Raw genomic sequence first — 57671 nt, 5'->3', positions numbered from 1 at the left:
AAAGTGTTTTTTTCAAAGGTTTAAGAAATAATTGCACAGTGGAAAACTGTACAATTATTTCGATTACTTAATATTCTTACTATTATAGACTTATAGTAACTACTATTTTCTATTATGCTGCTCCAAATAGTTTCAAAATGGCTAAGATTAATATTCCAATTACTCCAAAGTCTGGATCTCCAAATGTTGTTCCTTCAAAACCAATATCCCCCATTAAAACTAATAAAACTGCTGGGATGAAACTAATAATAATTCCGTTAGCAAGTGAGCCAAATATAGCTCCGCGTAGACCACCTGTAGCATTTCCAAATACCCCAGCGGCTGCACCTGTAAAAAAGTGTGGCACTAAACCTGGAACAATTACCTTTAAACCCATAATAGGTAGAAAAAACATTGATAAAAGTCCAGCTATAAAGCTAAACAGAAACCCGATAATAACTGCATTTGGCGCAAATGGAAATACCGTTGGGCAATCTAATGCTGGCTTAGTATTTGGTGCAACTTTCTCAGCAATCCCCTTAAATGCAGGAACAATTTCTGCAATCAACATACGTACACCAGCTAGGATAATGAATACCCCTGCGGCAAACGTAATCGCCTGCATCAAAGAGAACACAATAAAATTCGATCCTCCCGAGAGGGTTGATTCAATATATCTTTGACCAGCAAACAACGCTACAACAACAAAGAATATTACCATAGTAAGTGAAACAGCTACTGATGTATCTCGTAAAAACCCAAGAGATTTAGGAACCTTAATATGTTCAGTTGAATTTTCCTTATTTCCAAACCATTTCCCAACTTTTGCAGAAATAAAGTATCCAATTGTACCAAAGTGCCCAATTGCAAAATCATTGCTTCCTGTAATTTGTCTTACATATGGCTGTATCATAGCAGGGAATAGCACCATACATAAACCTAGGATAATAGAACCGCTGATAACAAGCGGAGCACCTTGTAGTCCACCAACTGATAGTGTAACCGCGATTAAGCATGCCATAAACAATGTATGATGACCAGTTAAGAATATATACTTAAAAGGAGTAAAGCGTGCAAGGAGAATATTAACAATCATCCCGAATACCATGATAAGGGCAGTGAATGTTCCAAACTTGCTTTGTGCAGCGGCCACAATCGCCTCATTGTTTGGGATCACTCCTTGAACGTTAAAGGCATAGTTAAACATTTGACTAAATATATCTAGTGACCCAATAAGCACTCCCGCACCTGCTCCAATAATAACAAAGCCCATTATTGTTTTTAAAGTACCAGATACAATATCTGTAGTGGCTTTACGTTGTAATAATAATCCGATAAGGGCGAAAAGTCCTACCAGTATAGCCGGCGTCCCTAAAATATCTTTCATTATTATTTCTAACATAATCTTCTCCCCCTTCTTCTCTGTATTATAATAAATGTGGTTCTATCTTAGATATAATTTCTGGAATACTCATCATATTTTCTAATGTCACAATCGTTCGACTTCCATCATCCAATTGTCCTACAATATCCGCAGCACCACTGAAAAGATCTGCCTGTACGGTTCTTGCTGATGTTAAATCTGTATGATCTACTTCTGCTGTCTTTTCTATTTCCGTTAACGCTTTCTTCACATTCATTTCCATAATAAAACTGCTTCCTAATCCATTTCCGCAAACTACCATGATTTTCATGCTATTTCCCCCTTTTGTTATACTAAATGCGATTCTAGTTTAGATGTAATTTCTGGAATGCTCATCATATTTTCTAATGTCACAATCGTTCGACTTCCATCATCCAATTGTCCTACAATATCCGCAGCACCAATGAAAAGATCTGCTTGTACCGTTCTTGCTGACGTTAAATCCGTATGATCTACTTCTGCTGTTTTCCCCATTTCTGTTAATGCCTTTTTTATATTCATTTCCATAATAAAACTGCTTCCTAATCCATTTCCGCATACAACCATAATTTTCATGATACTTCCTCCTCTGAATATCTCTGAATGTAATCTAATAACACTGATTTATCTGGACTTTGTAAAATATCCTCGATGTTAGATGGTTCACCTAACATTTGTGTTAACTGTACTAATGCACGCAAATGTGACTCACTATCTGCAGCAGCCAATACAATAATTAGTCGAACAGGTTTATCTGGTGCAAAATCTACTGCTTTATCTAATTTCAAAAGACTCATTGATAATGAACGCACTCCCTGTTCAGGACGTGAATGAGGTATGGCTACTCCTGGAGTAATAACTACGTATGGACCATTATCTTCAATAGATTGAATCATGGCTTCTACATATCTTTCTTCTACTGTTCCTAATTCGACAAGAGGCTGGGATGCCACTCTAACCCCTTCTTTCCAATCAGAAACACGGGATTGCAATTGAATAGTTTGTGATGTGAGTAATTCTTGTAACACTGGTTTCTCTGCCCCCTCCAATGAATGTTTGTTTATTTTTGGTGTATGAATATATATATGTGACTGAAGAGCTTGTTCAAGTTGACTCGGTTCATGAATTGTTGCATATTGAGAAATAACTTTTAACAAGGAAGCAACATCCAAGTTTTTCGGTGTATATCCATACAACTCTTGCATCACTTGCTGACGTAGATTTTGCTTGTCCTGCATTTCTAAAATAGGCGGTACTACAAATAATGCTGCTTTTGTTCTAAGGTGAACAGTTGAAAACACTAAATCATATGATAGGGGATAATTAACTGTATCTCGAACGGATAAAACATCTAAAAATAAAACATCTGGAAACAATTCCCGTAAGGTAAAGACTAAAATATTACTAATCCCAATCCCATTTGGGCATACAACAATAGCTCGCTTTCGGTCGTCTAATGTAGTTCCTTGTCTACGAAGCCATCCTCCAAAGTGAATCGTAAAATATGCGATCTCATCATCTGGAACGGAATATTCTATCGCTTGGTCTACTGGCCATAAGGATTTTTTCGTAAGATGAAATAGCTCAGGGTATACCTTTTGAATCCGCTCAGTCATTGTATTTTTCAGTGAAATACGATACTTCATACGATAATACGCAGGTCTAAAGTGAACATATAGTTGTTGATAGAACAAATCCTTGTCCTGCAAGTGTATGCAAGCTAACCTTTCAAACTCTTCCACTATTTCTCGTAAGAGTTCTTGAATGACATTATCCTCTTGTAACGGGGATACATCTTTCGTTCGATTCATGCTTAATAGGTGTAAGGTTCCATACAATCGTTCAGTTTGATTCCAAACAGATTGAAAGACATTAGATTCTGTCATTTGCTTAACCAGTTTGTATTCCTTAGTAGAAGCCAACTCTTCCCAGCTTTGCATAGAAGATAAAGCTTCTCCCTTTTCAATTAACTGACCTGTACATAAAAACAAATAGGTCAGTTCTTGTAGTCGTTCATCAGTAAACGTAATGCCCAATTGTCGTTCAATTTGTTCCAATTGCAACTGTATAGAGCGAATTTGTTCTTCTCGATCTCCCCATATGCACTCAATAATGAGGTTACTACTTGGACTATTCAATACATCATGTATGAGTTTTTCCATAATGTATCTCTTAATGTTACTATCGCCTTTTACTACGTAACCATTCTGCTTAGAATATTGGATTTTAAGTTGTAGTAATCGAGCTTTTTCCTTAAGCTGTTGTATATCTTTCAACACTGTATTACGGGAAATTCCTGTGATTGATTGAAAGTGATATACAGATAAAGGTTCCAGACTAAGCAATAGCATAAGGTAAAAGACCTTTTCTCGATCTGCCTCTGAAAACACATAGGTGCGTTTAGTAAGCTTTATTTGCAAATGCTCATCTCGAATTTTATCAGGCAAGAAATAACCAACTTCCCGGTTATAACTTATAAGGTGATATCCAAGAGATTTAAGCCAGTCATTAGCTTTTCCTATACCATATTGTATTTGCCTTCGAGTAAGACCAGTTTTCACCTCAAGTTCACTCATCTTTAGATTGGGCGATTGCTGTACAATTTTTAGTATGTTAGCACTTCGTTCATCTAAATACACGCTGTTACCTCCCCCTTTCTTTACAATACAGTACCCTTTGCGAAAACTGTATTGTTTTTCGGTCCGTTTAATGTTCAATAGTCTGCACAATGATGTACTTGTAATAACTCTCGTTGGCTTCTGGGTTCTGGGGTATTACCAATCCTGAAACAGTTGTAATTGAAGGACATAACCAGTATACTGATCGCACACAAAAAATTATTGCAGACGGTTTAGAAAACGTTGAAAAAGTTGCTGTAAAATTTTAATTGAGATGGCTAAAAGAAAAACCAGCATGGTAGTTCATGCTGGTTTTTTGCACATCTGCACTCATCAACAAAAATATCCTCCAATGTCTTACAAAAGAGGGAAACCTAAAGTTCCCTCCTACTTCCACATTTACCTGATCCACTAAACCCTAAGATGAATATGTACAACATCTAACAGACTAGTTTCTTCTACATTCCTAGTTGGGTTTGTTTTTGATTCGATAGTCTGCTGCTAGAAAGAGAATCTTTACACTCATCGTTCCAATCTTTGGTATTCTTTGGTCTTTGATCGACAAGTGTATCTTCTCGCTTTAACGACTTACGAGATCAAGAGAGTGTGTAAAGTCTATTGTAGTGCATTTCCAGAGGTAGTGAAGAATTTAAAATAACAATAATAAACTTAATTTATTTAAGTCTGTGATCAAATTGTGATCACAGACTTTTCTAATAAAATAATCTCTATTTTTTACCGGGTTCAGTTTAGAAGTAGAAACTTGAAAAAGTAATGCCAATGTGAGTCCGATGCGCATATAATACTCTTTGTATGTTGATATATAAAGTGTTCAACATTTAAATTAGCATCCAACACTTAATAACGAAACATATAGATACAAACTTAATCATTTATTTCTATTTAAATTCAATTAGTAAATCTCCCGTTTGTATTGCTTCACCGTTTTTCACATAAACTTCCGCTATTTCTCCGTCAAAAGGAGATTGAACAGTGGTTTCCATTTTCATCGCTTCTGTAATCATTAAATGGTCACCTTTTTTTACTTGATCACCTTTTCCTACAAGTGTTTTTACTACAGTTCCTGGCATCGATGCACCAATTTGATTTGGATTTCTTTTATCCACTTTTTGACGAACAACCACACTCGATTTAACACTTTCGTCTTTGATCTTTACTTCACGCGGCTGACCATTTAATTCGAAATAAACAATCCGTTGACCATCATCCTGTGGTTTAGAAATCGAAATAAGTTTAACAATCAACGTCTTCCCACGCTCAATTTCTACTTCAATTTCCTCCCCAAGTCGTAATCCGTAGAAGAATGTTGGTGTATCTAAAACAGAAACATCGCCAAACTTCTCTTTAAATTGCTCATATTCCATAAAAACTTTCGGATACAATGCATAAGAGAGAATATCAAAATCAGTAACTTGACGACCCAACTCATTAAATAACGTTTCTTTAGAGTGATTAAAATCAACAGGTTCCATTAATTCCCCAGGACGGCACGTTATTGCCTCCCGTCCTTTTAAAATGATGTATTGAAGATTCTTAGGAAAGCCTTGATAAGGCTGTCCGAGTTGTCCTTGGAAGAACTCGACTACCGAATCTGGAAAGTCTAAAGTTTCTCCTCTCTCAAAGACATCTTCTTCTGTTACGTTATTTTGAACCATATAAAGAGCCATATCTCCAACCACTTTAGAGGACGGAGTTACTTTCACAACATCACCAAACATATCATTGACAGTGCGATACATTTTTTTCACTTCATGCCAGCGGTTTTTTAGACCAACTGCTTTAGCTTGCTGCTGAAGATTACTATATTGTCCCCCCGGCATTTCATGTTGATAGACTTCCGTATGAGGAGCGTTCATGCCACTTTCAAAGCCACTATAATATTTTCGTGTCGCTTCCCAGAACTCACTCAACTCCTCAAGTGACTCTATATTTACATCCGGTTGGCGCTCCGCTTCAGAAAGCGCATAGTATAAGCTATTCGCACTCGGCTGTGAAGTTAGTCCAGCCATCGAACTCACCGCAACATCAACGATATCGACACCCGCTGCAATTGCTTGCGAGTACATAAATAATCCATTGCCACTCGTATCATGCGTATGAAGGTGAATCGGAATATCAATTGTTTCTTTTAAAGTGGAAATTAATTGATAAGCGGCTTCAGGCTTCAATAACCCAGCCATATCTTTTATGCCTAAAATATGCGCACCACATTGCTCTAGTTCTTTTGCTAAGTCTTGATAATACTGTAAGTTATATTTATTTCTTAATGGATCAAGAATATCCCCTGTATAACACATTGTTGCCTCGGCAATTTTTCCAGAATCGCGAACAGCATCGATCGTTAACTTCATTCCGTCGACCCAGTTTAAACTGTCAAAAATTCGGAAGACATCGATTCCAGCATCTGCTGACTTTTTCACAAATTCTTGAATTACGTTATCTGGATAGTTTGTATAACCGACTGCATTGGAAGAACGAAGTAACATTTGCAGTAAAAGATTCGGCATTTTTTCTCGAAGACTGAGGAGTCTCTCCCACGGGTCTTCATGTAAGAAACGCATCGCCACATCATACGTCGCCCCACCCCAAATTTCTGTTGAAAATAAATTAGGGAGCATTCGAGCCGTCGATTCTGCAATTTGGTTTAAATCATGGGTACGTACCCTTGTAGCGAGTAACGATTGGTGAGCATCGCGGAACGTTGTATCCGTTAATAAAACACGTTTCTGTTCCTTTACCCAATTCGCTACTCCTTGTGCACCCTGCTCGTTAAGAATTTGCTTTGTACCATTTGGAAATGGTTCAGATGATTTTAATTCAGGTATAGCTGGCTTATCAAAAATAGGCTTTTTCATTTTTTCTAATCCTGGATAGCCATTAATACTTGTCTCACCAATAAACGTTAACATTTTTGTACCACGGTCTTTTCTTTTCGGAAAGACAAATAGCTCCGGGGTTGTATCAATAAAAGATGTATTATATTCTCCTGAAAGAAACTTCGAATGCTGCACAACATTTTCTAAGAAAGCAATATTCGTTTTTACTCCACGAATACGAAACTCTCTTAAGTTACGAAGCATTTTCGCTGACGCTTGGTCAAAAGTTAATGCCCACGTTGATAATTTGACTAGTAATGAATCATAGTATGGTGTAATAACGGCTCCTTGAAAACCGTTCCCTGCATCCAAACGAACACCAAAACCGCCACCCGAACGATAAGCGTTTATTCTTCCTGTATCCGGCATAAAGTTATTGCTTGGATCTTCCGTTGTGACACGAGATTGAATGGCATACCCGTTACAAACGATTTTACTTTGATGAGGAATACCTGCAACGTTACCATGAAGCTCTTCACCATCAGCGATCAAAATTTGCGATTGAACAATGTCAACTCCAGTAACCATTTCAGTAATCGTATGTTCAACTTGTACACGTGGATTTACTTCAATAAAGTAAAAATCCCCATCATTGGTTACAAGAAACTCTACCGTACCTGCATTCACATAGTTAATATTTTGCATGATCTGTACGGCAGCATCACAAATTCTCTCTCGCAATTCTTGGTTTAAAGAAACACTCGGTGCTATCTCTACTACTTTTTGGTGACGACGTTGAACCGAACAATCGCGATCATACAAATGAATGATATTCCCATGTTGATCGGCAAGGATTTGAACTTCAATATGTTTCGGATTTTCAACGAATTTTTCAACGTAAACTTCATCATTTCCAAAAGCAGATTTTGCTTCTGATTTGGCGCGATTATACGCTTCCCTCAGTTCGACTTCACTGCGGACGATCCGCATTCCGCGTCCTCCGCCCCCAAGTGATGCTTTTATAATAAACGGATAGCCATGTTCAAATGCAAATGCAACAACATCTTCTACACTTGAAACCGGCCCCTTACTTCCCGGGATAACGGGAATATTGGCCGCAATCGCTTGTTGTCTCGCTTTTACTTTGTCTCCGAACATATCAAGGTGTTCACTTTTTGGACCAATGAAAATGATCCCTTCTTGTTCACAACGTTTTGCAAATTCGATATTTTCAGATAAAAAACCATATCCTGGATGAATAGCATCGACGTCATTTCGTTTCGCAACCTCAATAATTCCTTCAATATCAAGGTACGCATCAATGGGCTTTTTTCCTAAACCAACTAAATATGCTTCATCTGCTTTGTAACGGTGGAACGAACCTGTATCTTCTTTTGAATAAATGGCAACCGTACGAATATGTAGTTCAGTACACGCACGAAAAATGCGAATCGCAATTTCTCCGCGGTTTGCGACTAGAACCTTCTTTATATATCTGGTCATTTGCTTCCTCCGTATTCCTCGTTTAGTTTACTTCTCCACTTCATTTAATAAACGCTTCATTAAAATGGTTTTCTCTTCTTCAAAACCTGGTTTACCAAGTAATGCGAACATATTCTTTTTATACGCTTCAACTCCTGGTTGATCAAAAGGATTAACACCTAACAAATATCCACTAATTCCACAAGCTTTCTCGAAAAAGTAAACCATTTCTCCAAATGTAAACTCATTTAATTGATCCAGTTCTACAACCATATTTGGCACTCCACCATCTACATGGGCCAATACTGTACCTTGGAACGCTTTTTTATTCACTTCATCCATTGTTTTTCCAACTAGAAAATTCAAACCATCGGTATTAGCTGGATCTTCTTGAATCGTTAATTCAGTCTGTGGTTTCTTAACCTGTATGACTGTCTCAATCATAGTACGTTGACCCTCTTGGACATATTGTCCCAAGGAGTGTAAATCTGTTGAAAAATCAACAGAAGCAGGAAAGAGTCCTTTATGATCTTTCCCTTCACTCTCCCCAAATAATTGTTTCCACCACTCTGCAACATAATGAAGAGATGGTTCATAGTTTACTAACAGCTCAATTGACTTTCCTTTTGAGTAAAGAGCATTTCTTACAGCTGCATACTGGTAACATTCATTTGTTAATAAATCCGAATTATTATATTTACGAGCAGCTGCCGCGGCTCCATCCATCATTTGATCAATATTTAGGCCAGCAGCAGCAATTGGTAAAAGACCAACTGCAGTCAGAACGGAAAATCTTCCACCTACATCATCAGGGATTACAAAAGTTTCATAACCCTCTTCGTTCGCGAGTTGTTTCAATGCTCCTTTTTCTTGGTCTGTGGTAACATAAATACGGTTCTTCGCTTCTTCTTTACCGTATTTTTGCTCAATATAGTCGCGGAAGATACGGAAAGCAATAGCAGGTTCAGTAGTAGTACCAGATTTAGATATGACATTAATTGAAATATCTTTACCTTCCAAGATCTCTAACAAATGAGTTACATAAGTAGAGCTAATATTTTGACCAGCAAAATACACTTGAGTAGTATTGCTCATTTGATTGTGAAATGTATGCGATAATGATTCAATCGCGGCCCGTGAACCTAAATAAGATCCTCCAATCCCTATTACAATAAGAGCTTCAGAATTACCACGTATTCTTTCAGCAGCTTGTTTAATTCTTGAAAATTCGTCTTTATCATAGCTATTTGGGAGGTCTATCCACCCAAGATAATCAGACCCTGCACCTCTTTTTTCATGTAAATTGGTATGGGCTACTGAAACAAAGTCTCTTAGGTTCTCTACCTCAGATTTTTGCATAAATGGTAATACGTTTGAATAATTAAAAGAAATAGGCATTATTTTTCATTCTCCTTTGGTCTGATTTATAGTTTAAACTTTAATTTTGATACATTTATCTGTTACAACTTCTTGGTTCAATAACAAAAGCACTTGATTGGTATTCATTTATTAGGTCAGAAACTTCCGCTTAATTAACTCTTCCACTTCTTGAGCAGATTTCATATTTAGAATTTGTTCTATTACATTGCTGACTTCAACTCTTGATAGTTTACTAATTTGACTTCTTGCCTGTAAGATAGTAGTCGCGCTCATGCTAAACTCATCCAGCCCTAGTCCAAGTAAAATTGGAATCGCTACTTCATCCCCTGCCATTTCTCCACACATTCCTACCCATTTTCCTTCATTATGTGCAGCATCAATAACCATTTTCACCAATCGAAGAATAGCTGGGCTATATGGTTGGTAAAGGTAAGAAACACGTTCATTCATACGATCGGCAGCCATTGTGTATTGAATTAAATCATTGGTTCCGATGCTAAAGAAGTCAACTTCCTTTGCAAATAAATCTGCCGTCACGGCAGTAGATGGAATTTCGACCATTATCCCTATTTCAATATCGTCGGATATAGTGCTACCTGCACTCTTCAGTTTTTCTTTTTCTTCTAACAAAATAGTTTTTGCTTGGCGGAACTCATCTAGTGTCGCAACCATAGGAAACATAATTTTTAAGTTTCCATACATGCTTGCTCGTAATAAAGCACGAAGCTGAGTGCGGAACATGTCTTGCATTTCTAGACAGAGTCGCAGGGCACGGAATCCTAAAAACGGATTCATTTCTTTTGGAAGATCTAAATATGGAAGCTCTTTATCTCCACCAATATCAAGTGTGCGTACAACAACAGGCTTCCCTTCCATACGCTCTAATACCGTTCGATAAGCTTCAAATTGCTCTTCTTCTGTTGGTAGTTGGTTGCGGCCCATGTATAGAAACTCTGTACGGTATAGTCCGACACCTTCGCCACCATTTTCAAGGACTCCCCTCACGTCATCAGGAGTACCAATATTAGCAGCTAGTTCTACGTGATAGCCATCAGCTGAAATCGTACTTTCATTTACGAGCTTTGCCCACTCTGCTTTTTGTTCTTCAAACTGAGCCTTTTTCTTTTCATATTCTTTTACTACTTCTGAGGAAGGATTAACAATTACATTACCGTCTATCCCATCAACAATGATTAATGCACCATTTTCAATCTCTTGTGTTACTACTTTTGCGCCGACTACAGCAGGAATTTCCATAGACCTTGCCATAATTGCTGAATGGGAAGTTCGACCACCAATATTCGTCGTAAACCCTTTCACATATTGACGATTTAATTGAGCCGTATCTGAAGGCGTAAGATCTTCTGCAACAATCACGACTTCCTCAGAAACCAAACTTAAATTCGGGACGGAAACGCATAATAAGTGGGCGATGACACGTTTTGTTACATCCCGGATGTCAGCAGCACGTTCTTTCATATAGTCATTTTCCATCTGTTCAAACATAGAAACAAACATATCAGCAATCTCTTTTATTGCTCCTTCAGCATTCATGCTTTCATTTTTAATTTTTTCTTTTACGGGAGTGATTAATTCTGGATCGTTTAATACTAATAAATGTGCTTCAAAAATCTCGGCTTTATCAGCACCGAGTTCCTGATGCGCATGTTCTTTTATTTTTTGAAGTTCCAATTCGGAATGATTAACTGCATCCTGAAAACGTTTAAGCTCGCTTTCAGTATTTTCGATTACTGTTTTTTCAATTTTTAATGCCGGTTCTTCTAAGCAATATGCTTTTGCAATTGATATCCCTGCCGATGCACCAATACCTTTAATACTATGAATCATCATATTGCTAACCCCTGTTTTTCTAAAGTCTCAGTGATTGCTTCAAGTGCTTCATTTTCATCTGAACCTGTTGTAACGATTTTTATTTGAGCTCCTTCAGGAATTCCAAGAGACATAACACCCATAATTGACTTTAAATTTACACTTTTCTCTTTATATTCAAGATTTACTTCTCCATTAAAGCGACCCGCGGTTTTAACTAAAAGCGTTGCTGGTCGTGCATGAATTCCCGTTTTATCAATTATTGTAAATGTTTTTTCTGCCATATTCGTATTCTCCTTTTTATAAATGATTAAATAACTCCTTATTAAGCCATTATTTTAGTTTAGTAGCTAGAAAATTCATTCGGTCTACCGAGTTCTCTTTAATTATGATATCTACCCCAGTATCCAATCTATCTTCAGAGAGCTTTCCCTTTATCGTATTAAGTGCATGCAAAACACTTAAATATCCCATTTCAAAAGGATTTTGAGCTATAGTAGCACTGATTCTCCCCTCTGAAACTTCTTTTAACATCTTCAATGTACCGTCCGTACCAATGATAGGGATTTTGTATCCATTTTTCTCTAATTCCCCCATAGTATTGATTGCAATTGTATCGGTAGCTGCAAATATCCCTTTAATGTTTGGATACTTCTGTAATATTTCATCTATTGCTATTTCTACTTCTCCCGCTACGTTATCAGCAGACCGTTCCGTAACAATGTTGACCCCAATGGCCTCCAAAGCATTTCTACTCCCTTTCAACCTTTTAACCATATCAGGGTTGACGTTAGTTGAATGAATAAACGCCACTTGATTCCCAGGCTGCAGCATAGAACCCAACAATTGTCCAGATCTTACACCTAGATCATAGTTATCCGTACCTATATACATTGTCTGACCATCCCACTCTAATTCGGTATCAACAAGCAGTACAGGAATATTGTGATTCTTATATTCTTTTAAAATAGGAATAATCGGAGTAGGTTGAATGGCAGCAACTATCAGTGCATCAGGTTTTGATTGCAGAACATCTTTTAAAATTTCTATTTGTTCTGTGACTTGTAAATTATGAGTACCAATCACTTGCCCCTGAATCTTAAAGTCTTTAAAGGCTTTTTTAGCTCCTTCACTTACAATTGTCCAATACTCTGACTCAGCTTCTAATGCTTTCAAAACAACAACAACCCTAGGCTTCCTGTCATTCACATGAGAATTTACAATATTTATTACTAAAGTAATAAGCGCTACAGTGAAAAGAAATTGAAATATCAACCGCTTTTTAAATGTAAACATTCATCTATTTCCCCCAAATACGAAAAGTCTAATCAATAACCTATTTCAAAGCTTGCTGAGTAGTAGAAATGGCTGTTGCTAATGTTATAACTTCTTTAATGTTTTATCGACTTCCAATTGTTTATAAAAGTTGAATAAATTAGTTATATAGATTCTATAACTTCAATAACGTTAGAAAGTGTTTTTTCTTTCATACTTATTATTCTCAAATGGTAGTTTTCAAATTGAAGATTTTCAGTTACTTTGTTTGGAACAATGACACAGTTTAATCCTGCCCCTATTGCAGCCTTAGCTCCATTTGCTGAGTCTTCAAATGCAATGGCTTCAGATGGGTGTATTCCGAAATGGTTAATTACGTTGCGATATAAAGTTGGATCTGGTTTTACTATCTTTACATCATCTCGAGTTTGGATGACATCAAAAAAACTTAGCAACTGTAGTTCTTGTAAGAAAAAATCGACCCATTCTCTATTTGAGCTTGAGGCTAATCCTATTTTCAATCCTTTGCTTTTGGCTTCTTTTAAATAATCCTCAACTCCATCACGAGCGATTGCATATTTTAGTTTTTCTTTATGTAGAATAGATGACTCTTCAATTATTTCCTCAAGTGTCATTCTTCCATTTGCTTTTTCTAGAATAAAGTCATGTAACGCACTTGAATCGGTACCAATGTAAAAGGCATAATCCTTTATTGGTAGTTCACTAGGATCTAATTTTAATAACTCACAAAAAGCTTCATATAGGGCTAATTCTGTATCTATAATTAATCCATCAAAATCAAAAACGATACCCTTTATCATTTTTTCACCCTCCAAAAATTAAATTAAATCATTTAGTTGAAATTAAATTCATACTTTCCTCACCGTATAAATCTAACCATTCCTTTTTAAATTGCTTAACATTCGCTTCAATTGACGGTTGCCCGATCATTTCCTCTATTAATTCAGGTGCAGTCGTAACACCATGTACTCCAGCTAAACATACATTGTGTATTTGTTGAACATTTTTAAAACTCGCTGCTAACACTTTACATGAAAGGTTATGGCGTAAAAAAATCTGAGTTATTTCAGATACTACATTTACCCCATTTCCAGATAGATTATCAATTCGGTTGACATACGGGGCTACATAGTCAGCACCTGCTTTAGCTGCTAAAAATGCATTCATTGGAGTGTATACAATTGTAGCCAATGTTGGAATGCCTTCAACTTTTAGCTGCTTTATTGCTTTAATTCCTTCTTTAGTAACAGGAACTTTAATTAATACGTTTCACGATAATGTGTTACGAAGATACCGTGCTTCCTCAACGATATCTTCTGCCCTTTCGGCTAATGCTTGAACAAATAGTTCTTTCTCCTCTCCAATTACACTTCTAATTTCTTTTAATAATGGAAGGAATGGTTTTTGCTCTTTTACAATTATACTGGGATTCGTTGTTACTCCATCAATTGGGTAATATTCATTTAGCATTCTGATTTTCTCAATGTTTGCTGAATCAATGACTAACTGCATGATCGGCACGCCCTTTCGAGGATAATATAATAGAATAGCCTAACTCTTGATGTTTCTTCATATGAAGATAATGCAACAAAAGTTAAGCTATAGTGATCTTTTCCTATTTCATTTCTATTACTTCGCGAAAATTTGAAGTGAGTCACCTGGGTTAACTTCACTAATTTCTATATCCTCTAAATAAAGTGAACCAGGTAATTCTGGAGTAGTTGACCCATCAAATTTTAAAGTTATATGGCCAAGAGAAGACAAATTCTTCTCCACAGCATCACCTACAGCTGTAATTTTGTATTCCTTTTCGCCTAATTGAAGTGTGTCTCCAACTTCAATGTCTTTTTCAACTCCATTTACATCTATTAACAAACAATAATCTGCTAATTCGGCTGGTGCATTATCCCCAAAAAGAATAAGCATTTTTTCACCAAGAAATTCTGATACGGAAGGACCAATTTTATTAATCTGAGTTTTATATTTTGTTTGCATGTTCATTCTCCTTTTTTCATTCAAATATTTTTTTATATTTTCAAGATTCTACGAAGTGTAGAATCCAAATTCCCAAAAAGTATTAACTATCGTATAAGCCAAAGCTAGCCAACCACGCAATAAAGACTGTTGGTGCCCCTGTCAAGAACCTTGAATAAAGAACGGATGGAACCCCTACTTCTACTGTTTCAACCTCAGCTTCTGCAAGACCCAATCCTACTGGAACAAAGTCTGCTGCAGCTTGAGAGTTAATGGCAAATAAAGCAGGTAATGCTAAGTTTGCAGGGATATTTCCTTTCCCAATTTCAACCCCAATTAACGTTCCAACTACTTGCGCAATCACGGCACCAGGTCCTAAAAAAGGGGATAGGAGTGGAAAGGAACATATAAGTGCGATGACAATTAATCCCCAAATGGAACCAGCATATGGTGATAAGTATTTTGCAAACAGATCACCAATACCAGATTCGGTAATGACTCCAATCAGCATGGCAACAAACGCCACAAATGGAAGGATTGTCTTAATGACTGTATCAATAGCATCGCGTCCTGCTTGGTAAAATACACTTGTAATTGACCCCATTGCCATTCCGACTCTTGCCATAAACCCTTTTGGTGCTTGTTGTTCACTGATCTTCTTTTTTGTACTATACTTTCCTTCCTTACTTTTTGCTTCTTCATTACTTACTTGTTCAGTCGTTGATTGCGGTGCTTCAGAACCTTCAGTGAGCTGAATATTCCCAACTTTCACCCCAGAAACGTAAATATCTTCTGTGATATGTTTTGCGAGCGGGCCACTTTGACCGGTAGGCATAATGTTAATCGTTGGAATTTTTTTTTGAGGATATAATCCACAGCGTAGCGTTCCACCACAATCGATAATCACGCATGCCATTTCCGTTTCTGGAACGGATGTTTTAAAGCCATCAACTAATTCACAGCCAGTTAATTCTGCAATTTTATCGGCAATGTCGGGTTTTTGCCCTCCAGTAATATAAACAACTTTGTTTTTCTCTGGTGTTGGGGTTATTTGTAACGGTCCTCCAAATCCCCCCGCACCTTTTGAAACTTTAATTGAATGATATGTTGTCATTTTTTCCACCACCTATAATTGAACTGAATCTTTTAGTTTTATGTTTTGTTGTTTAGCGACATATACTGTAGTCAAATCTGTTACCCAGCCTCTTAAAAAGTTTGTCACAAGACCGACTAAGAAATAGCGAAGCGCTAATTCAGTTACATCATGTCCTAACGTCGTAATCCCAGCAGCAATTCCTAAGAATACAAATAATTCACCTGGGTTTACATGTGGAAACAATCCATTGTGTGTATGCGTTGAATACGTTGCAGCTGCATAGTAACTTGGCTTGTACTTTTCTGGTAAAAATTTACCAAGTGATAAGGTCATAGGATTCGCTAAAATAAATGTACCAACAGCAGGTAACACGAAATATCTTGTAACTGGATTTTTCCCAGATTTTTTTGCGAGCTTTTCTACTTTCTCTTCCCCTGTAAAACGAACTAATGCATTCATCGCAACTAGTAGCATGATAAGTAATGGAACAATTCCTGTTACAAGTTCAACAAACACCTCTCCACCGTGTCTAAATAAATTCATAAATCCTTCAGCTAAACTAATAATAAAACTCATAGGTTATTTCTCCTTTTCTTATTTCTTCTTAGGAATCAGATAATCAATCCAGCCCTTTTTTACTTGTAACTCACCGCCCTGAGAAATGATGTCATAACTTCTTAAAGCGTCATGAATGGCAAGTCTAGTTAATTTATCAACACCATTAAAGTCTTCCTCTGAAATTTTCAGAAGATATTTTCCTTCAAAACCCTTTAATTCCCTCACACGAGAGAAAACAGTAACACCTTGCATTTTTGCTGCTTTTAGAATTTTATTTCTTTTATCAATACATAACATCACAACCGTACCAGCTCGAAACCTGCCTGTTTTTTTACCAATTGCTACTCGCCCCATCGATCTCATTTCGGCATACTTTTTATTAAAATGCTTAATTTGAAAAAAACCAAGTATACTCTGGACCAGCCACGCTACTCCTATCAAGACAATTAAAAACCAAATCATCTCATCATCCCTTTTCTATATGATGTTTTTCACGCTTGACTTTCTAAACTATAGAATTTTTCTTCCCTATATTAATGAGAGTCTAATTGTACTTCCCTTTTAAAGCTAGCGAAGTGTCATATTCCAAGTTTACATAACTCAATTAATCTCTAGTGTCAAAGAATACACTTGATTGTTTGAGGAGTTGAGTTAGTTCTTGATGACTAGTTGTTTGAGCCAATTTTTCAACTAACTGTTTGTCAGTAGCTATTCGAATAATTTCATCATAAATTTTCACTAACAGATGCTCACTATTTTCGGTTTGTTTTTCCGGTATCCCTAATAGAAAGACAAGCTTTATTTCCTTTCCATCAGCCATGACTGTTTCAGGAAAGATACCCAATGCAAGTTGTATTCCATTGGACTCGTGGTTAAACGTATGCGGTAATGCTATATGGTTATCAAAAACCATCGATCCTTTTTCTTCTCTTTTTTTCAATCGTTCACTAAAACCATCGTCAAGGTAACCTCTTACCACTAAATCATCTATCATTTTACCCACATTTTCTTTATAGCTTTTTGTGCTATTCAACGTGAAGTATTTTTCTTCGTTAAGTAAATGCTTTACGATCGAGTCATGACTACTACCTTCTTTTAGCTTTAACTTTTGCATATAGGTTACGTTTTCAATTTTTCTTGAAATACTATTCTCATCAAAGATTTCACTTATCATAATTAGGGGTGTATTAGTTTCAAATGGTAAGTTAACTGTTGAGAATACAATGTCATAATTTGCTAAAAGGTTTTGAGTAACCTCTGTTTCAGAATAAAGGTCTATTTTTGTATTTTGATTAAGAATGCGTTGCAACTGTATTGACACTAATTTTGCTGTCCCTCTACCAGTCCCACAAATTACTGCTGCCTTCTGCAAACGTTTAACCTTAATTTCACTCTGAGCAATAAAAACACCAAAATAAAATGCAATATAACCAAGTTCATCATCAGAAACTTCAAGATCATATTTATTTTCAATTACTTTTCCAGCAATCTCAGCCATCCTAAACGCTACAGGATATTTCTCCTTTACATCAGCTAGCAAAGGGTTTTTCAAACGCAAACCAAACATCAGCCGATTTAGCATAAAAGTTAGATGGAATAATAAATCATTAAAGAAGGAATCATTTTCTTGAATGATTTCCTTATTAAAACCAACCTGTTCGACAATCAATTCTAAGAGATTTCTTATATCCTCAGTTATTGTTACATTAGCCAACGTACGGTTATTTGTTGGTGTCCTTCGTCCTGCAATAGGTATAGACATAAACAAAACTTCATGCTTAGGAATCTTAATTGGCAATTGACGTTCAAGTGCAGCGGCCAATTCTAGTCCAATTTGATAATCTTTTGTATCCAATAACCTCTCATGTTTCTCATTTAGCTCTTTAAGAGGATGATTCTTTAAAAGCCGGTCCAACATCACAATGACAAATTGCGTTAATCTAGTTTGAGTAGTGGATTCCAAATCATGTAGGTTGGAGATCCTCACAATTTCATCGATAACGTCCTGGTCTAAAGGATAGTTACCATACAAAAAATCAAATACGTTATCTAAAATAAAGAACCGAAGCTCAAGTTCCTTATAACTTAATTGCATACCACTATTTGGTTTGCCATGAATCTTTAGATTATAGGTCTCTAAGGCCACTGAGGCCTTTTTTAATTCATTTACAAGAGTCGTTCTTCCAATATTCATTTCAAACGCCAATTCATCAAGTGTATAAACCTTTTCACTGTTTATGAGCCGATCCATGATCAGTGCAATTCGATGATTGGGTGAGTCCTGAAATACCCTCTCTGAATTATTTTGGCTAACCAAATCCTCAAACAATTGCTCATCTTCAATAAATAACCGATAACCTTTTCCTTTTTCTTTCACTAATGATGCAATTCCATTTAAATCGCTATTTATCTGCTTAATGTCATTTCGGACCGTTCTCGTACTAACGCCCAATGTTTCCGCAAGATTACTTAAGGTGCTGTACGTTTTCTTTCGGGCTATCTCGATTATATGGAAATTCCTTCCTTCAATCTTTAAATCAGACATTTTATCACCTCTTCTGTTGAAAAATGAATGCCAGACATTGACAGAAAACGGTAATGAACTAGCATTGCTGCCCCTATTTCCTGTCCATGTCCCATCCAAAAAGGCTTAAAATCTGTCTTCTTTACCCTAACCAGCGCTAGCTTTATTATCCTCGGGATTTCCCACCTGAGATATTTAATGTCGTGCCTGTAATATAACTAGCACGATCTGAAGCGAGGTAAGAAACCAGATCGCCTATTTCAGTTAATTTTCCTTCTCTTCCAAGAGGAATCGATTTACTATAATCGGTTGCTAATCCATCTACTGTAACGCCACGAGTATATGCTAGTGCCTCATTATAAGCATCTGTTCTTAACCCTGTTGTTTCTAAGATACCAGGAGCTACCGCTACAACCCGGATATTGTGTTTTCCTAATTCCTTTGCCCACGCACGAGTAAAAGAAATGACTGCACCTTTTGTAGCTGAGTAACAGCTTTGTCCAGCAGACCCTTCTTGACCTGCTTCCGATGAAACATTAATAATCACACCTTGTTTTTGCTTAAGCATCTCTTTAGCAGAAGCCTGTGCAAATAAATAAGGACCTTTTTGGTTTACTGCCACCATAAAATCAAAATCCTTTTCACTTAATTCATATTCTGGTTTTTCACCTTTGTCATCAACTAATAGTCTTGGGAGGTTAACACCCGCATTATTTACTAGGATATCCACTGATCCAAATAATTCAACAGTCTTTGCAACCGTATGATCTACACTTTCCTTACTTGTTACATCACACTTCAAAAAATAAGCGCCGTTATCTTGTTGTCCTTCTTCTCCATTCAAATCGGCAACAACCACTTTTACTCCATTACTTACTAATTCATTGGAAATATTCAATCCAATTCCAGAAGCACCACCGGTTACAATGGCAACTTTCCCTTCTAAATCAAGCCAAGTATTGTCCATCTTCTATCCCTCCATATCTTTTTCCTGAAAGCATTTTCAAACTATGTTAAGTATAAATTTTTTGTAAAGATTAATTAATACATACTTTTTCACACAAAAGTGAAAAGGATTGCATTATTATCTTGTATCTTGTCGAAAAAAGTAGACATAGTTGCAATTGCGCATGCAGAAAAGATACGGCTGTAAAAAGAAAAAACCTCCTCAATATATTTTACATTGAAGAGGATGGCCACTATTTTTAGTTTATAGGAAACAATAAAATGGTTTGCTTTAGTTTCTATCTAACAGCTTGACAAGCTGGAATTCAATTTTTTTCTGATTCTGATAATACTTTTATATTCTGTTTGAAATTCCCCCGGTGGCATGCAGTGGATTTTTTTAAAATGTTCATTGATACTCGATACATTAAAAAATATTGCTAATCACAACACTAAGAATAATTTCCTTGTTATTTCTATGCTTCGTTTAAATTATATTAAATTGTCCTCCAGTATTTCTTCATAATTCTCTCTTAATTTCCCCTTTCTTCCTCACCAGCGACCATCGTAATATTAAAATATCCATAAATTGCCACAATGATTGGTACGAGCCAACAAATGATGGCATATGGAGCGAACGCCGCTGGACTAACAGATAGGACAGAAAGCATAAACATCCCGCTGCTGTTCCAAGGGATTAATGGGGCTGTTAATGTACCGCTTCCTTCCATTGCTCTCGAAAGGTTCTTTTGATGAAGATTCTTTTTTTCAAAAGGCTCCTTAAACATTTGACCCGGAATAATAACGGCGAGATATTGATTGGCACTGAAAATATTAATAACAATCCCTGAGGCCAGGGCAGTCGATACTAGATTCCCCGTACTGTGTACAAACCGCATCATGCCCATTACAATCGAATGAAGCATTCCACTCTTGTTCATTACGCCGCCAAAGCCAAGTGCAATCATAGCCAAAGAAATAATCGTATACATATCGGACATTCCGCCTTGGGAAAGAATATTGTCCATCGTTTCCGAACCCGTTTCAATGCTAAATCCTCTATAAAGCGTCTCCAGCATTTCAGTCATGCTTGCTCCCTGGACGGTTACATACATGACGCTTCCTAAAATAACCCCAACAATGAGACTCGGTATGGCAGGCATCTTAAATAAAATCATTGTAACAACAGCCAGTGGTGGCAAAATGAGCCAAGGAGAGAAAACAAACGTTTCTCCCAATAATCCTTGTAGTTCTTGGACTTCTTCATTAGTGGACTGTCCATCCGTCACCGAAAATCCTAATACAAAGAAAAATAGTAATCCAATGACAAACGCCGGCAATGTTGTATATAGCATATGTTTAATATGATCATAAAGCTCAACGCCCACAATCGCCGGCGTCAAATTGGTTGAGTCTGATAAAGGTGACAGCTTGTCTCCAAAAAAGGAGCCTGATACTACCGCACCAGCTATCATTTCAACTGGAACACCCATTCCTTCACCAACAGCAATACAAGCGACACCAGCTGTTCCAGCCGTAGTCCAAGAACTACCTGTTACAATTGCTACCACACCACAAAAAAGCAAAGCAGCCGGCAAAAATAGAGCAGGAATCAAAAAGTCAAAGCTTACGTAAATAAGGACCGGAACAACTCCACTCGCAATCCAAATCCCAATAATCATTCCTATAATGAGCATAATAATCAATGCAGGAATAGCCGTCTTGATAGCCTCCGTAATGCCATCTTCAATGGACTTCCAACTATATCCCTGCGTCAAAGCAACAATAACCGCAACAGTAGCACCTAAGAATAAAGCCATATGCGGTTCTGCATCATACACAAAAATACTCATTCCTAGAAATATCCCTATAGCAATAACAGGAATAATCGAAACAATGAAGCTCGGAGTTTTTTCTTCTGACATAAAACACTATCCCTTCGTCTTTTTTCTAAAAATCCTTTGTTTTTGTCAGTTACCCGAAACTTCGTACTATTAATCTTTATAGGTTATAAATGTTTTTAGAATCTAGAATGATTTCATTTCCTTCGGCTATGTTACTTTAGTCTGCTTTAGAGCACTTCTCTCCTACTCAAAGGAGAGAATTTCCCACGTAAAAAACCATACGCCCCAAAAAGCATATGGTTTAAAGAAGCACAATTTATTTGTTTTTTCTAAACTCTAAAATAAAAGTCTACATGAGACTACTAAAAAGGTCGGTTTTTTCAGTGCACTCGGCAACGTGCGGAGCCATCGCCACTTCCTTGATGGACTTTTTCAGTGCCTCACATTATTGGTCGCATTTTTATAGGGAAAGTGGCCTCGCCTTCCACTAATCTCTTGGTGCTAATTCAATCGCTGAATTAATTGCTGCTTTCATACTTCTTGAATCCGCAATGTTCTTTCCTGCAATGTCAAAGGCAGTTCCGTGGTCAACGGATGTACGGATGACTCCGCCTTTTAATCCTACAGTAATATTTACTCCATCTTCTATTCCCATCACTTTAATTGGTGCATGGCCTTGGTCGTGGTAACAAGCAACAACAATATCAAAATCACCACGAGCTGCACGGAAGAATAAAGTATCTGCTGGGTGAGGTCCGGAAGCATCAATTCCTTCTTCCTTCGCTTTTTTGATACCAGGAATTAGCTTTTCCTCTTCCTCACCGTTACCAAAAAGACCATTTTCACCAGCATGTGGGTTAATACCACATACAGCGACGCTTGGATTCTTTATGCCAGCTCTTGATAACGTATCGTGCGCTAATTTAATTACTTTGTAAGTTCTTTCTGGATTAATCATCTCAATCGCTTTAATTAAACCTACATGTGTTGTAAGATGAATTACTTTTAGATTTGGCGCTGTTAGCATCATAGAAAAGTCTTCTGTATCTGTTAAGTCCGCCAAAATTTCAGTGTGGCCTGGATAAAGGTGTCCACCTTTATGCATGGCCTCTTTATTTAGAGGGGCTGTACAGATTGCGTTGATTTTCTTTTCTTTTGCTAATTCTACAGCTTTTGCAATGTATTGATAAGCGGCATTTCCCGCTTCGCCCGATACTTGACCAAATGGTAAATCAAACGCCAGTAAATTTAAATCAATAACATCGATAATCCCAAATATATTTTTTGCTTCAGACACTTGATTGATCACATGGACCTCTACATCAGCATTAACAATTGGCTTGACTCTCTCTAACATTTTTGCATCGCCAATTACCACCGGCTGGCACCTGTCATAGATATCTTTATCCGTTAATGATTTAACAATAATCTCTGGTCCAATTCCTGCAGCATCTCCCATAGTAATTCCAATAATTGGTTTCATTACTTACAACACCCCTTTTAATTTATCAATTGCATGGACAAATACCGTTTCTTTTCCGAATCCACCAGCTTTTGTAATGACAAAAATGTCATCGTTGCCAATGAATGTTGAAATAGGTACGCCAATTTCTAGCTCATCATGAAGATAGAATCCTTTCACATTCCATAATTCACATACTTGTTTAGCAGTATCACCGCCAGACATTACTATTCCTTTAAATAGTTTTTCCTCAATTAAAACAGAACTAATTCCACCAAGCATTTTCACAATTTCGTTGCTTGTTTCTGTATAATTAAATCCATTAGCCGCTCCCATTTCTCTCGCTTTTTCTATATCTTTTGGCTCACCAGTAGAATAAATAACAACGTTGAACCCTTTTTCGGCAGCGTCTCTTGCTTCCTTTAACACATTCGTCATTTCCAAATTACGTTCCTCATCACATGAAACGGCTTTAAAGGATTCCATTTTAATGCCTATGACATCGTCTTTTCTTAACACAACATCTAGCTGATGTCTAGAATTTTTGTTCACACTGCCTACAACCGTTAAAATAGGAGCATTATTTTTTGGAATCATCAATTTGTTTTCTGTTTGTTCGATATCGTAATAAGACGGTAGATAATTTGCTAAACCTGCGGAACCTACCCACGTAATGCTAAAGTTTAAATGTTTTGTATGATTTAAAATTAGTTCCAAATCTTCTTCTGTTTCTGAATCAACGACAATATAGGAAACATTATTTTTTGCGAAGTTTTCAAGTTCATGATGAATCGCATTTGAGCCTTTAAGCAATAAATCTTTATCAATTAAACCAACAGACCTATTCGTTTGTTGCTTTAATAGAGTAGGAACATGAGAAACTGTTACAGGCGTTTTAGGATCACTGGCAATTTCCGTTTCATTTAAGGCAATTCCATTTAAGTAGTGATGCCCATTTACTACTTTCCGTCCATTTTTAGGATACCCAGGAACAACAAAAACAAAATCTGGTTTTAACGAATCATAAACAGCATCTATTTCAATCCCGATATTCCCTCTCATTGTAGAGTCAATTTTTTTGTATATGTTTTGAAAACCTTGTTCTTTCAGGAATTCCATTACCTCGTAAACTTTATTATACGATTCATTTTTATCAATCGAACGACTATCTGTATCGAAGACAACAGCTTCTGATTCATGGACAGCATTTTTGTCTAGTCCAAATAATACCGATGTTTTCAAACCAAACTTCGCCAGTTGTACTCCACTGTCGTTCGCTCCAGTTAAATCATCTGCGATAATGGCTAATTTCATTGTTTTACACTCCTTACTCTCAATAGAAAACTACAATCAATTTCTATATTTTAACAGATTAATAGAGAAAGCCACTCATTAAATGAATGGTTCCTCTAATTTATTTATTGAAAATTCGTTGCTGATGTTTTCCCTTTTTTCTCTAACCGTTTTACTAAAAAGGCAACAAATATCGGTAGTAAAATAGCTGTCGTTACAACACTCGCTGCAACCTGCACTGTTGCTAATTCTGCGTTCGCTGCAAAAGCAGGGCTTGCTGCAGCGATGGCAGCTGGTGTTGCCACAGCATTTCCTGCTGTAGATCCTTCTGCCGCACCAACAATTGGATTCCAGTTGAATGTTTTGAAAACAAAGTATGCTACAGATCCAGTAAGCAAAACAGTTAGTACTCCAATGATAATTCCTGATAAACCACCTTCAATAATCGCTTGGAAGTTAATACCCATACCTAATGCAAAGGCAAAGAACGGAATTAACATATCACTACCTTTGCTTAAGAAATCTCTCATTTCACCATCTAAATTCCCAAGAACAAAACCGATTACAATTGGAAGTAACACAGAAATAAATGCTGTTGCTGAAAACATTCCATCAACAAATCCCATTGCTCCAAAAATAGATAACGCTATCATTGTTAAGAAAGGACCATCATTTAAAGCTAAAACTGAATAAGCTGCTTTATCGTCTGCTTTCCCATATTGACCAACTAAAGCCATATACAGACCACCGTTACTATTTGTCATAGCTGCGATTATGGCAATTGGAACTAACCCGAAGAATAAGCCATCTGAACTTGCCATCGAAAAGGCTAATAATCCCACCGCCGCACCAACTAACCATTTTACACCAAGGAGGGTTGCACCTTTCCCAACAGAAACCCCAATATTACGAACATTGATTTGAGCACCTGCACATAGTAAGAAAAGGGCAATCAGTGTTCCTGCACCATTTACAAATAATGCTTCTGTAAAGTTTCCGATTCGAAGTAACTCAGGGGCTAATGTATTTATTGTAGCAGCTAATAATAAGGGAACTACCATCATCCCGCCTGGAATTCGATCCAACGTTTGTTTAATATTCATTTTGAAAACTCCTTTATGTTTTATTGCGCTTACATTTTGTAGAAAACGCTTTTAATTTGCCTAACACTATAATTGATTAAAATTGCAACACTGTTATCCAGACACAAAATGTAATACGCTTACAATTGTAATTATAAACACGTTAGTTTATTATTGCAATACTTTATTTGCTAAATTACAAAAAAATAAATTAACGTTGCATTATGCAACGTTAATTTATTTTGCGCCATAAGGTTGTACGATTAATTCCTAACCGTTTAGCTGCTTTTGTTTGATTCATATTTTCTTCTTTAAGTACAGTAAGAATGACTTCCTTTTCAATTTCGGCTAACGTTTTGGATAGGTCAATTGGATATCCCTTTTTCTCTACAGATTCTCCAAAAGACAAAGAATCTATTGCCTCTTTTTCAATATAATCCCCTTCTGAATTGCTCACTAGTTCCTTAACCACATTCTTTAACTGCTTAACATTTTCTGGCCATTCAAATTCTCGGAGGTATGATAGAGCCTCTTCCTTGATACCTACCACTTGTTTTCCAAATTGAGCATTGAAATTACTAACAAACAAACGTATTAACTCATCTATATCCTCAATTCTTTCTTTTAGGGCTGGCATATATAGAGACTGCTCGTTCATTCGTTTTATTATTTCCTTATCCAGTCTTTCACTTGGGTCAAAATGAAAAGAATAAATGACTCTAATTTGCTCTTTTTTGTTTAAGACTTCCATCACTTCGCATTGGTATTCTATTGATAATTTTTCAAATCCCGTAACATATACAGTCGTTTTCTTAAGAAAAGGAAGAAAAGATGCAATTTCATTAATAACTTTTTTTGAATTGTTTAAAATCATAAGTTCCATGAATTGCCCGTCTCTACTCTCACTTTCCGAATGGATGGAGGAAGCTAGAAACCTCTTTCCAACTCCTTTATCCCCCCAAATAATAAATGGAGCCTTCATTTCTGAAGCTAGCCTCGCCTCCGATAAAACATTTTTCATGATATGACTGCTTGTAACTATTTGAGCAAAAGATGTCCTCGGCATACGGCCTTTGTAAACTTCTATACTCTTTTTCACATCCACGTTTTTTTCATGAATTTTTAAATAATAAAAGTCCTTTTTCCCATGTTCTAAACTTCCAGCAGTTACATCTAAATTTTCACCTTTCAACACAATCGTTCTACTTATTGTGTGATGGGTACTAGCTTTCGGCAATAACTCAGAGATTAACTGTAGAAACTCTTCCGGGAAGGAAAAAATGGAAAGTTGATCTATTTCTTTGTTTTTCTTAAATAGCTTTTGTATAAAATGCTGATTTGCATAAGCAATCTCTCCACTCTCTTGAAATATCACGATGCCATCCTGCATACAATTTAGAAAGTCTTTATATAAAGAGTAATCATTTTCTTGTTGCTTCATGACCCGATTCATCTGCATTACCTGATCAAAAACTTCTAAAACAGCTTCTTTCCCCGTTGTAATCAACATGCCTTGCAAGCCGAAACTCTCTGCCGTGTTAACAGTAATTGTATCCCCTAAAATAAGCTGGGCACCACCATCCCAGGCTTCCTTCACAGCATTTTCCACTTCCTCTTTATGATCGACAATGGTATAGGAAATATCGATATTTAGTAAGTTGGAAACCGATAAAACATCATTACAAATATTAGGAAAACCAATCATATGTACTTTCATTTGATAATCTTTAATGAGGGTTAGCGTTCGTAAAATGTCATACCCTGATAACTTAATTTCTATAACAGGAATGTTTGTAAACTGACTGATTACTTTAGCTGTCCCCCCACGACTAATAATAAACTGAATTCCTTTATTTTCATTTGCTTTTACAATAGGAATCGCAGCACTTAAATCTGCTTCTTCTACCAAAATATCAAGGTCTGTTTGCTGACTGGCTAACACTGTTGCTAATTCCTTAAGCCCCCGATATGGTGCTATAAATAACGTTTTTATCCTCATAACATTAACTCCTCTGTTGCAGTTTGCTACAGTCATTATACAAAATCAAACTGTAGTTCACCACTTTTATATAAAGTTCCTGCCCCTAACGCCAAAAAATACTTGAAAGTAGGAACTTTTCCAGATACCATGCTAGACATTGCGGGAGTTTGTAGATACGTATCTGAATCATTTTAATGGGCCTGACTACCGGCACATTATACACGCACCAGCTTTAAGTAGAAAAAGCTTTTTGATAAGCTATTTCGTATTAATCAAAAAGAAAAGCCGTCTGCAATTCTATTCATTGCTAGCGACTCTTCCAACCTTTCATTTAATTGTTTAGATCGCTTGTTTAACATTCTCTACCCTATTTTTCCAAAGGCACAAACTGCTCTTTAATTTTCGGCATTTTTTCAATTTTTTCAAACGAAAATAAAGAAAAACGAAAGGTAATCATTGAAACCGGGACTATGATTACAAACACTGCAAGTGGCGCGTAATAAAGGATTATTCCTGCTCCAATCCACATAAGAATAATGGCAAAGCTTGTTTTTCCATCTAAAAATGAAAAGGTAAATGCTTGTTTAATAAGCGCGAGACCTTTTGCATTATAATGAACGAGAACAGGTAATAAGAAGGAACTTGTAATAATATAAAGGATAAAAACAAGCGCTGTTATTACAATAAATACAATTTTTAAGTTGCTCGCGATTTGAAGGAAAAAGAAAACATCTAAAATTAAAAGAGATCCAACAATAACCCATGAAGTTCCAACCAAAAATCCTTGTTTTAGAAATAACCGATATTCATTTATATAACACCTTATTACACTATGTTCCTTGTACATATGCCATTTTCTTATTACCCCAAACATTGCAGCCGTGGAAGGTCCAATCGTAAATAGCGGCATCGAACTAATAACCCACAAAAAATTTAGAATAATGATGTTTGTTACAGTTCTCAAAAATGATGCGGTTTTTCCATCCCAAGGATTCATGTTAATCGTCCTTTCTTACTTCCAAGTAGATTCAATATGGTGTATCGAGACATTTGATAAATGGACTTCCCCATCTGTTGCATTCCACTCTAACGTGTAGTTTTGTTCTGATGGATAAAACAATTCTGTCATGACACTACTTCCTTGATTTACGAACAGTTCAATCGAGGACTTATCAACGATTAGTATAAAATCATTTAATTCATTTAATGGCATTTTATCAACACTCGCAAAATACTCAGAAAAGGAAACATCGCCACTTCGGGTTCGGTCCACTCTTACTTCTTGCTTTACACAGTCAAATACAATTTGAAGCTGCTCTTTTTCCCCTTTAAGCGTTAATGTGAAAGAAGAAGATTGATTCTCCCTAACTTTTGCATCAACCATTACTTGAAGTTCTTTTAATTCGATTTGCTTAGGCTCTAAAGGTAGTAGAGTTACATCCTCGTTTAGTAGGATTGTATCTTTATAAAATAAAGAAAGATCAATAGGTGTCTGAACTAGCTTCCATTCATTATTGTCCCTACGTATTTTTAACTTTCTAGGAATAGACATCACACTTCTAAAAGGATCTGTTGGAACTTGGTTGGCGTATTGCCAATTGCTCATCCAGCCAATCCAGACAGGTTCATGCACATTGCTCCATGTGACTGCGGCATAAAAGTCACGTCCAAAATCCGCCCACTTTATGGTTTCTTTTTCATCATCGCACGTAAATACTTCTCCATCAAAGTCACCAATGAAATACTGCACGACAGATCCTCCATTTGGCCCACCTGGGTTAATACTTACAATTAATACCCATTTTTTCTCTTTCTCTCCTTCAACCTCAAGTTGAATCAAGTCTGGACATTCCCACACACCACCATGTGCCCCGTATTCACTACCAAAAGTTGATAGAAACGTCCAATCAATAAGATTACGGGATCCATAAAATTGTATCTGATCTCCGCATGCTAAAGACATGATCCACTTCTGAGTTTGCTCATGCCAAAATACTTTTGGATCACGAAAATCTTTCATTCCTGGATTCTCAATAACAGGATTCCCGTGATATTTCGTCCAAGTTCTTCCTCTATCATTTGAATAGGCAATACTTTGCTTTTCGTTATCTTCACCATGATGTGTAAAGATTGCTACGATAACATCTTCCTCGTCAGACGACTTTAACCCACTAGTGTTTTCCTTATCGATAACAGCACTTCCTGAAAAGATTTGGCCTAATTCATCTGGGTAAAGGGCAATCGGCAATTCCTCCCATTGCATTAAATCTTCACTTACAGCGTGTCCCCAATGCATAGGTCCCCACACACTGCTGTTTGGATGATACTGATAGAATAAGTGATATTCCCCTTTGTAATACACCAAACCGTTCGGGTCATTCATCCATTTTTCTTTTGGACTAAAATGAAATTGTTGACGAAATTGTTCATCATACATAACTAACACCTCAACTCAGTTATTTTATTTCTATTTCTTCTAGTAAGTGCTTAATTCCAAATCCATCTTTTTTATCCTTTTACACCACTCGAGGTGATTCCCTGTACATAATAACGTTGGAAGAATAAGAAAATTAAGATGACAGGAATTGTCGTTAAAGTCAACGCAGCCATGATTTGACCATATTGAATATTGTTATCTGTAAAGAGATACTGGATTCCAATTTGAACGGTTTGAATCGATTGATCTGTAGCAACAATTAGTGGCCACATAAAATCACTCCAGTGGGTTACAAACGTTAGAATGGCAGCTGTCGCAAACACTGGTTTGGAATTTGGAACAACAATTCGAATAAATGTTTGTAAAGGTGTCGCTCCGTCGATTTGAGCAGCCTCCTCCAATTCTTTTGGAAATCCCATGAAGAATTGTCTGAATAAGAAAATATTAAAAGCTGAGGCAATAAACGGGACAATAAGTGCCGGGTATTCATTGATCCATCCAAAATTATTAACGACAATATATAGCGGAATTAATACACTTTCAAATGGAACAACATATAAAGCAATGATGACAATTAAAATGAGGTCACTACCAGGAAATTTCAATTTTGCAAGTGCATATGCGCAAATAGAATTCACAACTGTTCCAAGAATAACGATCATTCCTACTGTAAAAATACTATTTTTCATATAATGAAAGAAATTAATATTTTCGGAGAAAAGAATTTTTGAGTAATGGGCAAACGTTACTTCTTTAGGAATAAACGCTTCAAATCCCATATCTTTAAAAATCATCGTTTCAGGTTTTATTGACGCTACAATCATCCATAAAAGTGGGGCAATGAACAAGAATCCAAGCACGAGTATGGTAAGAGTGATACCTATTTTCCTTAATTTTTTTTTCGTACGCTGTGTCATCGTAAATCAACCCCTTTATTGTTTTAATACCTTCTTAAGAATTAAGGACGTTATAATAACTACAAGGAAAAACACTACGGCTATCGCTGAGGAATACCCAACATCTCTAAATTGAAAGCCATTTTCGTAAAGCATGAAGACAAGTGTTTTCGTTGAATCACTTGGTCCGCCGTTAGTCATTACGTATGGTTGAATAAATAGTCGAAATGCTTGAATGGTCGTAATAATAAGGACGAAGCCAGTAACATGTTGAATGGATGGAAGTGTGACGTTTCGAAACTTTTGCCACGCATTTGCCCCATCAATATCAGCTGCTTCATACAAAGTATCAGGTACATCTTTTAACCCTGCTAAGAAAATCATCATTTGAAACCCAGCAGCCTGCCAAACTGACATAAAGATAATAGAGTTCATAGCTTGATCGGGACTTAACAAAAACGGTTGATTAGGTATTCCAAATATATTTAACGCACTGTTTATCAGTCCATTATTTACGTTATATAAGAACGTCCACAGAATAGCTACAACAACCATCGAAGTTACTACAGGGCTGAAGAAAAACACACGCCCAAGAGAAGCAACCTTAACCTTTTTATTGACAAGTATGGCTAATACTAGTGCCACTGCACATTGAAGTGGCACAACAAGAGCCGTAAAATATAATGTGTTTTTTAAAGCTGTAAAAAAGATTGGATCTTGAAACAGTCTGATATAATTATCCAAACCAGTAAACGTCTTAGCGCCCGGGTTTAACATATTGTAGTTCATCAGACTATAAATGAATGCTAAAATAACTGGTAATACCAAGAAAGTAAACATAAGGGCTAGGGCCGGAAGAGAAAACAAAACTCCTAGTATTTTTTGTTGCCGTTTGTATGTCGTTGTACTTTGCCCTTTTCTTAATAAAGGAACTGCTTTACCTTCCACCTTGGAAGTCAACATGTTACCCACCACCTTTTTTTGTATGAAAAGAGGCAATCTCAACCGATTGCCTCTATGAATTTATTCCTATTGACGCGAAATATCTGTATCTACTTCGTTTGCTACTTTATCTAATTCTTCCTGAACGTCACCACCAAGGAAAATATTCTGAACAGCCTGCCCATATCTCGTTGACAATACAGGGTATGAAGTGGTGGACGGTCTTGGATGTGCCGTATTTAGTACTTGATCTTTTAAAATGTTCAGAGGGGCTTCATTCCATTCTGACATTTCTTCAAATGAAGACATACGCGCTGCCGGCTTATTTCCTGCTTCAGCCAACTTGACAATATTTTCATTGTTCAATACATAATTTAAAAGGATAGCAGCTTCTTCTTTATGCTTCGTATCTGTTGATATTCCCCAGTTCCAGTCCCCTGATGGAGATACTTGTTCCCCTTCATTGCTTCGTGGATAATAGGTGATTCCCCAGTCCGTATCAGGATAGTCCTGTAATTTATTCCACTGCCATGAACCCATTAACATCATTGCAGCGTTTCCATCTTCGAATTCAGTAGGTGTAGGTTGTAAGTTCACTAACCCCTCAGTGGTAAACTTTTGAAGGTACTCTAATGCTTCCACTGTTTTTGGTCCATTTACATAACCTTCAGCTGTTGAACCATCTTCAGCAATAAAGCTTCCATCATTACTCCAGACTGTAGGCCCTGTGAAATAGATAATCCATTCACCATAGTCTAGTGTCCAGTTTACTCCATAGATACCATTCTCTTTATCCGTTAATGTCTTTGCTGCTTCATAGAATTCATCCCATGTCCATGCTTCTTCCAATGTAGAAGGCGGTGTAATTCCTGCTTCTTCTAGCATTTTCACATTATAAAACAATGCCACTGTCGATTCTGTTGGTCCAACCGTATATAGGTTTCCATCAAATGTACCTTGTGTAATAATCGATTCTACAAAATCTTCCTGATTTTCAACAAGGCCATCGATTGGTTGGATGATTCCAGCATCTGCATAGTTAGCAACATTCGGTCCATCTAACGCTACTAGGTCAGGCAATGTATTACTTGTCGCACCTGCTGAAATCTTATCTTCGTAGGCATACTTATTACCTCTTGGAATAAATGTAATTTCAGCCTCAATTTCTCCTTCATACTCTTCGTTGAATTGTTCAATCACTTGTTTATAAGTTTCTGACATATCCCCTTCTGGATGCCATAATGTTAAAGTAACTTCTTCTCCACTATCTGTTTGATGATTACTATTGCCCTCCTCATTGTTCGTAACATCGTCACTAGAAGAACATCCAGCGGCAATTCCTACTGCCATTACTAATGAAAGGAAGCCTAAACCAAAACGTTTCATCTTATTTCCCCCTATTTTTCAATGTGTGCGTTTACATTTCTTATAAAACAGTTACTAATGATAGACTTGTTTCGGCTTCGCCTCCTTTATTGTTTCAACTTCTTATAAATTCATTGTATATTCATTAAAGCGCTTTCAAAACGAGGCATATCTTTGATTTTTGTTCAAATTCTTACTATATAGCTTTTATATAAAATCCTTTTACAATAAGATCTATCCAACTAATGAAACCACCCATGGCATAAACGGTGTTTTTGCTTCTCAACCTTTTCTATGCTTTCTGCGAACACACAAGTGACTCCCACTCACCCTTCAACAAACTCTTTTTAGTCAAAAGAAAAATTCCCCATCTGTTAAATGGGGAATTGCATTCAGTAAACCCTTTGAAATTGTCGAGTACAAACTTTTCTATATCATTGCTGCTGCCTATAATTTTCAAACATTAACTCTAACCTCTCAAGATATGCTTCGATATCGCGATCGAAAAAGAAACGCTGTGAATGTTTTCTAAAATCCTGTTCCGCCGCCGTCCCACCAATCCAATAGTGATTTGGCCAATTCACAGATTTTCCTTGAATCATATACTCAGCTAACAAACTTACTTCAGCATTGTTCATGTTGACACCTTGTACCGCACTTATATTCCCCTCATAATCTGAGAATTTTTGCGCATTTTCCTTTTTAACAAGAAATTCCAAGAATTTTTTTGCTTCTTCTGGATATTTAGTGTCAGCTGAAATGGCAAATCCTCCGTCTACTCCTCCGAGTACCTTATTTCTTTCTGGATCATTTGTTGCAGGAAATGGGAAGATCCCATAGTTGAAATTAACATCTATCTTCTCAAGATTTGGAATCTCCCATACTCCAATTACACTCATTACTCCTTCTCCATTGACGAATGCTTTATTTACATCAATTCCCTCTGTACTAAATGAATCCTCTTGTGCGAAATCTAAAAATTCTAGCATTTTGTTAGAGAGTTCGATCCATCTTTGATCTTCTTTCAAGTCTATATGATTGTTGTTTAGTGTCTCCCAATAACTACTGTCAAACTCATTTGCAATTAATGACAGATTAAATACGCTAATCCTTTCTAAGTCCTTATTAGCCATTAAAACTGGCTGTTTTCCTTCTACTTCTATTTTCTTTAATGTTTCTATAAATTGATCCCATGTTTTTGGAACATCAAGCTCTAATTCTTCAAATATATCTTTATTGTATATAACTCCAACAGCATTTTGTGATAACGCGACTCCATACATCTTTCCATCGATTAAATAACGATTTTGAATTGTAGCATCTATATTCCCCATAAATTCCTCATGAGTTATATCTAAAAGATACCCTTTGTTTGCACGTATGACATAATCTTGTTCAATTGGATAAGTAATAAAAATATCAGGCACATCACCATGAGCAATCCGTGTCTTTAACACTTCCATGCCACCTGGAACATTAACTTGATTAACTTCTATATCAGGATACTCTGATTCAAATTCTTCAATTATATAGTCAAAAAATTCAATCGCATTCGTTTTCGGCTGAAAAAACTCAATTTGTCTTTTCTCTTCTTCAGTTTGGACATTTTCCCCCATAGAACAAGCGCTCAAAAATAAACATGTAATCACAATTGTACAACTAAAAATGTTTTTTTTCATTTTGAGCATCCCCTTAACAAAAAGACTTAATCACTTTTTCGATATTGACTTGGCGTGACTTGCAGACGCTTTTTGAACACTTGACTAAAGTATCGTTGATCGTTGTAGCCGACCATATTAGCAATTTCATAGGTTTTTAAATCGGTTGTTTTTAAAAGAATACAGGCATGTTCAATCCGAAGGTTTGTTACATATTCTAGAAACGTCACTCCTGTTTTTTGCTTAAATAAGACACTAAAATAACTTACACTTAAATCGACTTCTTCAGAAACGGATTCAATCCCAATCTCTTTTGTGAAATTTTCCTTTAGATATGATTGAGCTTTTTTAATCGCAGCATCAGGAGAGTATTGGGAATGATATTCATTTCTTATATCGTCTTCTGAAATTATGTTCATTTTTAAAAACGAAGCAGATTCTAGTAATTTAGATGTTTGCTGATAAGAAAGAGAAAGGTTACTAATCCCCATAACCTCTTTTCCAACTGCTATTTTCACAAGAGCATTTATCCTCTCACCTAACTCCTGCATTTCTGATTTAACCTGAGTAACAAATTCTACATTTGCTTTTAAATGAGCATAAACAATTACATAGCGCGTCCTCTCAAACTTATAGAAAAAAATTTCTGAGAGCAAGTCGTCTCTTTCTTTACTTGACCACTCCCGCAACTGTTGTTCATCATTTACTGATGGTTTATTTAACTCTAACGAGGTAATGATATACGTACGATCATCTTTTACATGACTGAGTTTATTGTCTCCTAGTGTGAGTGCTTCGTGGATGAGATGTTTCCGATATTCGTATTCTTTTTTCTTCTCATCTTTATATTTAACAATTACTCTACGTATACACTCTTCTAATTCGTCATGGTCAATCGGCTTTAAAATGTAATCAAATGCATTATTTTGCAATCCTTCTTTTGCATACTCAAATTCATTGTAGCCACTTAACAAAATCACTTCCGGTCTTGCTTGAAACGTTTGGACCTCTTTTAGTAAATCAAGTCCATTCATTTCTGGCATACAAATATCGGTTATGACAATCTCTGGTTGAATCTCCTTAATAAGAGAAACTGCCCCCCGTCCATCATTAGCCGTTCCTGCTACCTCACAGTCAAAAGCTTGCCAGTTAATAATTTTCTTTAAACTTTTAAGAATGAGCGATTCATCGTCAACTAGTACCACTTTATATGTCATCTTGTTCACCCTCACTTAGCGGAAATGTAAGTTTAATCGTTGTTTGCATGTTCTCCGCAGAACAGATCATCATACCGTAACGTTCACCATAATATAGTTTTAGGCGTTCTTGAACATTCATCACTCCGCAACCGATTTTCTGACTGGATGTTTCACTACCTCGATTGAATTCATTAAAAGTAGCAAGGACGTCATTTGAGATCCCCACTCCATTATCTTCAATAAAGAAGAAACCTTCTCTATTAGTGACACCGCCACGAATCTTAATAAAGCCATCTTCTTTGTTTCGGTCAAATGCATGAATTAAGATATTCTCTACTAACGGCTGGAGAATCAGTTTCAATATAAAATAGTGTTCTAATTGTTTATCAATCTCAATTTCAAACGTAAACCGTTCATTATAGCGCACCTTTTGAATTTCCATATAACTAATGACATGGCGCACTTCATCACTGACCATCACTTTGTCAGCAGTATTAATACTAATTCGCAGGAGCTTGCCGAGGTTAATTGTCATCTTACTAATGTCTCTGCTTCCATGTAACACCGCCATAGAATTGATTGACTCAAGCGTGTTATATAAAAAATGTGGATTGATCTGATTTTGCAACACTTTAAACTCTGCTTTTCTTTTTCGTTCCTGTTCATTTTTAATCCGACTTAATAACGTTGATATTTCCTCAACCATGCGATTAAATCCTTTTGCTAAATGATTTAATTCTAACACCGATAACGCTTTCATCCTTGTGGTTAATTGTCCTTTTTCTACTTGCTTCATATTTATTTGAAATTCTGTAATGAAATGGATAATTTTATTTAGGAATAATTGTTTAAAGCACACAGCAAACACTGTCACAAGAAGAACCAAAAAAATGGTTACTTGACGAATAACTTTTGTCTCATTCGTAATGAAGCTCCATGGCTTAATAGATATAAGAAAAAAATTAGAAGTTTCGTACTCATTAAATGTGACGGGAATGAATGATAGTAAACTTTTTTCTTTATCCCAATCATCAATGAACGTTCCTGAATGACTCAACGTCATTGCGGTTGGAAGCTCGATCGTTTCACCAATCAATTGATGGTTGATACTATAAACAATCTCTCCTTTATGATTGATGATCATTTCCTGCGAATCTTGTTGCTGAAGACCCTTAAACACTTCATCAAAACGATCTAGCTTCACATCAAGAATCAAATATCCGATATCACGAAGGGTGTTAATATCCTTAATAACACGTCCTTGTGAAAATAGTGGGTTCTCACTTTTAACAAATTTATCACTTTCAACCGTCGATAGCCACACAGGCCGCCCTTCTGCTTCTACCATACCATTGTAAAACTCTGATTCTTGAAATTGTCCAAATGATGGTGTTACTGTTCTTCTAAAACTATAAACTTGCCCCGTAGCAGAATAAAGAACGAGATCATCAAGCTTAGAGTGACCATACAGGAGTCCTGCAATCGCTTGGCCGTGATTATAAAAATCCAGCAATGACTGCTCATCATTATGTTTAATAAAATCTTGAACTTCTCTAGAAGAGGTAATGTAATTTGATAGAGTATTCACTTCAGAAATAACCATACTTAAATTAAGGTCAATTGCATTTAAGGTTTGTAGAGTCTCATCCCCTACCTTGTTTTTTAATGTTGAAGAGGTTACATGAAACGAAACAAATCCTAATATAAAAATTGGCAATAAAATAAACAACAAAAAAGCCATGAGAATTTTCTTTTGAAATTTCATAAAACACCCATTTTTCCTAAAATGATTTGTGTTACAGAAATATTATCACACGCATATGAACAAGTACACTAGGGATATAGTGGTATAGTAATGACGAATACAGGTAAGTTCTGGGTAAAAAAAGAGTATTTTTTAAAAGAATCGAGACAATATTGGAACCGTTATCATTATTAACTCTAATAGACATTAGATCTCTTGCCCAATTTTATCGTATTAGATATAAAGTGCATTTAATACGATGTAATCTTTCGATTTATGTTTAAATTCTTATTATTGAGGATACCAAACTGCTCTACAGCTTATTGGATATCTATAAAGCAGTTCATACTAAAGAGATGAATTAGCTCTATCACTTTCAAATATAATAAAACATCTCTTTGAATAAAGAGATGTTCTTCTTCGTTGCTTATATATGTCACTTAGGGGACTTTATATTTTAACCACCGCGCTACACTCTTGTATTAACAATTTGTGTAAGGTCGTTGTTCATTGGGCGATTTGGATCGTGACCATTGATTTCCGGCAATGCAGCTGCAAGCACTTGGAATGTAACCGTGATATTTAAACTTGAGGCTGTTAATGGACGATGCCCTACATTAATATATCGATCTTCTGTATTGGTTCACGTGTTGCATTGACAACGAGTAACCTACCTGTTATACCTCTTAAATAGTCGATTGTTTTTATCATCATATCGTAACCATATTCTTCAGTATGAATCAGCATGACATTACAACACCCAATCTAAAGTCTATGATAAATAGCATCTCATAACTCATTTACTGTAAAGATTAAAACATAACATTGGTATTCAGGGCCTCAACTCCATCCACTTTGTCACCACTTTACCTAGTTTCTGAATTCCTTCCACTATTTCTTTTTCATCAGCATAACTAAACGAAAGGCGGAGAAACTCAGTTCCTTCTTTTTGATCCAAGAAAAAGTATTTACCAGGAACGTAGGAAACACCCTCAGATAGAGCCTGCGTTAATAATTGCGACGTATCAACACCTTTAATTCTGACCCACACAAAATAACCACCTTCTGGCACATACCAGGAAACCGATTCTGGTAAGTATTGTTCTAGTGCGGAGAGTAACACCGAACATTTTCCCTGGTACGTGTCTTGTAAAATCTTGAGCCGTTTCTCAAAATCCGTATATTCTAGGAATGAAGCCATTGTTGCTTCGGCGAAAGGATGGCCTAAGTCTTTTTTAAACCAATCTAAAGCATGAATAAATTCAGTTGCTCCTGTTACCCATCCAATTCGCAGCCCCGGTGCTACTACCTTTGATAATGAACCAACATGCAGAACACGACCTTCTTTATCCATGGCTTTTAGTGGTATGGGACGTTTATTGAAGGATAATTCTCCGTATGCATCATCCTCCACAATAAGGAAATTATATTTGGTGGCAAGCTCTACTACATGCTGCCGACGCTCCTCTGTCATCGTCGTTCCTGTAGGATTTTGAAAAGTTGGGATCGTATATAGAAAACGTGGTATAGCGAGCCCTTTTCTTTTCCTTTCTGCTAGCACTTCCTCAAATAGATTTGTTTGAAGTCCATGCTCATCTATTGGAATACTGATAAAACGTTCCGTATAGTTTTGAAATATTTCTAAAGCCTCCATATACGTCGGGGTTTCTATAGCCACGACCGTTTCTTCATCGATGAGAATACGGGCAATCAGATCGATTGCCTGACAAGCACCTGAAGTAACCAAAAGTTCTTCTTCCAAAACTCGAATACCGCGCTCTCCCAATCTTTTTTGAATCTGCTCCTTAAGTTTCAAAGCTCTCGGACTTCCAAGGTAATGAAGAGGCAAATCCTGCTCCTCTTCAAGTAGGCCGATGACCGCTTCCTTTAACTGCATAGCAGGTACAAGAGCTGGTGTTGGATAGCCGGAGCTCAGACGAATACATTCACCCGGAAGCTCTGTCATCCATTCACCCGGTGGATCATTCTTTAGTGCGGCTTTAATGTTTTCAGAAATAAATTCATCACTCACTTCTATCATTCACCTTTCAGTTCATTAGTTTCTTTCCCCACACGGCTTCGCACTGTAAACCCAACAGAAACAACGAGTCCCAAATCGAGAAAACAAGCAGTAGTATATAAAAGGTGGAACGTGCCAGCTAACAAGCTGACCATCGCCGATGCCATCATGCCGCCCATGTAGCGAAATGTGATAAATACCTGAAGCCGTTCCTGATTTCTCCTTAAGCACTGACTCGAGATCGCTGCTTGCATCGAGGCTAGCCCCATACCAGCTGAAGTCCCTCCGCCAATGTTCGGCATTTTATATCTTTTCAAACGAATATAAAGAAAAACGAAATGTAATCATTGAAACAGGGACAATGATTACAAACAGTGTGAGTGCTGTGTAGTAAAGGATTATTCCCAAGTAGCCTTTAAAATACAAACACCCAACTAATTACTATAATCATAGCAATTATCGGAATTAGTGCGAGATACATAAATAATTGATTATTGATACTTTTATTACTGCTATAATTTGTGTCATCAGCTTTTGTAAGTATCAATGTAACAACAAGAGCAACTACACAAACGATAGCGGCGAGAATAATTAGAAACTTCATAATTCCTCCTTGAATAAGTGAAAATTGATTATCTAAACATGTACTATACTTCGCGATTTACAGGCGACTTTGATCCGTTGTTTGTTCCAATTGGATCCACCTTGTGTACTAAGTGAGAATACGGAGCATATTGTGAGTAGGTAGATGAGTAAGTAATTCCCTTCGATCAACTAGTCCCCCCAGGTCATTGTTAATATAAACGACCATTTGCTCACACAATGACTTATGATACACTATGTACTATTAAATAGTGTATTATGGAAAAGTATATAATGCACAATACATAACAAAAAAGGGTGAAAAAACGTGGAACATAACTCTTCGAACTTTATTCGAAATATCATAAAAGAAGATTTAGAGTCCGGCAAGCGAAACCATGTGATTACTCGTTTCCCACCAGAACCAAATGGTTACCTACATATTGGACATGCTAAATCAATTGTCATTAACTTTGATTTAGCAGATGAATTTAATGGGAAAACGAACCTACGATTTGATGACACCAATCCTTTGAAGGAAGACTCAGAGTATGTTCATGCAATTAAAGAGGATGTAGAGTGGCTTGGCTATGACTGGGATGGGTTATTTTTCGCATCTGATTATTTTAAAGAAATGTACGAGAGAGCCGTACTTCTAATTAATAAAGGAAAAGCATATGTGGATGATCTTTCACCAGATGAAATTCGTGCATACCGTGGCACATTAACAGACCCAGGAAAAGATAGCCCCTATCGTAATCGTTCTATCGAGGAAAACTTAGACTTATTCGAGCGTATGCGTAAAGGTGAGTTTGGAAACGGCGAAAAAGTATTACGAGCAAAAATTGATATGAGTTCTCCTAACATTAACTTACGTGACCCTGTTATTTATCGTATCTCTCATGCAACACATCATAATACGGGGGATCAATGGTGTATTTACCCAATGTATGCCTTTGCTCATCCTTTAGAGGATGCGATAGAGGATGTTACACATTCCATCTGTACTACCGAGTTTGAAGACCAACGTCCACTATACAACTGGATTGTAGAAGAATGTGAAATGACGAGTACGCCACAACAAATCGAGTTCGGTCGTTTAAACATTACAAATGCAGTAATGAGTAAACGTAAGTTAAAACAACTAGTTGATGAAGAGATTGTCGATGGTTGGGATGACCCACGTATGCCAACCATTTCAGGTCTACGCAGAAGAGGTTATACACCAGAGGCCATTCTTGCATTTGTACGAGAAACAGGAGTATCTAAAGGGTCAGGCGTTGTTGATTCGCAAATGTTGGACTACTTTGTACGAGAAGATTTAAAAATGAAAGCTCCTCGTACAATGGGAATTGTTCGTCCGTTAAAAGTAGTGATTACCAACTATCCAGAGGGACAAGTGGAAATGCTTGAGGCTGAAATCAACCCAGAAAACCCTGAAATGGGTACAAGACAAATTCCATTTTCAAGAGAAATTTATATTGAGCAAGAAGATTTCATGGAAAACCCACCAAAGAAATACTTCCGTCTTTTCCCTGGTAACGAAGTACGTCTAAAACATGCTTACTTCATTAAGTGTGAGGACGTCATTAAAGACGAAGATGGAAACGTGGTTGAAATCCATTGTACGTACGATCCAGAAACAAAAAGTGGATCAGGCTTTACTGGTCGTAAAGTAAAAGGAACATTACACTTTGTGGAAGCAACACAAGCGCTACCAGCTGAGTTCCGTTTGTATGAGCCGCTCATTTTAAACGAAGACCCAGAAGAATTAGAAGAAGAAACGGAAGTAGAAAAAACATTCCTAGATCAAGTAAACCCTAACTCGCTTCAAGTATTAAAAGGCTTTGTAGAGCCAAACATGAAAGAGGTTAGCGCGCAAGAGAAGTTTCAATTCTTCCGACACGGATACTTCAATGTCGATCCAAAACATACAACAAAAGATAACCTTGTGTTTAATTTAATTGTTTCATTGAAGAGTTCGTTTAAGCTTTAATATTTCACACGAAAAGACCTGTTGTTATGAACAGGTCTTTTTGCTTAGGAATCTTAGCCACCATGATGAAACACTAAGAAAAACATATTCCATTGTTATTGGAATAGCTCTTTAGTAAAGGCCGTAACAGATAGTATCATACGATCGTATTCTTAAAAGCCTCCCCTCTTTTTCTAGCGCGTATGTTTCGTTTTATCGCTTCAAACACATCGCTTTTCGTTCCTTTGATCTCATTTGGGTCTTCTGTTAACAAACTATATAGAAGCTTAAGGTCTAATGCAGTTGCGTCCTTTAGTATCTTCGTTTTCGCGTGTGTTTCTATAAAGCATTCTACTTCATCTTGGTTTGTTAGTTGGTAATAATCTAATTTTGTACCTTTTAACCTATCATAATTTTTTTCCAATAATATTTTCAAAGATTCACTAAATACTTTCTTTTTTTGTTGTGGAGGAGTAGTTGATTTTCCTCCCGATGTTTCCTGTAACGTTTTTATTAATTTATCTAATTGAGTGATATCGTTTCGTAAAACCTTTTCATCAATAGCGAGATAGATGCTTTTTAAGTGAATTAAGTAATCAACAATTTGATCATTCATGACATAACTCCTTATGCTTTTCAATACAATTTATCATTTCATCTGTTAGGTCAGCATATTCGTCACACTTATTACCAGCTGCTGTTGACCTAGCAATATCTTCATAATTATTAATAATCGTCTTAAAAGTGAATTTTTTCTCTAATGGAGTAGATAAGAGTGTTGTAAAAGAGGATTTCTGTAAATCAGAAATTAAATCAATTAAGATTTGGTCATTCTTAATGGTTCCTTTTTTCAGTGTTTCAAAGATTCCTAATAGCTTTGGTTTCTTGCCAAAGAATGCTTGTGCTAATAGTGCATGCTCACTCTCGAGACAGGTTCGATTATAAATTCTTTCAACTGTTTTAATATAATGAACGACGCCTCTTATACTTAGAGTTTGTATTATAGAAGGAATAATGTAATAGTTAGACAGCAAAAAAGCTCCTTGAGTGATGATGTTGTTACTTGGGGGACAATCAAACAGAATATAATCATATTCTTCTTCAATTCCACTATTCATAAAAAATTGTTGCAACGGAAGGAGATCTTCGAAGTCTTCTTTTAATTTTAGAGCTAATTCATCCAGTCCACCATTTAAATAAAATGTATTTGAAGGAATGAAGTGGATTTTTTCTTCTGTTACTTTTACTAAAGGAGATTTATCAATCAAAAAAGGCAAGCGTTTAAATTGCTTGAATTGCTGCCACATATCATACACATAATTCAAACTTTCATTTTCTTCTAACTGTTCTAGTCCCAATCCTTTTCGCGCTAAACAGATTTCACTTAAAGAGCATTGCGGATCTAGATCAATAAGAAGTACTCGGTAATTTAACTCCACCATGTGTAGTGCGATTTGATAAATACTAGTTGTCTTCCCCACCCCACCCTTGTAATTCCCAACGAATATTTTCTTAGCTCTCGTCATGTATGCATCCCCTTTGATGTGAGTTCGTTAAAATGTATTAAATTCAATTACTTTTAAGTACAACATCCCTGGATTCCTTAAGATTTATTTATCAATTAAACAAAGAAAATAAGTTCGTTATTGTATACGAACATTCAAGATTGCCTACCATCCATCACGCTTTCAAGCGATTGAAAAAAATGATCCGTGTGTGTTCGTACCTATAAGGCGTAAGTCATAAAAGACTTACACCTAGGTTACAAACTTCATTTCTCAAATCTACCTTGAATATCTTCTCTCTTTACATTTTTCATAACATTAATTGCAAAAAGAATAACAGCTATTATAAGGAGCGTAGCACCAATTGGAATTAAGAATTCAAGAGAGTTATTACCTTGAAGCAAGAAGAATAGACCAATCATCATCAGCGGAAGACCGATGTTATGAAGCCAAAAATGAATCTTTCCTAGAATACTAGACTCCGCTTTTGGAAATAACGTGTAAATAATACCTGCCAATGTCAACGAAGTCCATCCTAGCAAGTTAAGATGTGCATGAACCCCTGTAAGATTATAAGCATGAGCAACTGACATATAATAACCAAGCAAAACACCAAGAACGAAGTAAACAACAGAAATCTTTATAAATTTAACTCCCAAACTTTTCACCTCCTTCTTTTGTCATTATACAATCGTCCCCACTACTTTATTCCCATTTCAACTACTCCAGCATGAAAAAAATCAAAAAAATTCCTGCCTCAGCGCATTAACGCAAGAGAGCAGGAACCTCAACTGTATTTTACCTATTATTTACTCGTACACGTTCAGGATACGTATGGGTATTTAATGAATTATTGGTATAGAAATGACCATATAATTTATCTTCACGATCTTCATCAGCTTCCACTAGGACAACAATATGACCTTTGTTTAGATGGTCTTCATACTCTTTTGCGTGTCCTTCTGGAATTCCTGCACCTGTAAGAGCTCCAACGAGTCCACCACCTCCTGCACCAATAGCTGCACCGGTCAATGCAGTTGCTAGCGGTCCAGCCGCTGCAAGAACACCAACTCCAGGAACAGCTAATAACCCGACCGAAGCAATGATTCCTGCAATACCACCGAGAACGCCACCCGATCCAGCACCAATACCGAAACCTTTTCCAGCATTTTTAGCTCGTCCACTATTTTTTTCTGTGACTTCAGTTCTTGTTTCATTCTGAATACTTTCTACATCATCACTATCTTTTGCGAAAACCGAGATGTCTTCCTTTGTATAGCCGATAGTATGAAGACCTTCAATTGCACGAATTGCTTCTTCCTGTTTTCTGAATACTCCACCGATAATTGTTTTATTCATAATTTTTTGCCTCCTTAACATTTTGTTCACTAAACAATTTCCCAGTTAATCATAAAGGTAAACATATTATTTTTTAGTACGATACATGAATTAATTATTTAAAAAAATCTAGATTAAGGTTTTTGATGTTGGGTATAAAGAGAAGTGTCTTGCTTAGGAGACAAATTAATAGAGCGAGGAGAGGATTAACTTTGAATATTTTACTAACATCAGGTGCTAGACGTATAGACTTCGTAGGTTTTTTTCACGATGCTTTAAAAAACGCTGGAATAAATGGAAAAGTGATTGTTGCCGATCCAGAGCATAACGCACCATCGCTTCAAGCAGGAGATGAAAACTATGTGATTCCACACCAAACAGACTCGCGGTACATGGAAGCAATAGTTGAGATCTGTAAGAAACATAAAGTGAAATGTCTTGTTCCGTTAAATGATTGGGAAGTGCCTAAACTATCTGCTCACAAAGAAGAACTTGAAAAAATAGGTGTATCCGTTTTTACGCCTGAGCCAAACATTGTCGATAAGGTACGGGACAAAGGAAAATACCGAGAGCTACTGAAGTCGTTCGAGGTAAAAGCTCCGCTCTCTTACCTCAACATAGAAGATGCTGTGAATGCATTAGAAAATAACGAAGTATCATTTCCGTTAATTGTGAAGCCTCGTAACGGATCTGCGTCTATTGGTGTTGAAATTGCCTACAATGTCGAAGATTTGAAATTTGCTTATGAGCTTGCCGTGCGTGAAATCAAGGAATCTCCTTTAGATGATGCCACTTACAAAGAACCAGAAGACAATGTCATTATCCAAGATGTAATTGAAGGAGAAAAATTTAGTGTTGATATGTTCAACGATTTAGATGGTCGCTTTCTCACCTCCCTTATTCGAAAGCAATTGGATATGAGAGGTGGAGATGTTGATAGGTGCATTACTGAGAACCCTCCTGTATTGCTAGAAATTGCACGGAGAATAGGAGAAAACCTAGGTCATGCAGGCTACATGAACACTGATGTGTATTACGATGGTACCGATTATTATGTCATTGATATAAATCCACGCTTTGGTGGAGGCTATGCATTTTCCCACATAGCAGGAGCGAATATTCCTGCTGCAATCATTGCGCTAACGGCCGGCAATGAGGTAAAGGATGATTGGTTGACTCAAGATTCAGATCTTGAATTAGCCCGCCATGACATTGTTGTTCGGATAGATAAACAAAAAGAAAAGTATGCCCTTTAATTAAAAAACTAAGTAAAACGACTATTATCTGACTGGTTTTCTAGGCCGTCTCATTGTATAAGTTAGAGGATAACTTGAAGGTAAAAAAGCTTGACTATAAAATTACTGTTAGACATGTAGGAGGGATAAAATGGGGGATCCAATTCCCTTATTAGAAGAACTAATTAAAATAGACAGCTCTACGAAAGCAGGAGCGAACGAGGCTGTTGCATATTGTGAAAAGTGGTTAAAAGACCGAGGACTCCAAGTGAAAAAAATTGAAAATAATGGATTTCACATGTTGGTGTGTGAAATTGGCCAAGGTGATAACACAATCGTCTTGAATGGTCATGTCGATGTTATCGAAGCTGAGGATACACAGTTTCAACCTTATGTAGTTGATGGAAAAATGTATGGTCGCGGTTCGGTGGATATGAAAGCAGGAGTAGCGGCTATGATGGAGACGATAGCACAGTTAAAAGACAGCAACATAGCAACGCGAGTAATGCTTCAGATCGTACCTGATGAGGAAACAGGTGGGGTCTTTGGCACAAAATATTTGACGGAAAAAGGGTACGTCGGTGATTTTATTATTTGTGGTGAACCGACATACTTTGGTATTGCTATCCAATCTAAAGGAGTCCTACAGCTAGACTTTGAGATCGATGGCAAACCTGCTCATGGAAGTCGGCCCTGGGAAGGTCATAATGCAATCAAGAAAGCTTATAATCTCTATGAAGACATTATTCTGCTTCCTTTTGCACAAGAGACTGCCCCACCGATGTATGACAAACCATCTATAAATCTCGCTAAGCTAAAAGGCGGAACCGTATACAATAAAGTACCTGAGAAGTGTGAAATGTCTCTTGATATTAGATATTTACCAGACCAATCACCTGATGAGATCTTCAAACAGATTCAAGGCATTACGGAAGATAAAGTGAAAATTCATATTTGCAACGGCCCGGTGAAGACAAAAGAAGATAACCCATATGTGGAAGCACTAGTGGAGTCTATAAAAAGACAAACTCAACTCGAACAAGTAAATATTTATGGTCAGCACGGATCTAACGATGGTCAGTTTTTCACAAAGTATGGAGGTTCTGCTGTTGAATTTGGACCAGTTGGCTTTGACTGGCATGGTGAGAAAGAAATGGTTTATGTAGACTCTGTGAGAGAATACCAAGAAGTGCTTAAAGAATTTGTAAACTCTTTTGATAGCAAAGAAATAAGAGATCAGTCAAAATAAAAGAGCCATAAAGAAGAATCCCATCAATATTATTTGATGGGATTTGAGTTTGCAAGAGAAAGATTGTACTTACTCTTTCTTACTCTGATATTGAGACTATTATTCCTCTATTTTTCAATCTACACCTTTACAAATACTTCGCAGGTTTGTATATACGAAAAGACATTCTTCCGGCACCAGATGCTAGAAGAATGTCTTTTCTTTGAAACAATGAGAACTGTATTCTATTCATTTGCTAAATAGTCATATACTGATTTCGTTAGTGGGATTCCATTTGCTAAGCGATCTTCTTCGTTTAGCTGTTCAGGCTCACCTGGAACCATGACACTATTAAACCCTGGAGCTGTTGGAGCTTGATGAAGTTCATCGATCATTTGATCCATATTCTCTAAGAAACTAGCTTTATCTGTAAATGCAGAAACGTTATACGCGCATACCATATGACCAAGCTTTCGTTTTTTATCATACTCTCCGTACATCTCAGTAATATGAGGCCCAAACGCAGACCCTGTTAATAGACCTGAGAAAATATCGATTACCATTGCTAATCCATACCCTTTAGGACCTGCGAATGGAAGGAGAGCTTCAACAGAATGTGGATCAGTCGTTGGTTTGCCTTCTCCATCAACGCCCCATGAATCTGGAATGTCTTGACCGGATTCACGTGCATGAAGAACTTTTCCAAATGCAACATTGCTAGTAGCCATATCTAAAATAATTGGTTTCTTATTTTTAGTTGGGAAGCCGTAAGCAATTGGATTCGTACCAAAGAATGGCTTTGATCCTCCAAAAGGGACAACGACTTTATCTGTATGCGTTAAGGCCATTCCGATCATATTATTTTTTGCTGCCTGCTCAACGAAATAAGAAAGAGCACCACAATGGCTGCTGTTCACTACAGCTACCATACCAATTCCGTTTTTCTCAGCAAGTTTCATCGCATAATCCATCGCTTCTTTTGATACAACATGGCCAAGACCATCATCTCCATCAAAAATAGCTGTACAAGGACCTGTATCTTTCACGCTAAACTTTGGCGAAGGATTTAAACCACCTTCACTTAATCTTTTCACATAGTGTTCCGTACGCAGAACACCGTGCGAGTTCACCCCTCGTAGATTTGCATGGACCAATACATCAGCAACAACCCCTGCGTGCTCTGTATTAATTCCTGCTTTTTCCAATTTTTTTACAACTAATTCCGCTAACTCTTCACGACTAACCATTACATCTGTACTCATAAATTTCTATCTCCTCTCCGTTATTTCGTAAACCATTCTAGTGGTACTGTGACAAGTTGCGGGAAGAGAATTAAAAGAAGCAAAACAGTGATCTGGACAAGTAAAAATGGCCAAATTCCTTTTGTAATCTCTATAATACTAATCTTACTAATCCCAGCTGCAACATATAAAACCGTACCTACTGGTGGCGTAATTAAACCAATACATAAGTTAATAACCATGACAATTCCAAAGTAAACTGGATCAATACCTGCGGCTATAACAACCGGTAACAACACTGGTGTAAAAATCAAAATGGCTGGTGTCATGTCCATTACAACCCCAACTAAAAGCAAGAACACCATTAAAATTAATAATAGAAGCGTTGGATTTTGTGTAATTCCTCCTAGGAAACCTCCTAGCTCTGCAGGAATTTGTGCAATTGTGACCACATACGCTGTCACCATCGCAGCGGATGCCAATAACATGACAACACCCGTCGTCCTAGCTGTATTCACAAGAAGCATTGGAATGTCTTTCACTTTCAACTCACCACGATAGACTGTAAAGCTAATTAATAAAGCATACATCGCTGCTACAACAGCCGCTTCTGTTGGCGTAAAGATTCCTCCACGCAAACCGACGATAATAATAACTGGCATAAACAAAGCCCAAATCGCTTGTACAAAAGCAGAGACACGCTCTTTCGTTGTCGCTTTAGGCATCGTTTCTGCGTTATCACGCTTTGCGACAAAATACCAGACAATGATCAATCCAACTGCAAACAATATCCCTGGTACAATCCCACCCATAAATAATTGAGTGATCGAAACACCACCAACAACCCCAAACATAATTAACGGAATACTTGGTGGAATGATCGGAGCAATAATCCCTGATGAAGCAACTAGCCCTGATGCGCGACCTACGTTGTACCCACGCGCAGCCATCATCGGAATTAAAATGGCACCTAAGGCAGCGGTATCAGCAACGGCAGAACCTGATAATCCGGCAAAGAGCACTCCCGAAAAGATCGTGACATACCCTAATCCACCACGTATATGACCGACTAGTGTTGAAGCAAAACTGACAATTCGTTTTGAAATTCCGCCTGCATTCATGATCTCACCAGCGAGAATAAAGAATGGAATCGCCATTAATGGAAAGTTATTGGCGCCATTTATTAAATTTTGAGCGACAATCTGGGTATCAAAGACACCCATCACAAGAAGCATCGCAACCGCACTGACTAACATTGCGAATGCAACCGGTACCCCTAAGAACAGAAACAAGAACAAGACTCCAAGAAAGACCCACAACATTATGAACCCTCCTCCTTTAAATCATTATTGCTATTTGCCCATGCCGGAGGATCCTGATTAAAGCAAACAAATCGGACCGTTTGTGTAATACTTTGCAGAATCATCACAACCGCAGCAAAGGTTCCGGATAAAAACAACAACCATAACGGAATTCCTGTAGCCGGTGCATAACTATTGCTGTTTAGTTCCATCATCTTATATCCACCATCAACCACAAGAGCGAGAACAATAATAATGACAACATTGACAATTGTATACAAGACTTTTTGAGCAACAGGTGGTAAGGCACCTATTAACAGGTCAACACCTAGATGACTCTTATCCTTAAAGGCCACAATCGCTCCTAAAAACACAACCCATACAAATAAATAACGTGCTAACTCTTCTGACCATGTAATTCCTGAATCAAACGCATAGCGTAAAACTACGTTTAAAAATACTAAAATGACCATTGTTGATAAAAATACGGAAATGACCGTATATAGTGCTCCATTGAGGTATTTAATAACTTTTAGCATACTATCCCCTCTTTAAGGAAATTTGGTGGATAAAAGCAACTACTTCTTTTATCCACCAGATGACCTGCCTTTACTGTTCACGAATACGATTTACTAATTCTTCCGCCCAGTCATGTTTCTCAAATAGCTTTTCATAAACTGGATCCATTGCATCAACAAACTGTTGACGCTCTTCTTCAGATAGTACAATAATCTCAAGTCCTTGCTCTGTTAAATACTCTTTCATTTCATCATCCGATTGAACAGCTAATTCCCATTGATACTGAGCTGTTTCTTCAGACGCTTGTTCAACAATTTCTTGCAACTCAGGGTCCAAACTGTCCCAGAAATTCATATTCATTAAATAAATGTTTGGACTGAACATGTGATTCGTTTCAAGTACATGGCTTTGTACTTCATACCAACTAGAATTCACTAACGATGCATAAGGATTTTCTTGACCATTGATAACCCCTTGCTCTAGTGCAGTAAATACTTCAGACATTCCTAACGCTTGAACATTTGCACCAAGGGCCTCTCCTACTTCAAGGAAGATTGGCACATTCGGCATACGTAAACGGAATCCTTTAAAATCTTCAAGAGTACGTAATTCTTCGTCTGCTGACACAACTCGGAACCCGTTTGCTGTATAACCTAATGGTTTAACATTAAACTCTTCAAATTCAGCTGCAATTTCTTCTCCGATCGGACCATTTAATATTTCGTTTGCATGGTCATAATCTTCTAGCAAGTATGGCCATTCGGTCACACCAATTTTTGCGTTATTTGCTTGTAGACCCATACCAGCGATCACCATTTCAATTGTTCCGTTACGAACTCCATCCGTAAATGCTGCTTCATCACCTAGTTGGTTATTTTCATAGATTTCAACCTTTAAGCGACCTTCTGATTGTTCTTCTACCATTGGTTTAAATACTTCTTCTAATGCTACATTTTGAGAATGATCGGCTGCAAAATAATTGGCAATTTTAATTGTTTTTGCCCCAGCTTGACTTCCTCCTTCTTCTGTTGCGGCATCATTTCCACCACCACACCCTGTTAAAACAAGTGCTGACGCTAAAGTCGAGAATAGTAACGCTTTCATTTTCATGATAAATTCCCCCTAGTATTGTTATTGTCTAGCTTGCTTCAAAGCTTCTACAAATTGTTTCGACTTATTTGTTAATTCTTGCAAGGCCACTTCATTGATTTCTTGTTTCGTGTTAACTAATGAACTTCCAAGTCCAACTGCTATTCCACCAGCTTTTATATAGTCCTCTAAATTAGTTAAGTCAACGCCACCTGTTGGCATTAATGGAATATGTGGTAATGGTCCATGAACACCCTTTAAATACTTCGGACCGAACGCGTTTGCTGGAAATACTTTTATGACATCCGCACCGTTTTCATAAGCTGTAAGAATTTCGGTAGGAGTTAATGCCCCCGGAATACTGATCACCCCATAGCGCTTCGTCATCTTAATCGTTTCTGGATCGACTGTTGGTGAGAAAATGAACTTTGCTCCAGCCATAATAGCTGCTCTTGCCGTTTCAGGATCAAGTACCGTACCGGCCCCAACAATTAGATCATCACCAAATTCTGCTGTGACTTGTTCAATTAACGTTAGAACTCGTGGTGTTTCCACTGTAATTTCAAGTGTTTTAATTCCACCTTCTTTTAATGCCCGTGCAATATCTAAAATATTTTCTGGTTGTGCACCTCGAATAATCGCAACTAGACCATTTTCTTCTATTTTTTTTAATAGAGTCATATACTCTCCTCCTACTTTTCTATTATCGTTTCACATCTTCATTGTCTTGTTTTAAGAAATCGAGTAACTCATTTTGATCAGGCAGTCCTTCAACATCTCCACTTACTTGTGTGACCATCGCTCCAACTGCATTAGCCCTTGTCAACGCGTCAGTTATTGATAGTTGATCAAGAAGACCTGAGATGAAACCTGCTGCAAAACCATCCCCTGCCCCAACAGGATCAATCACTTGCTCTACTTTAAAAGCAGGAACAAATCCTTCTTCTCCTTCATTAAAGTAGTGTGCTCCATTGGCTCCATCTTTGATAATGACTAGCTTTGCACCATGTGATAAGAACTTATCTCCAAGAGTCGAGATGTCGCTTTCTCCAAACAAAAATTCCCCTTCTGCAACACCAGGCAATATAATATCTGATTGTGAGACAATTTCTAATAATACCTTTCTTGCCTTTTCTTCTGACCATAATTTCTTACGCAAATTAGGGTCAAAGATAATCGTAACTCCAATTTCTTTTGCTTTTTTCATCGCATGTAAAACGGTTTCATAACAAGAGTCACTTAATGCTGGTGTAATGCCTGTGATATGCAAGTATTTCGCTTGGCTGACATATTCATCTAGAATGTCCGCTTTAGTTAGCGTACTTGCAGCTGATCCATGGCGGTAATACTGAACACGGACATCACTGTGGTTTCGTATTTCTTTAAAATAAATTCCTGTCGGTGCCTCCACAACCTTCACTTGACTCACATCGACACCTTCACCTCTTATAAAGGCAACCATTCCTTTTCCTAGCTCATCATTTCCTACCTTGCTAATCCAACCAACGTTGTGTCCTAAACGGGATAAACCAATAGCAACATTCGATTCAGCACCGCCAAACTTCCTATTATAGGAAGAAGCATATTTCATTAGCCCACCATTTTCTGGTGCGAACAACGCCATCGTTTCACCAAATGTTATTACATCCATATTGTCCTCCTACACATATTTTAATTCCACATTACGGAATGTTATTCCATTAATAAAACAAAATGTATGAGAGTTGATATTTTATCAAACTCTCACCTCTTAGTTCCGTATTATGGAACGCCTTTTCACTTTGTGAGTTCATTATAGTAGAAAACGTTTTACTTAGTCAACATATTTTATTAACAGTTAATAATTGTTAATTCTGTAGCCCAATCTAGCTGAAATCTCATTTGCCGTTTCTAGTAAACATCTCTTAAGAAAGTCTTCAACTTGATTATTAAGAATTCGATAAACTGGTCCTGCAACACTTATCGCAGCAATTACTTCTTGATTATGATCATAAATAGGCGCTGCTATTCCAGCAATTCCTTCTTCATGCTCTACTTCATCAATTGCATAACCACATTGACGGATTTCATCTAATTGTTGAAACAACACTTCTTTATCCGTTATTGTATTTTCTGTAAACCTCGGTAACCCCTTTTTTTCAATGATCGTTTCTACTTGGTCATTCGACATGCCCGCTAATAGAATCTTCCCTATTCCTGTACAATGCATCATAACACTTCGACCAACTTTAGAGATCATACGAATGGTTTGATCACTCTCTACTTTATCAATATAGATTGCATTGCCATTATTATGAGTACACAAATGAACGGTTTCCTTTACCTCTCCTACTAAATCCTCTAACGGACCTCTAGCAACTTTCCGAATATCTATCTGTTCCAACACTTCATTTGCAATTGCAACCACTTTCATTCCAATACAATAATTACCATTGGTGGTATCTCTGGATACAAAGCCATGGTGCATGAGTGTGTTTAATAATCGATGTGTTGTACTTTTAGGCAAGCCAATACGATTCGATAATTCCCCAATCGCTAAACCATTTTTTTCACCTGATAATGCTGAGACAATTACCAAAGCTCTATCAACCGATTGAACTAAATTAGCCATACAAGTCTCCCCTTAGTAGTTTGAATATGCTTGTATCATACCATAAATAGTAAGGACATTTTAGAACTAACAATCCATTCGTTTGTTACACTCAGTCGGTTTACAAATAAGTAGAATTCTATTGATTGCTTTTTTTATTTGCATTTCTTTGCTAACCGCATTTATATCTTGAAGCACTAGGGGTCACAAATCTAAAATCCAGAAAAGACATTCTTCAAAGCAGTAAGTGCTTGAAGAATGTCTTTTCATTGAAACTATAAGAACCTTCTACTCAATTGATTTATTTCAGCCCAAGCAGAAAACGAACCACTGCCGCTACAGCCAGCACAGTCATAACAAGTGCCCATCATCATTTCACTTTCTAATATGTTAAATCCTTTTCCTTGACAATTAGGACACGTACCCTGCGATTTGAAATTTTCAATTCTTTTCTTCTTTCTCATCTCAGTCCATTGACTAATGGAACCAAACAAACCCATTTCCCTTCACCTCAGAAGGTAGTTTTCCTAAAGATGATGATTTTATTCATTTATTTAATTATTTGGGAATTTTTAGTTGCATACTCACCTAAACCGTATTATATTAAATAGTACAGTTAGTTCAGTTAATACGAATGAACCTCAGTTTGAAAGGAGGCCAATATGTTTCAACTAGACATCAGAAGCAGAGTACCCATTTATGAACAATTAGTTGAGAAATGGAAAGAACTGATTATCCATGAAGTGTATCAACCGGATCAGCAGCTACCTTCTGTTAGAGTGCTCGCACAAGAATTAACCGTTAACCCTAATACAATCCAAAAAGCTTATCGTGAGTTAGAACATCAAGGTTATATTTATTCAATTCCAGGCAAAGGGAAGTTTGTTGCTCCTCAAGCGATAACAACTAATAACGAGAAGGTGATGAAATTGAAACAAGAATTGCTTAAGTTATTATCAGAAGCGCTCTACCTAGGTATTGACAAAGAAGAAATTTTATCCTTAATCACGATTGCCGAGCAATCAACAAAAGGCGGGGATCAAGATGATTAACATGACAAATGTCCAAAAGAGCTTTGAGGGCTTTGAGGCCGTGAATGGGGTAACCGTTCATATACAAAAAGGATCGATATACGGTCTTCTTGGTTCAAACGGTGCCGGAAAGACAACACTTTTAAAAATACTTGCTGGAATTTACAAGCCTAACTCTGGCAACGTTTTAATCGAAGAAGAACCAGTGTTTGAAAATGTGAAGTTGAAAGAGAAAATGATTTTTCTCGCTGATTCATTGTATTTTTACCCGAATACAACGATTCAACAAGCAGCTCATTTTTATCAATCGATGTATTCTTCGTGGAACGAAAATCGCTTTAACATGTTACAGAATGTCTTCCAAATCGATGTAACGAAAAAAATCCACCGTCTTTCAAAAGGGATGCAACGCCAAGTAGCGTTCTGGTTGACGTTGTCGACGATGCCTGACGTTCTCATATTGGATGAGCCACTAGATGGATTAGATGCTGTAATGAGGCAAAAAGTAAAAAACCTTATTATACAAGATGTAGCTGAGCGTGAAATGACGATTATCATCTCTTCTCATAATTTACGAGAAGTAGAAGATCTTTGCGACAATGTCGGGATCATGCATGGTGGGAAGATCATCATTGAGAAGGATTTGGATGATTTAAAGTCTGATGTCCACAAAATTCAAGTAGCCTTTAAACAAGGCGTACCTGCTGACTTTTTAAATGACGTTCCGATCCTTTATAAAGAAGAACGTGGCAGTGTGCTTCTTTATATCGTTCGTGGAAAAGAAAGTACGATTACTGCTCAAGTGCTTGCCCATCAGCCGGCTATTTTTGATTTACTTCCATTAACCTTAGAAGAAATATTTATCTATGAAATGAGGGATGTTGGCTATGAGATTGAAAACATCATTGTTTAACCTGGGAATTCTTGTTCAAAACGTCCGTAACGTTGGATGGATCAGTTTAAGCTATTTGCTCTGTTTGCTTTTCTTTCTTCCGTTGCAGCTTCTAATGGCCTATACGAGAGAGAACGAGTTTCATCAATTTATACCACCGAAAAGTTTATTTGGACTTTCAAACGAGTTTCAAACGATCATGACGTTTCTATTTCCTGTTTTGCTTGCTATTTTTTTATTTCGTTACATTCAAGTGAAGTCCTCCAGTGATTTTACGCACAGTTTGCCAATAAAAAGACAACATTTGTTACACCAACACGTTTTATTTGGTCTCGTTGTCTTAATCGTTCCCGTTCTCTTAACAGCTGTTAGTTTACTAGTTTTAAGTCAGTTTCTTCCATACGACGAGCTCTTAGCTGTTTCTTCTATTTTAAAATGGATGAGCCTCACGACCGTCTTTAATGTCTTTGTATTTATGGCAGGGGTATTTGTAGCGATGTTTACAGGCATGTCGATTTTACAAGGAGCCCTTACGTATATTATTTTTATCTTACCTGTCGGCGTTATGGTTCTTTTCTTAACAAACTTGGAATTTTATTTATTTGGATTTACAGCTAATTATTACTTGACGCAACAAATCGAAAGCTTACTCCCATTTGTACGAATTACTCAGTTAGAACGTTTCCCGCTGACGATGAATGAAATTTTTACTTACTTGATCCTAATTATCGCTTTTTACTTTTGCGCGATACTCGCTTATAAGAAAAGACATGCAGAAACAGCTACACAAGCCATTGCCTTTGAACACTTGCGTCCTGTTTTTAAATACGGTATTACCTTTTGCACGATGTTAGTCGGTGGACTCTATTTCGGCAGTTTACAAGGAGGCATTGGCTGGATCATCTTTGGGTACATTGCAGCAGCGTTTTTGGGCTACTTCCTTGCTACGATGATCTTAGAAAAAACATGGAGAGTTTTTTCTAAATGGAAAGGATATCTCATCTATTTGGCAGTTGTTGCTGTTTTGGGTTTTTCTTTTCAGATGGATGTGTTCGGATTTGAAAAAAAGATACCGAATGTGGAGGAAATTCAAGGTGTCTACTTTGGAGAACACATTTTTAGTGTCCTAGATAGCGATCCAAACATGGGGCTTGGTCATGTACCGCCATCGACCGAATATATTGAACCAAGCTTTTATTATGAACAACTAGAGACGATCGAAAGTATTCGTAGCTTACACGAACAAATTGTTAAAGAGCAAAATCACCTTAATAAAATGTCCAATTATTCTAATTCGGTTG

At 37.0% G+C, this 57671-nt stretch carries 50 protein-coding genes and 2 pseudogenes (1 of these 52 only partly in view); 7 read left to right on the top strand and 45 right to left on the bottom strand.

Annotation, left to right across the window (positions count from 1 at the left end; all coding sequences use genetic code 11):
* Positions 1 to 112: 112 nt before the first annotated feature.
* Genes SLH51_RS09110 through SLH51_RS09095 form a run of 4 tightly spaced genes read right to left on the bottom strand, consistent with a single transcriptional unit; the run spans position 113 to position 4020 of the window.
* The gene (locus SLH51_RS09110; protein WP_335960841.1) at positions 113 to 1381 is read right to left on the bottom strand and encodes a PTS ascorbate transporter subunit IIC; all 1269 of its coding nucleotides are present in this window, start codon (positions 1379 to 1381) and stop codon (positions 113 to 115) included.
* 25 nt (positions 1382 to 1406) lie between these two features.
* Positions 1407 to 1673: a PTS sugar transporter subunit IIB gene (locus SLH51_RS09105; RefSeq protein WP_335960840.1), complete on the bottom strand. Its 267-nt coding sequence runs from the start codon at positions 1671 to 1673 to the stop codon at positions 1407 to 1409.
* Between the two features lie 17 nt (positions 1674 to 1690).
* Positions 1691 to 1957: a PTS sugar transporter subunit IIB gene (locus SLH51_RS09100; protein WP_335960839.1), complete on the bottom strand. Its 267-nt coding sequence runs from the start codon at positions 1955 to 1957 to the stop codon at positions 1691 to 1693.
* Positions 1954 to 4020 (bottom strand): BglG family transcription antiterminator, encoded by a 2067-nt coding sequence (locus SLH51_RS09095; protein WP_335960838.1) that lies wholly within the window; start codon positions 4018 to 4020, stop codon positions 1954 to 1956. The genes SLH51_RS09100 and SLH51_RS09095 overlap by 4 nt, the downstream gene beginning before the upstream one ends.
* A gap of 122 nt (positions 4021 to 4142) precedes the next feature.
* Here SLH51_RS09095 and SLH51_RS09090 point away from each other — a divergent pair.
* A pseudogene (locus SLH51_RS09090) lies at positions 4143 to 4268 on the top strand (FMN-dependent NADH-azoreductase); the annotation flags it as partial.
* Between the two features lie 630 nt (positions 4269 to 4898).
* Here SLH51_RS09090 and pyc read toward each other — a convergent pair.
* The 29 genes and pseudogenes from pyc to SLH51_RS08945 form a co-directional block, all read right to left on the bottom strand.
* Positions 4899 to 8339: a pyruvate carboxylase gene (gene pyc, locus SLH51_RS09085; RefSeq protein WP_335960836.1), complete on the bottom strand. Its 3441-nt coding sequence runs from the start codon at positions 8337 to 8339 to the stop codon at positions 4899 to 4901.
* A 27-nt stretch (positions 8340 to 8366) separates the two neighbouring features.
* Entirely contained in the window at positions 8367 to 9716 is a 1350-nt protein-coding gene (locus SLH51_RS09080) for a glucose-6-phosphate isomerase (RefSeq protein ID WP_335960835.1), read from the bottom strand.
* 111 nt (positions 9717 to 9827) lie between these two features.
* Positions 9828 to 11543 (bottom strand): phosphoenolpyruvate--protein phosphotransferase, encoded by a 1716-nt coding sequence (gene ptsP, locus SLH51_RS09075; protein ID WP_335960861.1) that lies wholly within the window; start codon positions 11541 to 11543, stop codon positions 9828 to 9830.
* A gap of 2 nt (positions 11544 to 11545) precedes the next feature.
* On the bottom strand, positions 11546 to 11812 hold the full coding sequence (locus SLH51_RS09070; RefSeq protein WP_335960833.1) for a phosphocarrier protein HPr: 267 nt from the start codon (positions 11810 to 11812) through the stop codon (positions 11546 to 11548).
* Positions 11813 to 11861: 49 nt separating this feature from the next.
* The gene (locus SLH51_RS09065) at positions 11862 to 12824 is read right to left on the bottom strand and encodes a sugar ABC transporter substrate-binding protein (RefSeq protein WP_335960832.1); all 963 of its coding nucleotides are present in this window, start codon (positions 12822 to 12824) and stop codon (positions 11862 to 11864) included.
* Between the two features lie 143 nt (positions 12825 to 12967).
* The gene (locus SLH51_RS09060; RefSeq protein WP_390183854.1) at positions 12968 to 13621 is read right to left on the bottom strand and encodes an HAD-IA family hydrolase; all 654 of its coding nucleotides are present in this window, start codon (positions 13619 to 13621) and stop codon (positions 12968 to 12970) included.
* Positions 13622 to 13652: 31 nt separating this feature from the next.
* Positions 13653 to 14336, bottom strand: a pseudogene (locus tag SLH51_RS09055) (transaldolase family protein).
* A 117-nt stretch (positions 14337 to 14453) separates the two neighbouring features.
* Positions 14454 to 14819 (bottom strand): PTS glucitol/sorbitol transporter subunit IIA, encoded by a 366-nt coding sequence (locus SLH51_RS09050; RefSeq protein WP_335960829.1) that lies wholly within the window; start codon positions 14817 to 14819, stop codon positions 14454 to 14456.
* Positions 14820 to 14901: 82 nt separating this feature from the next.
* Complete coding sequence (gene srlE / locus SLH51_RS09045) at positions 14902 to 15912, bottom strand: PTS glucitol/sorbitol transporter subunit IIB (protein WP_335960827.1); 1011 nt, start codon at positions 15910 to 15912, stop codon at positions 14902 to 14904.
* 12 nt (positions 15913 to 15924) lie between these two features.
* Positions 15925 to 16470 carry a PTS glucitol/sorbitol transporter subunit IIC gene (gene srlA, locus SLH51_RS09040; RefSeq protein WP_335960826.1) on the bottom strand — a complete coding sequence of 182 codons (546 nt, stop codon included), beginning with the start codon at positions 16468 to 16470 and terminating at the stop codon, positions 15925 to 15927.
* Positions 16471 to 16488: 18 nt separating this feature from the next.
* Positions 16489 to 16914 (bottom strand): transcriptional regulator GutM, encoded by a 426-nt coding sequence (locus tag SLH51_RS09035; RefSeq protein ID WP_335960825.1) that lies wholly within the window; start codon positions 16912 to 16914, stop codon positions 16489 to 16491.
* Positions 16915 to 17056: 142 nt separating this feature from the next.
* Positions 17057 to 18997 (bottom strand): BglG family transcription antiterminator, encoded by a 1941-nt coding sequence (locus SLH51_RS09030; protein WP_335960824.1) that lies wholly within the window; start codon positions 18995 to 18997, stop codon positions 17057 to 17059.
* Positions 18998 to 19142: 145 nt separating this feature from the next.
* Positions 19143 to 19943 (bottom strand): SDR family oxidoreductase, encoded by an 801-nt coding sequence (locus SLH51_RS09025; protein ID WP_335960822.1) that lies wholly within the window; start codon positions 19941 to 19943, stop codon positions 19143 to 19145.
* 511 nt (positions 19944 to 20454) lie between these two features.
* Positions 20455 to 21846: a Na+/H+ antiporter NhaC gene (gene nhaC, locus SLH51_RS09020; protein ID WP_335960821.1), complete on the bottom strand. Its 1392-nt coding sequence runs from the start codon at positions 21844 to 21846 to the stop codon at positions 20455 to 20457.
* 406 nt (positions 21847 to 22252) lie between these two features.
* The gene (gene pdxA, locus SLH51_RS09015) at positions 22253 to 23248 is read right to left on the bottom strand and encodes a 4-hydroxythreonine-4-phosphate dehydrogenase PdxA (RefSeq protein WP_335960820.1); all 996 of its coding nucleotides are present in this window, start codon (positions 23246 to 23248) and stop codon (positions 22253 to 22255) included.
* A 3-nt stretch (positions 23249 to 23251) separates the two neighbouring features.
* Positions 23252 to 24541, bottom strand: coding sequence for a four-carbon acid sugar kinase family protein (locus SLH51_RS09010; RefSeq protein ID WP_335960819.1), 1290 nt, complete (start codon positions 24539 to 24541; stop codon positions 23252 to 23254).
* A 104-nt stretch (positions 24542 to 24645) separates the two neighbouring features.
* Positions 24646 to 25623: a 2-keto-3-deoxygluconate permease gene (locus tag SLH51_RS09005; RefSeq protein ID WP_335960818.1), complete on the bottom strand. Its 978-nt coding sequence runs from the start codon at positions 25621 to 25623 to the stop codon at positions 24646 to 24648.
* A gap of 211 nt (positions 25624 to 25834) precedes the next feature.
* Positions 25835 to 27601 carry a sigma-54-dependent Fis family transcriptional regulator gene (locus SLH51_RS09000; RefSeq protein WP_335960817.1) on the bottom strand — a complete coding sequence of 589 codons (1767 nt, stop codon included), beginning with the start codon at positions 27599 to 27601 and terminating at the stop codon, positions 25835 to 25837.
* Positions 27602 to 27950: 349 nt separating this feature from the next.
* A complete protein-coding gene (locus SLH51_RS08995; protein ID WP_335960815.1) occupies positions 27951 to 28580 on the bottom strand; it encodes a YesL family protein in 630 nt (209 codons plus the stop codon).
* A 15-nt stretch (positions 28581 to 28595) separates the two neighbouring features.
* Positions 28596 to 30020: a glycoside hydrolase family 32 protein gene (locus SLH51_RS08990; RefSeq protein WP_335960813.1), complete on the bottom strand. Its 1425-nt coding sequence runs from the start codon at positions 30018 to 30020 to the stop codon at positions 28596 to 28598.
* A gap of 71 nt (positions 30021 to 30091) precedes the next feature.
* Positions 30092 to 30937 carry a carbohydrate ABC transporter permease gene (locus tag SLH51_RS08985; RefSeq protein WP_335960811.1) on the bottom strand — a complete coding sequence of 282 codons (846 nt, stop codon included), beginning with the start codon at positions 30935 to 30937 and terminating at the stop codon, positions 30092 to 30094.
* A 15-nt stretch (positions 30938 to 30952) separates the two neighbouring features.
* Positions 30953 to 31879: a carbohydrate ABC transporter permease gene (locus tag SLH51_RS08980; protein WP_335960809.1), complete on the bottom strand. Its 927-nt coding sequence runs from the start codon at positions 31877 to 31879 to the stop codon at positions 30953 to 30955.
* Positions 31880 to 31945: 66 nt separating this feature from the next.
* On the bottom strand, positions 31946 to 33244 hold the full coding sequence (locus SLH51_RS08975; RefSeq protein WP_335960808.1) for a sugar ABC transporter substrate-binding protein: 1299 nt from the start codon (positions 33242 to 33244) through the stop codon (positions 31946 to 31948).
* Positions 33245 to 33657: 413 nt separating this feature from the next.
* Entirely contained in the window at positions 33658 to 34902 is a 1245-nt protein-coding gene (locus SLH51_RS08970; protein WP_335960807.1) for an ABC transporter substrate-binding protein, read from the bottom strand.
* A gap of 26 nt (positions 34903 to 34928) precedes the next feature.
* Positions 34929 to 36098, bottom strand: a complete 1170-nt coding sequence (locus SLH51_RS08965; protein ID WP_335960805.1) for a response regulator transcription factor — start codon at positions 36096 to 36098, stop codon at positions 34929 to 34931.
* Entirely contained in the window at positions 36088 to 37845 is a 1758-nt protein-coding gene (locus tag SLH51_RS08960) for a sensor histidine kinase (protein WP_335960803.1), read from the bottom strand. The genes SLH51_RS08965 and SLH51_RS08960 overlap by 11 nt, the downstream gene beginning before the upstream one ends.
* Before the next feature lie 591 nt (positions 37846 to 38436).
* Complete coding sequence (locus tag SLH51_RS08955; RefSeq protein ID WP_335960802.1) at positions 38437 to 38571, bottom strand: hypothetical protein; 135 nt, start codon at positions 38569 to 38571, stop codon at positions 38437 to 38439.
* Positions 38572 to 38656: 85 nt separating this feature from the next.
* Positions 38657 to 39856: an aminotransferase-like domain-containing protein gene (locus SLH51_RS08950; RefSeq protein ID WP_390183852.1), complete on the bottom strand. Its 1200-nt coding sequence runs from the start codon at positions 39854 to 39856 to the stop codon at positions 38657 to 38659.
* Between the two features lie 5 nt (positions 39857 to 39861).
* On the bottom strand, positions 39862 to 40098 hold the full coding sequence (locus SLH51_RS08945; protein WP_335960798.1) for a hypothetical protein: 237 nt from the start codon (positions 40096 to 40098) through the stop codon (positions 39862 to 39864).
* Positions 40099 to 40754: 656 nt separating this feature from the next.
* Here SLH51_RS08945 and SLH51_RS08940 point away from each other — a divergent pair.
* Entirely contained in the window at positions 40755 to 42422 is a 1668-nt protein-coding gene (locus SLH51_RS08940; RefSeq protein WP_335960797.1) for a glutamine--tRNA ligase/YqeY domain fusion protein, read from the top strand.
* Between the two features lie 136 nt (positions 42423 to 42558).
* Here SLH51_RS08940 and SLH51_RS08935 read toward each other — a convergent pair whose 3' ends face one another.
* From SLH51_RS08935 to SLH51_RS08920, 4 genes are all read right to left on the bottom strand, one after another.
* Complete coding sequence (locus SLH51_RS08935; RefSeq protein ID WP_335960795.1) at positions 42559 to 43017, bottom strand: hypothetical protein; 459 nt, start codon at positions 43015 to 43017, stop codon at positions 42559 to 42561.
* Positions 43010 to 43927 carry a ParA family protein gene (locus SLH51_RS08930; RefSeq protein ID WP_335960793.1) on the bottom strand — a complete coding sequence of 306 codons (918 nt, stop codon included), beginning with the start codon at positions 43925 to 43927 and terminating at the stop codon, positions 43010 to 43012. Before SLH51_RS08930 ends, SLH51_RS08935 begins: the two co-directional genes overlap by 8 nt.
* A gap of 245 nt (positions 43928 to 44172) precedes the next feature.
* A complete protein-coding gene (locus SLH51_RS08925; protein ID WP_335960792.1) occupies positions 44173 to 44565 on the bottom strand; it encodes a cytochrome-c oxidase in 393 nt (130 codons plus the stop codon).
* 139 nt (positions 44566 to 44704) lie between these two features.
* Complete coding sequence (locus SLH51_RS08920; RefSeq protein WP_335960791.1) at positions 44705 to 45265, bottom strand: general stress protein; 561 nt, start codon at positions 45263 to 45265, stop codon at positions 44705 to 44707.
* Between the two features lie 191 nt (positions 45266 to 45456).
* Here SLH51_RS08920 and SLH51_RS08915 point away from each other — a divergent pair, with 191 nt between their 5' ends.
* Complete coding sequence (locus SLH51_RS08915; protein ID WP_335960789.1) at positions 45457 to 46500, top strand: ATP-grasp domain-containing protein; 1044 nt, start codon at positions 45457 to 45459, stop codon at positions 46498 to 46500.
* A gap of 130 nt (positions 46501 to 46630) precedes the next feature.
* Entirely contained in the window at positions 46631 to 47728 is a 1098-nt protein-coding gene (locus tag SLH51_RS08910) for a M20 family metallopeptidase (RefSeq protein ID WP_335960788.1), read from the top strand.
* A gap of 224 nt (positions 47729 to 47952) precedes the next feature.
* On the opposite strand, the gene allD is transcribed toward SLH51_RS08910, so the two are convergent.
* The 8 genes from allD to SLH51_RS08870 form a co-directional block, all read right to left on the bottom strand.
* Positions 47953 to 48969, bottom strand: a complete 1017-nt coding sequence (gene allD / locus SLH51_RS08905; RefSeq protein ID WP_335960786.1) for an ureidoglycolate dehydrogenase — start codon at positions 48967 to 48969, stop codon at positions 47953 to 47955.
* Positions 48970 to 48989: 20 nt separating this feature from the next.
* Positions 48990 to 50273: a TRAP transporter large permease gene (locus tag SLH51_RS08900; RefSeq protein ID WP_335960860.1), complete on the bottom strand. Its 1284-nt coding sequence runs from the start codon at positions 50271 to 50273 to the stop codon at positions 48990 to 48992.
* Complete coding sequence (locus SLH51_RS08895) at positions 50270 to 50788, bottom strand: TRAP transporter small permease (RefSeq protein ID WP_335960785.1); 519 nt, start codon at positions 50786 to 50788, stop codon at positions 50270 to 50272. Before SLH51_RS08895 ends, SLH51_RS08900 begins: the two co-directional genes overlap by 4 nt.
* A gap of 70 nt (positions 50789 to 50858) precedes the next feature.
* Positions 50859 to 51878 carry a TRAP transporter substrate-binding protein gene (locus tag SLH51_RS08890; protein WP_335960783.1) on the bottom strand — a complete coding sequence of 340 codons (1020 nt, stop codon included), beginning with the start codon at positions 51876 to 51878 and terminating at the stop codon, positions 50859 to 50861.
* A 21-nt stretch (positions 51879 to 51899) separates the two neighbouring features.
* Positions 51900 to 52538, bottom strand: coding sequence for a bifunctional 4-hydroxy-2-oxoglutarate aldolase/2-dehydro-3-deoxy-phosphogluconate aldolase (locus SLH51_RS08885; protein ID WP_335960782.1), 639 nt, complete (start codon positions 52536 to 52538; stop codon positions 51900 to 51902).
* Between the two features lie 22 nt (positions 52539 to 52560).
* Positions 52561 to 53508: a sugar kinase gene (locus tag SLH51_RS08880; RefSeq protein ID WP_335960781.1), complete on the bottom strand. Its 948-nt coding sequence runs from the start codon at positions 53506 to 53508 to the stop codon at positions 52561 to 52563.
* Between the two features lie 186 nt (positions 53509 to 53694).
* Entirely contained in the window at positions 53695 to 54468 is a 774-nt protein-coding gene (locus SLH51_RS08875; protein WP_335960779.1) for an IclR family transcriptional regulator, read from the bottom strand.
* Between the two features lie 254 nt (positions 54469 to 54722).
* Positions 54723 to 54947: a methionine aminopeptidase gene (locus SLH51_RS08870; protein WP_335960777.1), complete on the bottom strand. Its 225-nt coding sequence runs from the start codon at positions 54945 to 54947 to the stop codon at positions 54723 to 54725.
* Between the two features lie 162 nt (positions 54948 to 55109).
* On the opposite strand from SLH51_RS08870, the gene SLH51_RS08865 reads away from it, so the two are divergent.
* The 3 genes in view from SLH51_RS08865 to SLH51_RS08855 are tightly spaced (each overlapping or abutting the next) and all read left to right on the top strand, a layout consistent with a single transcriptional unit that may run on beyond the window.
* Entirely contained in the window at positions 55110 to 55499 is a 390-nt protein-coding gene (locus SLH51_RS08865; protein ID WP_335960776.1) for a GntR family transcriptional regulator, read from the top strand.
* Positions 55492 to 56391 (top strand): ABC transporter ATP-binding protein, encoded by a 900-nt coding sequence (locus SLH51_RS08860; RefSeq protein WP_335960774.1) that lies wholly within the window; start codon positions 55492 to 55494, stop codon positions 56389 to 56391. Before SLH51_RS08865 ends, SLH51_RS08860 begins: the two co-directional genes overlap by 8 nt.
* On the top strand, positions 56366 to 57671 hold the 5' portion of the coding sequence (locus SLH51_RS08855) for a DUF6449 domain-containing protein (RefSeq protein ID WP_335960772.1). It continues 698 nt past the right edge of the window; 1306 of the gene's 2004 nt are visible here — the first part of the coding sequence; the start codon lies at positions 56366 to 56368; its stop codon lies beyond the right edge, outside the window. The genes SLH51_RS08860 and SLH51_RS08855 overlap by 26 nt, the downstream gene beginning before the upstream one ends.

Source organism: Halalkalibacter kiskunsagensis (genome assembly GCF_037027555.1).
In the GTDB taxonomy this organism is placed as follows: domain Bacteria; phylum Bacillota; class Bacilli; order Bacillales; family Bacillaceae_D; genus Halalkalibacter; species Halalkalibacter kiskunsagensis.
This window is presented reverse-complemented; position numbering and strand designations above follow the sequence as displayed.

Bases quoted from the DNA above. Each gene is read 5' to 3' on its own strand.
- SLH51_RS09050 (WP_335960829.1), bottom strand. From the start codon at position 14,819: ATGCAAACAAAATATAAAACTCAGATTAATAAAATTGGTCCTTCCGTA.
- SLH51_RS08985 (WP_335960811.1), bottom strand. From the start codon at position 30,937: ATGACACAGCGTACGAAAAAAAAATTAAGGAAAATAGGTATCACTCTT.
- SLH51_RS08930 (WP_335960793.1), bottom strand. From the start codon at position 43,927: ATGACGAGAGCTAAGAAAATATTCGTTGGGAATTACAAGGGTGGGGTG.
- SLH51_RS09065 (WP_335960832.1), bottom strand. From the start codon at position 12,824: ATGTTTACATTTAAAAAGCGGTTGATATTTCAATTTCTTTTCACTGTA.
- SLH51_RS08895 (WP_335960785.1), bottom strand. From the start codon at position 50,788: ATGCTAAAAGTTATTAAATACCTCAATGGAGCACTATATACGGTCATT.
- nhaC (WP_335960821.1), bottom strand. From the start codon at position 21,846: ATGTCAGAAGAAAAAACTCCGAGCTTCATTGTTTCGATTATTCCTGTT.
- SLH51_RS09005 (WP_335960818.1), bottom strand. From the start codon at position 25,623: ATGAATATTAAACAAACGTTGGATCGAATTCCAGGCGGGATGATGGTA.
- srlA (WP_335960826.1), bottom strand. From the start codon at position 16,470: ATGAGTTTTATTATTAGTTTAGCTGAAGGATTTATGAATTTATTTAGA.
- SLH51_RS08880 (WP_335960781.1), bottom strand. From the start codon at position 53,508: ATGGATGTAATAACATTTGGTGAAACGATGGCGTTGTTCGCACCAGAA.
- SLH51_RS08975 (WP_335960808.1), bottom strand. From the start codon at position 33,244: ATGAAACGTTTTGGTTTAGGCTTCCTTTCATTAGTAATGGCAGTAGGA.
- SLH51_RS09000 (WP_335960817.1), bottom strand. From the start codon at position 27,601: ATGAGGATAAAAACGTTATTTATAGCACCATATCGGGGGCTTAAGGAA.
- SLH51_RS08995 (WP_335960815.1), bottom strand. From the start codon at position 28,580: ATGAATCCTTGGGATGGAAAAACCGCATCATTTTTGAGAACTGTAACA.
- SLH51_RS09025 (WP_335960822.1), bottom strand. From the start codon at position 19,943: ATGGACAATACTTGGCTTGATTTAGAAGGGAAAGTTGCCATTGTAACC.
- SLH51_RS08935 (WP_335960795.1), bottom strand. From the start codon at position 43,017: ATGAATGATCAAATTGTTGATTACTTAATTCACTTAAAAAGCATCTAT.
- SLH51_RS08890 (WP_335960783.1), bottom strand. From the start codon at position 51,878: ATGAAAATGAAAGCGTTACTATTCTCGACTTTAGCGTCAGCACTTGTT.
- SLH51_RS08980 (WP_335960809.1), bottom strand. From the start codon at position 31,879: ATGTTGACTTCCAAGGTGGAAGGTAAAGCAGTTCCTTTATTAAGAAAA.
- SLH51_RS08970 (WP_335960807.1), bottom strand. From the start codon at position 34,902: ATGAAAAAAAACATTTTTAGTTGTACAATTGTGATTACATGTTTATTT.
- SLH51_RS08920 (WP_335960791.1), bottom strand. From the start codon at position 45,265: ATGAATAAAACAATTATCGGTGGAGTATTCAGAAAACAGGAAGAAGCA.
- pdxA (WP_335960820.1), bottom strand. From the start codon at position 23,248: ATGAAACCAATTATTGGAATTACTATGGGAGATGCTGCAGGAATTGGA.
- SLH51_RS08860 (WP_335960774.1), top strand. From the start codon at position 55,492: ATGATTAACATGACAAATGTCCAAAAGAGCTTTGAGGGCTTTGAGGCC.
- SLH51_RS08875 (WP_335960779.1), bottom strand. From the start codon at position 54,468: ATGGCTAATTTAGTTCAATCGGTTGATAGAGCTTTGGTAATTGTCTCA.
- SLH51_RS08945 (WP_335960798.1), bottom strand. From the start codon at position 40,098: ATGCAAGCAGCGATCTCGAGTCAGTGCTTAAGGAGAAATCAGGAACGG.
- pyc (WP_335960836.1), bottom strand. From the start codon at position 8,339: ATGACCAGATATATAAAGAAGGTTCTAGTCGCAAACCGCGGAGAAATT.
- SLH51_RS09030 (WP_335960824.1), bottom strand. From the start codon at position 18,997: ATGTCTGATTTAAAGATTGAAGGAAGGAATTTCCATATAATCGAGATA.
- SLH51_RS08870 (WP_335960777.1), bottom strand. From the start codon at position 54,947: ATGGGTTTGTTTGGTTCCATTAGTCAATGGACTGAGATGAGAAAGAAG.
- SLH51_RS08955 (WP_335960802.1), bottom strand. From the start codon at position 38,571: ATGCTGATTCATACTGAAGAATATGGTTACGATATGATGATAAAAACA.
- allD (WP_335960786.1), bottom strand. From the start codon at position 48,969: ATGAGTACAGATGTAATGGTTAGTCGTGAAGAGTTAGCGGAATTAGTT.
- SLH51_RS08965 (WP_335960805.1), bottom strand. From the start codon at position 36,098: ATGACATATAAAGTGGTACTAGTTGACGATGAATCGCTCATTCTTAAA.
- SLH51_RS09110 (WP_335960841.1), bottom strand. From the start codon at position 1,381: ATGTTAGAAATAATAATGAAAGATATTTTAGGGACGCCGGCTATACTG.
- SLH51_RS09105 (WP_335960840.1), bottom strand. From the start codon at position 1,673: ATGAAAATCATGGTAGTTTGCGGAAATGGATTAGGAAGCAGTTTTATT.
- SLH51_RS08990 (WP_335960813.1), bottom strand. From the start codon at position 30,020: ATGTATGATGAACAATTTCGTCAACAATTTCATTTTAGTCCAAAAGAA.
- SLH51_RS09035 (WP_335960825.1), bottom strand. From the start codon at position 16,914: ATGATTTGGTTTTTAATTGTCTTGATAGGAGTAGCGTGGCTGGTCCAG.
- SLH51_RS09100 (WP_335960839.1), bottom strand. From the start codon at position 1,957: ATGAAAATTATGGTTGTATGCGGAAATGGATTAGGAAGCAGTTTTATT.
- SLH51_RS08885 (WP_335960782.1), bottom strand. From the start codon at position 52,538: ATGACTCTATTAAAAAAAATAGAAGAAAATGGTCTAGTTGCGATTATT.
- SLH51_RS09010 (WP_335960819.1), bottom strand. From the start codon at position 24,541: ATGAAATTAGCCATTATCGCAGATGATTTAACTGGAGCGAACGACAGT.
- SLH51_RS08960 (WP_335960803.1), bottom strand. From the start codon at position 37,845: ATGAAATTTCAAAAGAAAATTCTCATGGCTTTTTTGTTGTTTATTTTA.
- SLH51_RS09070 (WP_335960833.1), bottom strand. From the start codon at position 11,812: ATGGCAGAAAAAACATTTACAATAATTGATAAAACGGGAATTCATGCA.
- SLH51_RS08865 (WP_335960776.1), top strand. From the start codon at position 55,110: ATGTTTCAACTAGACATCAGAAGCAGAGTACCCATTTATGAACAATTA.
- SLH51_RS09080 (WP_335960835.1), bottom strand. From the start codon at position 9,716: ATGCCTATTTCTTTTAATTATTCAAACGTATTACCATTTATGCAAAAA.
- SLH51_RS08910 (WP_335960788.1), top strand. From the start codon at position 46,631: ATGGGGGATCCAATTCCCTTATTAGAAGAACTAATTAAAATAGACAGC.
- srlE (WP_335960827.1), bottom strand. From the start codon at position 15,912: ATGACAACATATCATTCAATTAAAGTTTCAAAAGGTGCGGGGGGATTT.